The sequence below is a fragment of the Limnobacter sp. genome, from assembly GCF_046297615.1.
Lineage (GTDB): Bacteria > Pseudomonadota > Gammaproteobacteria > Burkholderiales > Burkholderiaceae_B > Limnobacter.
Genome location: NZ_JBKBHM010000007.1, coordinates 1 through 57671 on the forward strand (window position 1 = coordinate 1; position 57671 = coordinate 57671).

54 protein-coding genes and 1 pseudogene (1 of these 55 running past the window's edge) are annotated in these 57671 nt (G+C 57.6%); 27 read left to right on the plus strand and 28 right to left on the minus strand.

Annotated elements, in window-relative coordinates; all coding sequences use genetic code 11:
* Both ACK4FF_RS13295 and ACK4FF_RS13300 read right to left on the minus strand, forming a co-directional pair.
* Positions 1–1182: pseudogene (locus tag ACK4FF_RS13295) on the minus strand (hypothetical protein); the annotation flags it as partial.
* Between the two features lie 97 nt (positions 1183–1279).
* Entirely contained in the window at positions 1280–2482 is a 1203-nt protein-coding gene (locus ACK4FF_RS13300; protein WP_409710208.1) for a DUF445 domain-containing protein, read from the minus strand.
* Positions 2483–2773: 291 nt separating this feature from the next.
* Between ACK4FF_RS13300 and ACK4FF_RS13305 the strand changes: the two genes are divergently transcribed.
* Positions 2774–4015, plus strand: a complete 1242-nt coding sequence (locus ACK4FF_RS13305; RefSeq protein ID WP_409710211.1) for a DUF445 domain-containing protein — start codon at positions 2774–2776, stop codon at positions 4013–4015.
* A gap of 96 nt (positions 4016–4111) precedes the next feature.
* Here the strand turns inward: ACK4FF_RS13305 and ACK4FF_RS13310 are convergent, their stop codons facing one another.
* Positions 4112–4696, minus strand: coding sequence for a YceI family protein (locus ACK4FF_RS13310; protein ID WP_409710214.1), 585 nt, complete (start codon positions 4694–4696; stop codon positions 4112–4114).
* Positions 4697–4832: 136 nt separating this feature from the next.
* Entirely contained in the window at positions 4833–5774 is a 942-nt protein-coding gene (locus tag ACK4FF_RS13315; protein ID WP_409710217.1) for an alpha/beta fold hydrolase, read from the minus strand.
* 222 nt (positions 5775–5996) lie between these two features.
* Here ACK4FF_RS13315 and ACK4FF_RS13320 point away from each other — a divergent pair, with 222 nt between their 5' ends.
* Positions 5997–6773 carry a ferredoxin--NADP reductase gene (locus ACK4FF_RS13320; RefSeq protein ID WP_409710220.1) on the plus strand — a complete coding sequence of 259 codons (777 nt, stop codon included), beginning with the start codon at positions 5997–5999 and terminating at the stop codon, positions 6771–6773.
* An 82-nt stretch (positions 6774–6855) separates the two neighbouring features.
* Here ACK4FF_RS13320 and ACK4FF_RS13325 read toward each other — a convergent pair whose 3' ends face one another.
* Together ACK4FF_RS13325 and ACK4FF_RS13330 are read right to left on the minus strand one after the other, a co-directional pair.
* Entirely contained in the window at positions 6856–7260 is a 405-nt protein-coding gene (locus tag ACK4FF_RS13325; RefSeq protein ID WP_409710223.1) for a carboxymuconolactone decarboxylase family protein, read from the minus strand.
* A complete protein-coding gene (locus ACK4FF_RS13330; RefSeq protein ID WP_409710226.1) occupies positions 7250–7711 on the minus strand; it encodes an SRPBCC domain-containing protein in 462 nt (153 codons plus the stop codon). The genes ACK4FF_RS13325 and ACK4FF_RS13330 overlap by 11 nt, the downstream gene beginning before the upstream one ends.
* Before the next feature lie 88 nt (positions 7712–7799).
* Between ACK4FF_RS13330 and ACK4FF_RS13335 the strand changes: the two genes are divergently transcribed.
* Positions 7800–8102: a hypothetical protein gene (locus ACK4FF_RS13335; protein ID WP_409710229.1), complete on the plus strand. Its 303-nt coding sequence runs from the start codon at positions 7800–7802 to the stop codon at positions 8100–8102.
* Positions 8103–8133: 31 nt separating this feature from the next.
* Here the strand turns inward: ACK4FF_RS13335 and ACK4FF_RS13340 are convergent, their stop codons facing one another.
* Complete coding sequence (locus ACK4FF_RS13340; RefSeq protein WP_409710232.1) at positions 8134–10083, minus strand: ATP-binding protein; 1950 nt, start codon at positions 10081–10083, stop codon at positions 8134–8136.
* 156 nt (positions 10084–10239) lie between these two features.
* On the opposite strand from ACK4FF_RS13340, the gene ACK4FF_RS13345 reads away from it, so the two are divergent.
* Positions 10240–10455, plus strand: a complete 216-nt coding sequence (locus tag ACK4FF_RS13345; protein ID WP_409710235.1) for a hypothetical protein — start codon at positions 10240–10242, stop codon at positions 10453–10455.
* Between the two features lie 19 nt (positions 10456–10474).
* The gene (locus tag ACK4FF_RS13350) at positions 10475–11545 is read left to right on the plus strand and encodes an MBL fold metallo-hydrolase (protein ID WP_409710237.1); all 1071 of its coding nucleotides are present in this window, start codon (positions 10475–10477) and stop codon (positions 11543–11545) included.
* A 30-nt stretch (positions 11546–11575) separates the two neighbouring features.
* Here ACK4FF_RS13350 and ACK4FF_RS13355 read toward each other — a convergent pair whose 3' ends face one another.
* The 8 genes from ACK4FF_RS13355 to asd form a co-directional block, all read right to left on the minus strand.
* The gene (locus ACK4FF_RS13355; protein ID WP_409710240.1) at positions 11576–11992 is read right to left on the minus strand and encodes a hypothetical protein; all 417 of its coding nucleotides are present in this window, start codon (positions 11990–11992) and stop codon (positions 11576–11578) included.
* A 224-nt stretch (positions 11993–12216) separates the two neighbouring features.
* Positions 12217–13620 carry an ABC1 kinase family protein gene (locus ACK4FF_RS13360; RefSeq protein ID WP_409710243.1) on the minus strand — a complete coding sequence of 468 codons (1404 nt, stop codon included), beginning with the start codon at positions 13618–13620 and terminating at the stop codon, positions 12217–12219.
* Positions 13621–13630: 10 nt separating this feature from the next.
* Positions 13631–15031, minus strand: a complete 1401-nt coding sequence (locus tag ACK4FF_RS13365; RefSeq protein WP_409710246.1) for a DUF1329 domain-containing protein — start codon at positions 15029–15031, stop codon at positions 13631–13633.
* Between the two features lie 11 nt (positions 15032–15042).
* Positions 15043–15921, minus strand: a complete 879-nt coding sequence (locus tag ACK4FF_RS13370; RefSeq protein WP_409710248.1) for a class I SAM-dependent methyltransferase — start codon at positions 15919–15921, stop codon at positions 15043–15045.
* On the minus strand, positions 15909–16235 hold the full coding sequence (locus tag ACK4FF_RS13375; RefSeq protein WP_409710821.1) for a DUF2237 family protein: 327 nt from the start codon (positions 16233–16235) through the stop codon (positions 15909–15911). Before ACK4FF_RS13375 ends, ACK4FF_RS13370 begins: the two co-directional genes overlap by 13 nt.
* A 47-nt stretch (positions 16236–16282) precedes the next feature.
* A complete protein-coding gene (locus ACK4FF_RS13380) occupies positions 16283–16735 on the minus strand; it encodes a PaaI family thioesterase (protein ID WP_409710252.1) in 453 nt (150 codons plus the stop codon).
* Positions 16736–16782: 47 nt separating this feature from the next.
* Positions 16783–17511 carry a fused MFS/spermidine synthase gene (locus tag ACK4FF_RS13385; protein ID WP_409710255.1) on the minus strand — a complete coding sequence of 243 codons (729 nt, stop codon included), beginning with the start codon at positions 17509–17511 and terminating at the stop codon, positions 16783–16785.
* A 39-nt stretch (positions 17512–17550) separates the two neighbouring features.
* Complete coding sequence (gene asd, locus ACK4FF_RS13390) at positions 17551–18372, minus strand: archaetidylserine decarboxylase (RefSeq protein ID WP_409710258.1); 822 nt, start codon at positions 18370–18372, stop codon at positions 17551–17553.
* Between the two features lie 72 nt (positions 18373–18444).
* On the opposite strand from asd, the gene ACK4FF_RS13395 reads away from it, so the two are divergent.
* Positions 18445–20109, plus strand: a complete 1665-nt coding sequence (locus ACK4FF_RS13395) for an aminotransferase class III-fold pyridoxal phosphate-dependent enzyme (RefSeq protein ID WP_409710261.1) — start codon at positions 18445–18447, stop codon at positions 20107–20109.
* Here the strand turns inward: ACK4FF_RS13395 and ACK4FF_RS13400 are convergent.
* The 4 genes from ACK4FF_RS13400 to ACK4FF_RS13415 all read right to left on the minus strand — a co-directional run bounded on the left by ACK4FF_RS13400 (position 20046) and on the right by ACK4FF_RS13415 (position 23834).
* Entirely contained in the window at positions 20046–20678 is a 633-nt protein-coding gene (locus tag ACK4FF_RS13400) for a hypothetical protein (RefSeq protein WP_409710264.1), read from the minus strand. The two genes, ACK4FF_RS13395 and ACK4FF_RS13400, sit on opposite strands and share 64 nt — an antisense overlap.
* Positions 20679–20835: 157 nt before the next feature.
* Complete coding sequence (locus tag ACK4FF_RS13405; protein WP_409710267.1) at positions 20836–21999, minus strand: acyl-CoA dehydrogenase family protein; 1164 nt, start codon at positions 21997–21999, stop codon at positions 20836–20838.
* Between the two features lie 23 nt (positions 22000–22022).
* Positions 22023–22793 (minus strand): 3-hydroxyacyl-CoA dehydrogenase, encoded by a 771-nt coding sequence (locus ACK4FF_RS13410; protein WP_409710270.1) that lies wholly within the window; start codon positions 22791–22793, stop codon positions 22023–22025.
* Between the two features lie 117 nt (positions 22794–22910).
* Positions 22911–23834, minus strand: a complete 924-nt coding sequence (locus ACK4FF_RS13415; protein WP_409710273.1) for a LysR family transcriptional regulator — start codon at positions 23832–23834, stop codon at positions 22911–22913.
* Between the two features lie 108 nt (positions 23835–23942).
* Between ACK4FF_RS13415 and metE the strand changes: the two genes are divergently transcribed.
* From metE to ACK4FF_RS13435, 4 genes are all read left to right on the plus strand, one after another.
* Positions 23943–26264: a 5-methyltetrahydropteroyltriglutamate--homocysteine S-methyltransferase gene (gene metE / locus ACK4FF_RS13420; RefSeq protein WP_409710276.1), complete on the plus strand. Its 2322-nt coding sequence runs from the start codon at positions 23943–23945 to the stop codon at positions 26262–26264.
* Positions 26265–26336: 72 nt separating this feature from the next.
* Positions 26337–27536 (plus strand): acetyl-CoA C-acyltransferase, encoded by a 1200-nt coding sequence (locus ACK4FF_RS13425; RefSeq protein WP_409710279.1) that lies wholly within the window; start codon positions 26337–26339, stop codon positions 27534–27536.
* Complete coding sequence (locus tag ACK4FF_RS13430) at positions 27536–29332, plus strand: cation:proton antiporter (protein ID WP_409710282.1); 1797 nt, start codon at positions 27536–27538, stop codon at positions 29330–29332. Before ACK4FF_RS13425 ends, ACK4FF_RS13430 begins: the two co-directional genes overlap by 1 nt.
* Positions 29325–30248, plus strand: a complete 924-nt coding sequence (locus ACK4FF_RS13435; RefSeq protein ID WP_409710284.1) for a mechanosensitive ion channel family protein — start codon at positions 29325–29327, stop codon at positions 30246–30248. Before ACK4FF_RS13430 ends, ACK4FF_RS13435 begins: the two co-directional genes overlap by 8 nt.
* Here the strand turns inward: ACK4FF_RS13435 and ACK4FF_RS13440 are convergent.
* Positions 30220–31083 (minus strand): EAL domain-containing protein, encoded by an 864-nt coding sequence (locus ACK4FF_RS13440; protein WP_409710287.1) that lies wholly within the window; start codon positions 31081–31083, stop codon positions 30220–30222. The two genes, ACK4FF_RS13435 and ACK4FF_RS13440, sit on opposite strands and share 29 nt — an antisense overlap.
* A 221-nt stretch (positions 31084–31304) precedes the next feature.
* Here ACK4FF_RS13440 and ACK4FF_RS13445 point away from each other — a divergent pair, with 221 nt between their 5' ends.
* Positions 31305–32531, plus strand: a complete 1227-nt coding sequence (locus ACK4FF_RS13445) for a saccharopine dehydrogenase family protein (RefSeq protein ID WP_409710290.1) — start codon at positions 31305–31307, stop codon at positions 32529–32531.
* Between the two features lie 97 nt (positions 32532–32628).
* Positions 32629–32862: a hypothetical protein gene (locus ACK4FF_RS13450; RefSeq protein WP_409710293.1), complete on the plus strand. Its 234-nt coding sequence runs from the start codon at positions 32629–32631 to the stop codon at positions 32860–32862.
* 15 nt (positions 32863–32877) lie between these two features.
* On the opposite strand, the gene ACK4FF_RS13455 is transcribed toward ACK4FF_RS13450, so the two are convergent.
* Together ACK4FF_RS13455 and ACK4FF_RS13460 are read right to left on the minus strand one after the other, a co-directional pair.
* The gene (locus ACK4FF_RS13455) at positions 32878–33588 is read right to left on the minus strand and encodes a hypothetical protein (RefSeq protein WP_409710297.1); all 711 of its coding nucleotides are present in this window, start codon (positions 33586–33588) and stop codon (positions 32878–32880) included.
* Between the two features lie 94 nt (positions 33589–33682).
* Positions 33683–35692 carry an alkaline phosphatase D family protein gene (locus ACK4FF_RS13460; protein WP_409710300.1) on the minus strand — a complete coding sequence of 670 codons (2010 nt, stop codon included), beginning with the start codon at positions 35690–35692 and terminating at the stop codon, positions 33683–33685.
* Between the two features lie 381 nt (positions 35693–36073).
* Between ACK4FF_RS13460 and ACK4FF_RS13465 the strand changes: the two genes are divergently transcribed.
* A complete protein-coding gene (locus ACK4FF_RS13465) occupies positions 36074–37042 on the plus strand; it encodes an alpha/beta fold hydrolase (protein ID WP_409710303.1) in 969 nt (322 codons plus the stop codon).
* A gap of 15 nt (positions 37043–37057) precedes the next feature.
* Here ACK4FF_RS13465 and ACK4FF_RS13470 read toward each other — a convergent pair whose 3' ends face one another.
* Positions 37058–37969: an alpha/beta hydrolase gene (locus ACK4FF_RS13470; protein WP_409710307.1), complete on the minus strand. Its 912-nt coding sequence runs from the start codon at positions 37967–37969 to the stop codon at positions 37058–37060.
* A 143-nt stretch (positions 37970–38112) separates the two neighbouring features.
* On the opposite strand from ACK4FF_RS13470, the gene ACK4FF_RS13475 reads away from it, so the two are divergent.
* Entirely contained in the window at positions 38113–38823 is a 711-nt protein-coding gene (locus ACK4FF_RS13475; RefSeq protein WP_409710310.1) for a queuosine precursor transporter, read from the plus strand.
* Here ACK4FF_RS13475 and ACK4FF_RS13480 read toward each other — a convergent pair.
* A complete protein-coding gene (locus ACK4FF_RS13480) occupies positions 38807–39856 on the minus strand; it encodes an NAD(P)H-dependent flavin oxidoreductase (protein ID WP_409710823.1) in 1050 nt (349 codons plus the stop codon). The two genes, ACK4FF_RS13475 and ACK4FF_RS13480, sit on opposite strands and share 17 nt — an antisense overlap.
* Before the next feature lie 132 nt (positions 39857–39988).
* On the opposite strand from ACK4FF_RS13480, the gene ACK4FF_RS13485 reads away from it, so the two are divergent.
* The 3 genes from ACK4FF_RS13485 to ACK4FF_RS13495 all read left to right on the plus strand — a co-directional run bounded on the left by ACK4FF_RS13485 (position 39989) and on the right by ACK4FF_RS13495 (position 41627).
* Positions 39989–40264, plus strand: coding sequence for a hypothetical protein (locus tag ACK4FF_RS13485; RefSeq protein ID WP_409710313.1), 276 nt, complete (start codon positions 39989–39991; stop codon positions 40262–40264).
* Positions 40265–40392: 128 nt separating this feature from the next.
* Positions 40393–41112, plus strand: coding sequence for a helix-turn-helix transcriptional regulator (locus ACK4FF_RS13490; RefSeq protein WP_409710316.1), 720 nt, complete (start codon positions 40393–40395; stop codon positions 41110–41112).
* Entirely contained in the window at positions 41109–41627 is a 519-nt protein-coding gene (locus ACK4FF_RS13495) for a hypothetical protein (RefSeq protein WP_409710319.1), read from the plus strand. Before ACK4FF_RS13490 ends, ACK4FF_RS13495 begins: the two co-directional genes overlap by 4 nt.
* A gap of 40 nt (positions 41628–41667) precedes the next feature.
* Here ACK4FF_RS13495 and ACK4FF_RS13500 read toward each other — a convergent pair whose 3' ends face one another.
* A complete protein-coding gene (locus ACK4FF_RS13500) occupies positions 41668–42447 on the minus strand; it encodes a nitroreductase family protein (protein ID WP_409710322.1) in 780 nt (259 codons plus the stop codon).
* Between the two features lie 204 nt (positions 42448–42651).
* On the opposite strand from ACK4FF_RS13500, the gene ACK4FF_RS13505 reads away from it, so the two are divergent.
* The 3 genes from ACK4FF_RS13505 (at position 42652) to ACK4FF_RS13515 (ending at position 46507) form a co-directional block, all read left to right on the plus strand.
* Positions 42652–43854 (plus strand): ammonium transporter, encoded by a 1203-nt coding sequence (locus ACK4FF_RS13505; protein WP_409710325.1) that lies wholly within the window; start codon positions 42652–42654, stop codon positions 43852–43854.
* A 64-nt stretch (positions 43855–43918) separates the two neighbouring features.
* A complete protein-coding gene (locus ACK4FF_RS13510; protein WP_409710327.1) occupies positions 43919–44731 on the plus strand; it encodes a hypothetical protein in 813 nt (270 codons plus the stop codon).
* A 297-nt stretch (positions 44732–45028) separates the two neighbouring features.
* Positions 45029–46507, plus strand: coding sequence for an OmpP1/FadL family transporter (locus ACK4FF_RS13515; RefSeq protein ID WP_409710330.1), 1479 nt, complete (start codon positions 45029–45031; stop codon positions 46505–46507).
* Positions 46508–46563: 56 nt separating this feature from the next.
* Here ACK4FF_RS13515 and ACK4FF_RS13520 read toward each other — a convergent pair whose 3' ends face one another.
* Positions 46564–47385, minus strand: a complete 822-nt coding sequence (locus ACK4FF_RS13520; protein ID WP_409710333.1) for an SUMF1/EgtB/PvdO family nonheme iron enzyme — start codon at positions 47383–47385, stop codon at positions 46564–46566.
* Positions 47382–49775, minus strand: coding sequence for an arylsulfatase (locus ACK4FF_RS13525; protein WP_409710336.1), 2394 nt, complete (start codon positions 49773–49775; stop codon positions 47382–47384). The genes ACK4FF_RS13520 and ACK4FF_RS13525 overlap by 4 nt, the downstream gene beginning before the upstream one ends.
* Positions 49776–49870: 95 nt before the next feature.
* Here ACK4FF_RS13525 and ACK4FF_RS13530 point away from each other — a divergent pair, with 95 nt between their 5' ends.
* Both ACK4FF_RS13530 and ACK4FF_RS13535 read left to right on the plus strand, forming a co-directional pair.
* Positions 49871–50965: a glutathione binding-like protein gene (locus tag ACK4FF_RS13530; RefSeq protein WP_409710339.1), complete on the plus strand. Its 1095-nt coding sequence runs from the start codon at positions 49871–49873 to the stop codon at positions 50963–50965.
* Positions 50959–51597 carry a TetR/AcrR family transcriptional regulator gene (locus tag ACK4FF_RS13535; protein ID WP_409710342.1) on the plus strand — a complete coding sequence of 213 codons (639 nt, stop codon included), beginning with the start codon at positions 50959–50961 and terminating at the stop codon, positions 51595–51597. Before ACK4FF_RS13530 ends, ACK4FF_RS13535 begins: the two co-directional genes overlap by 7 nt.
* Here the strand turns inward: ACK4FF_RS13535 and ACK4FF_RS13540 are convergent.
* Positions 51540–52148, minus strand: coding sequence for a TetR/AcrR family transcriptional regulator (locus tag ACK4FF_RS13540; protein ID WP_409710345.1), 609 nt, complete (start codon positions 52146–52148; stop codon positions 51540–51542). The two genes, ACK4FF_RS13535 and ACK4FF_RS13540, sit on opposite strands and share 58 nt — an antisense overlap.
* A 136-nt stretch (positions 52149–52284) precedes the next feature.
* Between ACK4FF_RS13540 and ACK4FF_RS13545 the strand changes: the two genes are divergently transcribed.
* The 5 genes in view from ACK4FF_RS13545 to ACK4FF_RS13565 are tightly spaced (at most 7 nt apart) and all read left to right on the plus strand, a layout consistent with a single transcriptional unit that may run on beyond the window.
* A complete protein-coding gene (locus tag ACK4FF_RS13545; protein WP_409710348.1) occupies positions 52285–53412 on the plus strand; it encodes a glutathione S-transferase family protein in 1128 nt (375 codons plus the stop codon).
* On the plus strand, positions 53409–54155 hold the full coding sequence (locus ACK4FF_RS13550) for an SDR family NAD(P)-dependent oxidoreductase (RefSeq protein ID WP_409710351.1): 747 nt from the start codon (positions 53409–53411) through the stop codon (positions 54153–54155). Before ACK4FF_RS13545 ends, ACK4FF_RS13550 begins: the two co-directional genes overlap by 4 nt.
* 7 nt (positions 54156–54162) lie before the next feature.
* Positions 54163–54969, plus strand: a complete 807-nt coding sequence (locus ACK4FF_RS13555) for a peptidyl-prolyl cis-trans isomerase (protein ID WP_409710354.1) — start codon at positions 54163–54165, stop codon at positions 54967–54969.
* Positions 54966–55970 carry a HupE/UreJ family protein gene (locus ACK4FF_RS13560; protein WP_409710357.1) on the plus strand — a complete coding sequence of 335 codons (1005 nt, stop codon included), beginning with the start codon at positions 54966–54968 and terminating at the stop codon, positions 55968–55970. Before ACK4FF_RS13555 ends, ACK4FF_RS13560 begins: the two co-directional genes overlap by 4 nt.
* On the plus strand, positions 55963–57671 hold the 5' portion of the coding sequence (locus tag ACK4FF_RS13565; protein WP_409710360.1) for a DUF3604 domain-containing protein. Its footprint extends 613 nt past the window's final position; 1709 of the gene's 2322 nt are visible here — the first part of the coding sequence; the start codon lies at positions 55963–55965; its stop codon lies off the right edge, out of view. The genes ACK4FF_RS13560 and ACK4FF_RS13565 overlap by 8 nt, the downstream gene beginning before the upstream one ends.

Here is a 57671-nt window from a genome sequence, read left to right on the forward strand (position 1 = left end):
GCCTGCGCCACCGGCTGCATCAGCCAAGGGGCCAAGCACCGCATCCAGAGGCGTGCCTGTGGGGCCATCGCTGCCACCGCCACCGCCTGCGCCACCGGCTGCATCGGCCAAGGGGCCAAGTACCGCATCCAAAGGCGTACCTGTGGGGCCGTCGCTGCCACCGCCACCGCCTGCACCACCAGCCGCATCAGCCAAGGGGCCAAGTACCGCATCCAAAGGCGTACCTGTGGGGCCATCGCTGCTGCCGCCACCGCCTGCACCACCAGCCGCATCGGCCAAGGGGCCAAGCACTGCATCCAGAGGCGTGCCTGTTGGGCCATCACTACCACCGCCACCGCCTGCACCACCAGCCGCATCGGCCAAGGGGCCAAGAACCATATCCAACGGGGTGCCTGTGGGGCCATCACTACCACCACCACCGCCTGCGCCACCAGCCGCATCGGCCAAGGGGCCAAGCACTGCATCCAGAGGCGTACCTGTGGGGCCATCGCTACCACCGTCACCGCCGCCCGCACCACCGGCGGCCGAGGCCAACGCGTCAGCCAATGGACCAGTCACAGCTTCCAGCGGAGTACCTGCTGTTGCGTCGATTACTGGCGTAAGCACAGCATCCAGGGGGGTTCCGGTAACGGCACCATCGTTGGGTGTGGGGTTTCCATTGTCGGTGGGGGTGCCGGAATTGTTGCTGGCGACTGGGCTTTGGCCTTCATCGCTGCCCGATGCCAACAGGCCAATACCGATTGCACCGGCACCAACCGCAGCCACAGTGTTACCTGCCAAAGCACCGGTCAACCAACTGCCGCCGAACAGGCCGAACATGCCGCCGCTGCTGGCTGCTGCGCCGCCTTGAACACCCTGCAGTTCAACCAAATCCGCAAAATCCGGGTCAAGGTTGGTGATCGTGACACCGTCTTCAGACAAGGCTTCGAAGACGTACCCTACTTTGTCGCCTTTTTGGGCCGTGTCCATGATGACGCTGCCGTTGGGGGCAACCAGCAAATTACCAATCGGCTGGCCGTACGCGTCGGCTACGGTGATTGAAGCGCGCCCGTTCGCACTGGCAGACACAACATCGCCTGCGGCAATGGTATCGCCTGATTTCAAATTGACTGTTTCACCGTTTCGCATCACGGTGACGCCGCCTTCAGCGTCGGTTACGGTGCCAATCACCTGAGTGGACATGTTGCCTCCAAATCGTTCTATGACGTTATGATCAAAATACCCTAGTGATACTGGGTACCGTCTTGGGTGGATTCATTCAGCAAAGTTCGCAGTTCAATCAAGCCACTAGCACCATGACCAAGGCCACCATGAACCCCCAGAAAGCACCCACCAGCGGCATCAACCATTCATAGCGGCTGAACACTGGGCGCAAAGCCCGCTCAAATTCCAGTGGGGGTAAGGCGGCCAGGCGTTCCACAATCACGTCTTCGATCCGCAAGGCGTCATTCAAATACACCCGGGCGGCCATCAAGTGAGATTCGAGCTTGGTGGCAAACACCGAGGAGGCATCGCGTTTGATGGCGACCCACTGCTCGGCCCCGAGAAAGGTCACCAAGATGGGCTTGACGCCGGCTGATTCCAAATCCATGGCTTTTTGCACATGGTGCTCGATGAGCGCCGACAGATTGACCGAGTTGGGCCCACGGCACAGGGCCAACACAATGTTCTCGGTGGTCAACACCTCCCGGGCCGCCGTCTGGGCAAACATTTCAGCAATGTGGCGTTGATTTCTGAAGAAAAAGCCCGTGAACTTCCCCAAACGCACCCGACCATGCTCAGGGTGGAAAAACAGGCTTTCAAGGGCCAGCGCACTGGCCAAACCACCCAGAACAATGCCCAAGATCAGGGTCCAATACCACTGCAACTCAAGCACACTCAAACCTGCCAACACCAAGCCCACCAGCAAACCCGCTACAGCAGCAAAACGCCTGACGTAATTCATCGGGTCTTTGCCTGCACTTTTGAACAAATCAACCACCAGAAAGGGCTTGGTGTTGATGACGTCCAGCACCAAGGTTTTCAGGCTCAGGTAGTACGCAGGCTTTTTCTGAAGGTCAAGAATGATCTGTTTGGCTGACGCAGGCACCACACCACGGATGCGGGTGATGATGGAGTTCTGAATAAAACTGGGCAGGCTTTCCCACAAGGTGGGTTTGTGCCTGAGCATCACCTCACGGCAAGCCAGGTCAGCGGTTTCCTGCATGGGGGGTGTCAGCCTGTCGGCAAGCCCCTGGGCGGGAATACGACGAATCATTTCATCCAGAGGCAGCAACTTGTGGGTCATCAAGCGCACTGCAATTTCAGCCATGATGGCCTTTTGATGTGGCACCAAGCCCTGCCAACCCAGGCCCTCCAGGCCCAATTGGTGCAAACCCAGCTTGCGAAACAAGGGAATACGAACCCCTTTGAACTCCTGAGGGTTGAACATCAACCAGAATGCGCCGGCCTGAGTCGCAAACGCCAGGACAAGGCCTGCCACAGCACCTGAAAGGATGAGCGCCCACAGTGGCAGCCCCAGATGAACAAGCGACAGCAATTTGCTGATATCCAGGTTAGAGAAAAAAGCGAAAGGATCCAAAATCGAAAGTCCCGGAGTTTGTTGTAATAGTGGTGTAGAGCTTGCGGATTACACGTATATGTCCTGCTTTGAACGTTATACTGTCTCCGAGGCGCTTCGGTTTTGAATCTGTGAACCCCGAAATACTGCTGCACGCGCCAGTACACTCATACTGTATCAATAAAAACTAAAAACTCTTAGGGGACGCCTTCAATGAACTGGGCAAACATCTGGGCCGATGTGCAGGCGAACTATCTCGTCTACGGTTCAATTCCCATCATTGCGGCCATATTGGGTTACATCACCAAAATTGCCGCGGTCAAAATGATGTTTTACCCGATGAAGTTTGTCGGTATTCCACCGTTTCTAGGTTGGCAAGGCATCGTGCCGCGCAATGCGTTGCGTATGGCGTCGATTGCCGTGGACACCATCACCACCAAACTGGTATCAGTTCAGGAAGTGGTGTCCAAGCTGGATTCCGAGCGACTGGGGCGCGAGCTGGAAGCCCCTGCGATGGAGGTGATTGAGTCCATCATCCGTGAAGTGATGTCCAAACATCAGCCACGGCTGTGGGAAAGCCTGCCCAATTTTGCGCAGAAGAAACTGATTGACCGGGTTAAAAAGGACGTACCCAACGTCATTGCCAGCGTGATGGAAGATATCAAGGGCAATATTGACGAAATCCTTGACCTGAAGGCGCTGGTGATTCGCATCCTGATGAAGGATAAACACCTGCTGAACCGGATTTTTCAGGAAGTGGGCCGCGAGGAATTCAAATTCTTTGGGGTGTCAGGCCTGTACTTCGGGTTCATGATTGGCCTTGTGCAAATGACCCTTTGGGTGTTTTTGAAAGAACCCTGGATTTTGCCCACCTTCGGTTTTCTGGTGGGTTTTATCTCAGACTGGGTGGCCTTGAACATTCTGTTTGAGCCCAAAAAGCCGATTCCGTTTGGTTCGTACACCATTCAGGGCTTGTTCCTGAAACGTCAGCAGAAAGTCGCGGCTGACTACGCTCGCATCATTGCCACCGACATTCTCACGCCGCAAACCATCATCAGCGAAATGGTGGCAGGTCCACTGTCCGAACGTGTTCAGAAGATGGTGGATGAACGTGTGCGTGAAATGGTGGACAGCAAGGCCAGCATCGTGAAGCCTTTCGTGGTGATGGCTGTGGGCGCTGAAACCTTCCAGCGCATGAAACAGGACACCTCGGAAATGCTGATGGCACGTTTGGCCGATGTGATCATGCATGCGGAAAGCTATGTGCAGACATCGCTGGACATTGAAAACGTGGTCGGCACAAAAATGCAGGCCATGACGCCTTTGGAATTTGAAGGCCTGCTGCGCCCGGTGTTTAAACAGGAAGAATGGATTCTGATTATTGTCGGCGCGATTCTCGGTTTTCTGGTGGGTGAAGGCCAATTGATTGCGATGATGAAGCTGGGCGTGATCTAACCCCGCCTTAATGGGGATTCGTCTACACACAAAAAAGCCCGCGCAATGCGGGCTTTTTGTTGGCTGTCAGCAGCATCAAGCTGCAGGCCACCATATTCAAGGGTTCTTGATCGCCTCAATGGAGATCAACAACTTCACCTCGGGCTTAAAGCCGCGATTCAGGCCGTAATCCACGCCAAAGTCACCCCGGTTGATGGTGGCTTCCGCATCAGCACCACAAGCTTCACGCTTGGCAAACGGGTGGGGTTTGCACAGGAATTCATTGACTTTCAGGGTCACAGGCTTGGTCACGCCTTTCAAAGTCAGTTGGCCGGGAATGGACACCAGTTTGTCGCCCTCAAACACGAACGAATCGCTGACAAAACGGGCTGTGGGGTATTTGGCGACGTTGAAAATGTCCTCGCCAACGGCGTGTTCATTCATTTTGTCGAAGCCGAAGTCGATGCTGGCCATCTGCATGGTGACATCCACCTTGCCTTTTTTGTTGACCTTGTCATAAGTGACTGTGCCTTCAGACTTGTTGATCTTGCCGCGCCACTTGGACAGGCCACCCATGTGGTCTGCCTCAAATGATGGGTAGGTGTGTGAAGGGTCAATTGTGTATTCGTTGGCCAGCGCCGCTGTCGACACCCCTGCTAGGCACAGCAATGAAGCTGCCACGAACTTGCTAGTTTTCTTCATCTTGATCTGCTCACATCCATAAGCCAAAAAACTGGCGGAAGCTTGAGTGTAACCCCAGCCACCGCACAGTTCGCACAAGTAGACAGAACAAGCTGTTCAAAAAAACCGAAGTGTTCAGGCCAGCAGGCCCACGCCCTTACTTCACTCGAACCTTGGCCAAACTGGGGGTTTCACGGTCAGTCTCGGCGTATTCCACAAACTCGGCCACACAATTGGCCACCCACTCCGCGTGGGTCTCAACCATCCAATGGTTGGCCTCTATGTCGCGACGCCACACGGACTCGGTGTAGGGGTAGCAACTCTCCACCATGGGCGGGGTCACGAATTTGTCTTTGGTGGGCACCAGCAACTGCACTGGCACCGAAGTGTGCCGCACCCGAGGGTTGCTCAGACGCGGCACCATGTTCGCGCGGTAGAGGTTGATGCCATTGACTCCATCTTTACGCTGGCTGGGGTTGGCGGGCAATTCCTCGCCTTCCATCCGGCGCAACACGCCGGGCCAAGCCTTGTCCAGCCCTAACTTCCACACGGAGGGTGCCAGCAATGGCAACTGGAATGCCGCCACATACCAGGAATGCATCGCCTGCCCCAACACCTGTTTGACCGCGGCTGGCTTGCCCGAACCCAAATTGCTGCGGAACCACATGCCGATGTGGTCCAGACAGGGCCCGGAAATACTGGTGTAACTGGCAATTCGGGCTTTCAGACGATGGTCTGTCACGCTTTCCCAAGTCTGGATTGAACCCCAATCATGCGCCACCAAATGCACTGGCTGGGTTGGGCACACCGCCCGCATCACGGCCTGCAAGTCTTCGGACAGGCGGGCCAGGGAATAGTCCCACATCCAGCCCGGGGCTGTGGATTGACCACACCCCCTGACATCGTAGGTGACCACATGGAAGTGATGGTGAAGCACATCCACCACACCGTCCCACACTTGACTGTTGTCCGGGTAACCGTGGACCAGAATGATGGTGGGGTTTTGCGGGTCGCCATAGGCGGTGACGGCCAGGTCAACGTCGCCGGAATGAACCACCTGTGTACTGCCCGCCACGCGGGCGATGGAAGCCTCGTTCATGAATTTGTCTCTTCTTGTGGTTGTTGTGTAGGTGGTTGATTTCACATTTATAACCGCCAAACCCACGGCCATTGACACCCGCATTTAGAGGCGCAACTCAAAATAAGCAAATAACTAAAAAATAGAATGACTTAGCAGGCAATTATTCGGCCATGCGATATCATGGGCACCGATAAAAGCACCCTACCCGGCCACGGGTTCAGTCTGTCCACGCAGGTAACTATGTCCAATTTCGTCGAAGAACGCGTCACCGAGGTCCATCACTGGAACGACACGCTGTTCAGCTTCAAAACCACCCGCAGCCCCGGCTTGCGCTTTCACAACGGCCATTTCGTGATGATCGGCCTGCAGGTGGAAGGCAAACCACTGGTGCGCGCCTACAGCATTGCCAGCGCCAATTATGAAGAGCATCTGGAATTCCTGAGCATCAAGGTGCCCGACGGCAAACTGACCTCGCGCCTTCAGCACTTGCAGGTTGGCGACCCCGTACTGGTGAGCAAGAAGCCCACAGGCACGCTGGTGATCGATGACCTCAAGCCCGGCAAAAACCTGTTCATGTTTGGCACCGGCACCGGCTTGGCCCCATTCATGTCCCTGATCAAAGACCCCGACGTGTACGAGCGCTTCGAGAAAGTGATTCTGGTGCACGGCGTGCGTTATGTGAGCGAGCTGGCTTACAGCGATTACATCAGCGAAGAGCTGCCCGAGAACGAGTTCTTGGGCGAAGAGATCAAGGCCAAGTTGATTTACTACCCCACGGTGACCCGTGAAGAGTTCAAGAATGTGGGCCGTATCACGACCCTGCTTGAAAACGGTGAGCTGTGCAAGGATGTGGGCCTGCCCCCCTTGAACCCGGAGACTGACCGCGCCATGATCTGCGGCAGCCCCAGCATGCTGGCCGACATTCGCGCCATTCTGGATGCGAAAGGTTTTGCAGTGTCACCCGGCATCGGTGAACCTGGCGATTACGTCTTCGAACGGGCGTTCGTTGAGAAGTAAACCCAGCGGTTCAAGCCAATAAAAAAACCGGCCCTTGTGGCCGGTTTTTTATTGCGCAAACCCGTTCAATGGGCGGCACGAATCACTGCTGTTGGCTTTGTTCCTGAGCCAACTCCTCCAACACCGCTTTCGCCTGTCGCATGCTGTCCATGGCTGCGGGGAAACCGCAGTACACACTGGCGTGGATGACCAACTCCCGAAGCTCTTCAGGCGTTACGCCATTGTTCAAGGCGCCCCGCATGTGCAGCTTCAATTCCGTGGGCCGGTTCAAGGCCATCAGCATGCTGACGGTGGCCACGCTGCGCAATTTGCGCTCAAGGCCAGGCCTTGACCAGACGGTGCCCCAGGCATGGGCGGTCACCATGTCCTGAAGCGGTGCGGCAAAGTCGTTGGGGTCAGCCACGGCCCGGGACACATACGCTTCACCAAGGGTTTCAGTGCGAACGGTTTTGCCCAGGTCGTAGTTGACCGGTTTGTCATGCGGCATATTTCTCACCAATTTTTTCCATGAAGCGGTCTACGATACCTTCAAACATGGTTTTGATGAAGCCGGGCGTGGCCGCCTTGAGCAGCATGGGCACTTTGATTTCACGCAGCTGCCCTTCGATTTTGATCTCCACTTCCACTTCATTGCCTTTCTTTGCGAACTGGAAACGGCCCGACAAAGTGGCGTTGCCCACACCGTCCTTGCCTTTGAAAGTCAGCAGGCCTTTGGCGGCGTCCACTTCGTAGCTGGCTGCGTAATGCACCGCATGCGACACGCCCATGGCACCAATCGGCTTGAGCTTCCATTCGTAGGCGTTGGGGCCCAGTTTGGTGAGGCTTTCCAGTTTGGGGAAAATGGAAATCAGGGGCTCGATGGCCGTCAGGTCGGCCACAATGGCGTCGTAGTTGGCTTTCACGACTGATTTCTTGTCCAGATTCAACTTGCTGTCCATGGTGTTCTCCTCAAGTGGTCGGCCTGTGATGGCACCCTGCGGTACACTGTCAGGCCTGATTGAATGAATTCATCGCCCAATTATACTCATGAGTAACATACCTGTAGACCCTCTACTCAGAATTAAGAACCTGGCTGCGGCACTGGACGAAGAACGCTTCGAAACCATCAGTAGCCTGGTGCACGCATTCCGTCAGGAAAAGGCCTTGCTGGCCGAACTGCCCTCGGTGTTTGAGGCCGCCTTGGAAACCATTCTGGAACGGCTTGAGAGCAGCGCCATGTTTTCGGGCGAAAGCTGTTCATTCAGCCACAGCGACATGCTGGCAGCCCTCAGTGTTTGGCTGGACAAAGCCCGCTCTTATCTGGAAAAACAACTGGGCATTCAGCACTGAAAAAACCAAGGCCCCTGCACCTGGTTCATGTTTACACCACTTTGCCCAACTGGGCTACCTTCTCATCAATCAGGCGCTGAAGGTGCGCATCCAGCCGATCAAAGGCGATGGGTTTGGTGAGATGGGCTTGAATGCCCACCAAGGTGCATTGGTCCAGGGTGGCCTGGTCGGACAGGCCCGATACCGCACAGATCCACGTGTCAGCATTCAAACTGCCCTCCAGCCTCCGAATAGCCCGAGTGGTTTCAAAGCCATCCATGTCGGGCATGTCCAAGTCCATCAGAATGCCCTCGAAACGGGTTTTCTCACAGGCCAACACTGCGTCATGCCCCGACAGCGCCGTCTCAATACGGTGCCCGCGTCGTGACAGGTAACGTTCCAGCAGCTTCACGTTGATGGGGTGGTCATCAACCACCAACAGTTGTAGGCCATCAGAGGTGGCCGTCAATCCGTCGCCCGGCATTTGCCTTAAAGGCGCCTCTGTTTCCTGCAGATTCAAGAGGACTGAAAACACAGAGCCCACGCCGGGCTCGGAGGTGGCGTCTATTCGCCCGTCCATCAACTCGACCAGCCCTTTGGAAATCGCCAGGCCCAAGCCTGTGCCCCCGAAACGGCGGTTGATCCCACGGTCGGCCTGGGTGAACCGATTGAACAGCTTCTTGAGGTTGACCCGAGAAATACCGATGCCGCTGTCAGCCACCTCGATGGACACCGACACCCGGCCGGGCTCCGCCTTCACTGTGGACAAACGAACCCTCACGTACCCTGTGCTTGTGAATTTGAGGGCATTGGACAAAAGGTTTTGAACCACTTGCCGCAGCCGTAGCTCGTCGCCTCGAACCCAGACTGGTCTTTCGGGCTCGCAGGTCAGACCAAACTCAAGGTGCTTTTGCTGGGCTACAGTCCCATTCAAGGCGATCAAGCCTTTGAGCAGGTCACGCAGGTCGAACGGCCGAATATCCAGACGCAGACCCTGCGCCTGGATGCGGGAGAAATCCAGAATGTCGGTGAGAATGGCATTCAAGCTTGAGGCCGCATTGCCGATCTGCCGCGCGTCGTCGCGTTGTTGATCAGTGCTGGCTTGGTCTTGCAACAGGCGTGAGAAACCAACGATTGCGTTGAGCGGTGTGCGCAATTCGTGACTCATGGTGGCCAGAAACTCCGACTTCGCTTTGTCGGCCGATTCAGCCATTTGGCGGGCCTGAACCAGATCCGTTACATCCACAGCCACCAAGTGCAGTCTGACCCCGGCTGCAATCGCTTGGCGCACCACCGTGACTTGCATCCACACCAAGGGCTGGCTCTGAGGGCTGGCCAATGCCAACACCAGCGATTCCCGGGCCGGAAAGGGGTCAGGGTGGATGATCATGCGGCGCAGTTCAGGCGCATGCTGGGTGTTAAAAGCCTCGAGCAGTCGAGTCCAATCCTGCTTGATGGCTTGGGCGGTTAGCCGGGTTAGTCGTTCTACAGACTCATCCACCTGTTCAACAGTGACCTCCCCCCCCTGCCCCACACGCAAGGCCAACACGAAGCCATGAATCGCATGCCCCAGCCCGACCAAACGGGCACGCTCGGACACATAGGCTTCTTCAAGCAGGCGGGATTCATGATCCAGCTCAGCCAGCCTGCGCAACACGTGCAACAAGGCCTGATCGGGGTTCGCCCCCGCGGGCACTGAGAAGGTGTCAACGGTCAAGCTGTCGCGCGCACCATCAAGCAGTGCCAAAGTCCACAACCGCTGAAACCACACCCCCAAGGCAAAGAACAACCCCGCGGTCACCCCACCCAACACCACCTGCCCCAACCACGCCAGGCTGCCCAGTTGCGTCCAGAACAACAGACAGCCGAGGCTACTGATGAGTAGTCCAAGTACCGTCAATGGAGACTGTTCAAATTGGGCTCGGACCACAGGCATGAGGCGAGCGAATACGCCAAACGCCCCGCCTTGCGACACCGACCCGGACAATTTGCCTGAAATCAAAATACAACACCCAAAAAAATAGGGTTAAAAATACTGTACAAACACACAGCCTTTCTTATACAGTACCTAACAAGTGAACAATATCGAGTGAGGGTCACTGTCATGAGTGTAAAACGGTTTGCGCTATTTTGCTTATTTTGGGCTCTGGCCTGTGCCTTGGTTATTGAACCACACTGGGTCACACCGGCCTTCTCGGGCCAAGGTTTGCTGGAACTGGCACTCAACGGAGTGCACAGTGATGCACTGACAACAGGGCTGTCTCCGAGTCAGGGGGCTGCAGTAGAATCCATGGATCATTTTCGGGTGTTGTGCCTGATGTATTTCGGGGTGCCCTTGGCCTTGTATCTGGGGACGCACCTGAAATCCTTGTGATTCACGTCAGTGGGGGTGTATGAAATTCGGTTTGAACCGCGCGGCCGTGCTGGCCGCCTCAGTGTGGCTGTCGGCCTGTGCCAGCAACAACAACCCCTACTACGACCCCAGTAAACCCCACCATCGGCCCAATGGGTTCGTCAACACGGACGGATCCATCGTGGCCAAGTCGCGCGAGGACGTGTTTCGCTGGTATCGGGAGCGTTTCGGCAAAACACTGCCGCCACCACCCAGCCAGGTTTACGCCGGCTACGAGGCCTTCCCGGTCCATCCGTTCAAGGCTGACGCCCTGAAAAGCCATGGCCCCCGCTCCGCCACTTGGTTGGGGCATGCCACTGTGCTGCTTAATGTGGATGGGTTGACGGTACTGACAGACCCTCACTTTTCGCCCCGCGCGTTCCCCATTCAGGCCTTTGGCCCATTCAAACGCAAGGTGCCCTCGCCCGCCCAAGTGGCCGACCTGCCGCCTGTGAATGTGGTGGTGATCAGCCACAACCACTACGACCATTTGGACGAAGACACGGTTCGGGCTTTGGCTGCACGAAACCCGGACACGCTGTTTCTGGTGCCACTGGGTGTGGAGCGGCTGTTGAAATCCTGGGACATCAACAATGTACAGGCGCTGGACTGGTGGCAATCCATTGACGTCAAGGGCGCAAAGTTCAGCTTTGTGCCCGCCTATCATTGGTCAACCCGCATCTACATCGACCGCAACGAGAGCCTGTGGGGTGGCTGGGTGATGGAACACCCGGCATTGAAGTTCTACTTCACCGGGGACACTGGTTACGGCAGCGATTTCAAGGAGATTGGCCGTCGTTTCGGCCCGTTTGACTTGAGTGCCATTGCGGTGGGGGCCTACGAACCCCGCTGGTTCATGAAAGAGCAACACATCAACCCCGATGAAGCGGTAAAAATTCATCAGGATGTGGGCTCGAAACAGAGCCTGGGCGTGCATTGGGGAACATTTGAGTTGACGGATGAGGCGCTGGACCAACCCATCGTCGACATGCGCAAAGCCTTGGCCGAACAAGGCATTGCGGGTGAGAAGTTTCGGCTGCTGGAGCATGGTCAAACCATGCGCCTGCCGTAGTTTGTCTAGGTCATGCCCGCTTTGCCGGGCTCAAGCCTCGGGACGGTTAAGGTCGGGCATCACATAGCCCACCAAACAGCGCGTCAACACGGCCTCCAGCTGCCAATCTTCCGCATCGTCCGACAGGAAATGCAGCCCGGCCAGTGACATCGGCTTTTGACGGTCAAAGCGGGTGGCACCATCCTGAATGATCAACAGTTGAGTGCCACGGGCGTAGAGGTCGGCGAGCGTGGCGGAAATGGCTTCGCTGGCGCGTTGCTGGCTGGCGCGCACAATCACAAGGCCAACGGCCAGGAAGTCTGCGGCATTTTGAAGCTCACGGCCTGTTTTGCGGGGAAGCACTTCCTGCATGCCCCAAATACCCCGTGCAACACTGCACAGTTTGCTCAAAAGTTGCGCATTGGGTTCGAATACCACCACTCCGATTGAATCGTGGGCTGTAGCCATGATTTCGCCTTTTGTCTAGGACAATTAAACTGCATTTGAACACAGTCTTGATGGCCGGGCAACTTGAATTCGGCAATGCAGTCGATTAAGCAAATCAATCGAATGCGCATGCAAGCACCAATGTGACCAAGCATAGCCTGCAAGGTTCAATTCAAAAGGCGGAATAATTGACCATTTCGGTCAATTAATTAATGGATGGCCTCTAATTGCCAAAGACTGTGATTTTAGTCATTCAAGCCCAGGTGGGGCTTCAGGACTTCATGCAGGCGCAACTCGGCCCGCAGCGTACGCAGAGTGACCAACACGCCACCAATCCGCCGATGCAGAAAAATGATTTCCTGGGGTGGAATTTTGAAGTGGGTGGACATCATTTTCAGTGCGGCAGTCTGCCCTACACGGGCAGGCAAGTCTGACGGGCCAAAACAATAGGCACCGCCGGGTGTGTAAAGCCGCTCGGGCACCCTGGGGTCAAAGGGTTTGCGGAACGGTTCGACAATCATTTCCGTCAGGTCGCCGAACCCTTCCAGAACGCTGCGGGGTGTTCCGTGGTTCATCAGCCCAATGTTCAGGACAGCTTGGGCAATCTGCTGGCGATCAGCCAGTAAAGACCCCCTAACCATGCGTGCGTATTCATTCACGAAACTCGGCTCGAACCGACGGGTGGCCCCAAAGTCCAGCGTAACAATTTGGTCGTTCTCGCCTGCGGGGTCAATCCGGATGCGGTAATTGCCGAAATGCGGGTCGGTCTGAACCATGTTCCAGACAAAAAACTCCTGAATGAACAGGTCAACAAAAGCCAAGGCCAGCTTGTTGCGGCGCGCTTGGGACAGAGCCTGCACCTCGGGCGAGGCCACGGAATACCCGGGTTCATAGCGGGTGGTTAACACACGGGCTGCACAGAACTGGGGGTACACCTTGGGTACGACAAAGCGCGAGTCGGCTGCCAAACGCTCCTGAAACTGAAGTGTGAAGGCTTTTTCCTGAACATAGTCGCACTCGCGCACCAGCATGTCGCGCAGCTCATTGAACACACCTGTCAAGTCCAGGGCTTTGGGCGCCATGCGGGTGGCCGCAATCAGCCGGGACAGGGTTTTGATGTCGGTGTCGATGGCTTGGGCCACACCGGGGTATTGAATTTTGACGACCACCTGCTCGCCTGTGGCTTTCACGGTGGCCAAGTGGGCCTGGCCCAAAGAGGCAGCAGCGATTGGCTTGCGCTGGATGTCCAGTTCAGCCACCCGGGCAGCGCCCAAAGCATCCAACAGTTGAGGCTCTACGAAAGACCAAGCCACAGGCGGTGTGTTGTCCTGCAGGGAAGCCAACACCTCAACAGCCTCTTCCGGCAGGAAGTACTGACCGTACAGGGACAGCATCTGCCCGGCTTTCATCACACTGCCTTTGAGCTGCCCAAGCTGATCGGCCAGCTCCCTGGCTTGTGCCCGGTAGAAGTCGCGATTGGCGTCTTCCTTGGCCTGACCACGGCGGAACAGGTTTCGCACGGTGTGGGTGGCAATTTTTGCACCGGCGCCAACACCCATGCGCGTCAGCGCCACGTTGCGTTCGAAAGCACCAGTTTTGATTCGGTCCATGGCCTGATCGTCGTCAGGCTTGTCGTCTTTGTGGGTCATGGTCTTGGGCTCATCGCATGAGCTTGCGTAAAGCACCGGGGGTGAAATCACCAAACTTCACCGGCACATTGAATTCAGTGGGGGGTTCTTCATTCTGAAAACCGGAAAAGACAGACTTCCGGGCGATCAGGTCGTGTTGCACTTCTCCGGCGGAATACATGCCGGGCGCGTCATAGGCCTGCATCAGGTAAAGCATTTTGACACGCCACAACTGCCGTTTGGTGTCGTACTGGTCCATGAGGGCAATGGTCCAACTGTCCTCATCAATGTACAGCACCCGCTTCTGGTATACATGGTCCGCCCCAGGCTTGAGGTTGCCTTCCAGCACCCAAACCCTGTGCAGTTCAAAGCGGGTGATATCGGGCTTCACAAAGGCGTCGTCGACCAAGTCGGCGTACTTCAGCGCCTTGTTGCTCAACCTGTAGTTGTTGTAGGGAATGTACATCTCGCGCTTGCCCTGTAACGTCCAATCGAACCGCTCGGGCGAGCCATTGAAGCCATAAATGTCGTCAACAGTGCGCAGGCCGTCGGAATTGGCTGCTGGGGCGGCGTGAGACAACTCTGGGGCACGGATGATTCGGCGCTGGCCTGAATTAACCACCCAGGCATTTCGGGTGTCGTCTTTGAAGTTCAGGGTGTCCAACACCAAGGCGGCTTCCCCGGCCTGTGACGCTGGGCGGGTGGTTTCACCAATCAGGGCGAAGAGCAAGGTGCTGCCTGCTTTGCCCACCGCAGGGGCAAAACCAATGGTGGCCCCGGTGGACACTGGGTTGGGTTTAACCCCCGCCCCAGACACGAAACTGGCATTGAAGACCCGCAAGGAGTTGGCGGGGCGACGCAATAAGGTGTTCCAGATGGCTTCCAAACCATTCTTGGGTTGCGGGAACGGCACGCTGCTGGACTGTACGCCCTCCACACCTGCCCCACCGGGAATGACTTTGGCTTTGCCTGCTTCCAGCTCGATGGCCTTGAGCATGTCGGCCGAAAAGGTGGCACTGCGGCGGCTTGGGTACACCGGAATTGAATACGACGGGTAACGTTTCACCAGCGCCACTTGCCCGGCGCTGAGGAATTGCTGGTGTTGGGCCAGGTTCGACTGGTTGATGAGCATCAACGGTTTGTCGGCAGCATACGGGTCGACGTAACCCTTGCGCGGATCAAACCCTGCGGGTGGCGCCGACAGGCCGCCCGTCCAGTCAGGAATGGTGCCAGCAGCATTGCCCCGTTGTTCGGCGCCCAACACAGTCAGTGGGCCAGCCGGCTTGCTTGGGCTCATGGTTTGAGCCTGTGAACCAACTCCAAAACCCAAACCGCACAGCGCACTGAGCAGCACAGCGCCAATGCGGGCCCATGGGCTCGGCAGTTTGATTGCTGAAAAAACAGGAAGCTGCTGCGGTCTGGGCATACGCATGTAACCTCAGGTCAATAATGCATGGCGCTGGCATGGAGGATGCGCACCAAGGAGGCACCTGTGGCTGCACAACTGGGCAATTCATCCGCAAATGCATGGGGATTTTGCACTTCACAGGCCAAACCGCGCGCCTGCATGGCTGTCACCACTTCACCGGGCTGCTCGAAATGCAGGTGCACCCTGCCCCGAACAAACACGCCCAACGCTGCAGCGAAAGCGCGGGCCACGGGGTCATTGTTGTGGGCGGACAGGTGAAGGTCGCTCAGGTACATGCCGTGCGAGAACCCAGACAACACCTGGCCCAGCCGCTGCCACAGGCCCAGTACGGCTTGCTTGTCGAAGTAATTCAACAGGCCTTCGGTGATGACCACCAAGCCACGGTCAGGGTCCAGCGAGCCAGCCAATGCCTGAAGGCTGTGCGGCCCTTCGTGGGCGAAGGCATCAATGATTTCAACACGGTGATTGGGGCACACGCCCAACCTTTGTTGAAGGCGTTTACGCTTTTGGGCCACCATGCCCGGCAGGTCTGCTTCGATGTAGGTGATGTCATCGCCGTACTTCTGAACAAAACGGCACCCACGGGGGGACAGCCCTGCGGCAATCTCCAGCACTTGGGTGGCTGCGCCTGATTCAATGGCCTTGGTCAGGTGCAGGTCGATCAAATCATGGCGGGCCAGCAGAAAATCCTCCAGCGTTGGCCCACCCAACTTGCGGGACATGGCCATGGCAGGCGCCAAACCTGTGTGCAGGCAACGGGCAGGCCATGACTCCAGTTCGGGCACGGACCGCTCATGGGCTTGCCACACGTGACCGGTGTACAGGGCAGTCGGGCTGATTCGGGCAGCAGTGAGCAATTGGTCAGCAAAACCTTTGAAAATCACAGTGCGCACTCCTTCAAGCTCTCCAACGGGACTAAGCGCAAGGCATTCTCGTGGGTGGCTTCAAGCACCACAGGCGGGGCCACACCGGCCTCATAGGCCTGTTTCCAGCGAAGCGCGCAGACACACCAGCGGTCGCCGGGTTTCAAGCCGGGGAAACGGTACTCAGGCCTTGGGGTGCTTAGGTCGTTACCCACGCTGAGGGAGAACTCCAGAAACTCAGCGGTGACCCGGGCACACACCACATGGCGGCCATGGTCATCGGGCCCGGTGCTGCAGCACCCATCCCGATAAAAACCAGTCAATGGGGAATAGGAGCAGGCCATCAACGGCCCACCCAGTACGTTCCGGTCTTCGGAGATGCCCTCGCCACTCACGATTTGGCCCCGGGAATGGGCACCACTGCCATGGTCAGGCGAGAAATACACGTGAGCTTGCCTTGGTCGTCATGCAATTCAATACTCCACACCTGAGAAGTGCGGCCCGCGTGGACAAGGCGCGCCGTGCCAGTCACCAAGCCGCTGCGCACGCCCCGCAAATGGTTGGCGTTCACTTCCTGCCCCACGCAATAAAACTTGCTGTTGTCCACCAACAGGTTGGCACCCACGCTGCCCAGTGTTTCAGCCAGCACCACGTTGGCACCGCCGTGAACAAGGCCAAAAGGTTGAAAGGTGCGATGGTCGGCCGGCATGGTGCCCCGAACATAGTCAGGGCCGATTTCAGTGATTTCGATGCCCATGGCCTGCAAGGCTGTGTTCTTGCTCCCCGCATTCATGGTTTGAAGGTCAGGCGTGGAAAACCAGATGGGTTTGGTGGAACTGCTCATGACGTTGTCTCTGTGTGTTGGAGTTATCGCATCACTGTAACTGAAATTCACAGCCCGAGAGTCGCCTTGAGTTTGGTGGAAACCGACTTCAGGTTCAAACCGGTGGTGGCCTTAATCTGGTCAACACGCGCATTCAATTCAGCAGCGTCAACCTCAAAGCCTGCGCCGTTGTGGGCCAAGGCAATCACATTGCCGCTGTCGCAGGGGGGCAAAAACACGCTACGCCCCTCAAAAGCAGCATTCAAGCGGGCTTGCCCGGGTTTGAAATCTTTTTGATTGGACAACAGGTTGACCGCCAAATACCCCTGAGGCCCCAGCCGCTTTGCGCAATCGCTGTAAAACTCAACCGTGTTCAAGGGGCCAACCCGGGCGCGGTGGTCAAAGCCATCGATCAAAACAAGGTCATAGGTTTCTTGAGAATGTGCCATGAATTCAGCACCGCAGCCCAGGTGCACTTGAAGGCGAGGGTCGTTTCGGGGCCACTTGAAATGCTGAATGGCTGCAGCATGCACAGCGGGTTCAATTTCAACCACATCAATGGTGCAAGCCGGGCAATGCTTCCAGACAAACTTGGGCAACGCCCCCACCCCCAAACCCACCATCAACGCCCTGCGCGGTGGGGCATCCATGCCAGTGAACAGCAGGCTGGCCATCATTTCCCGGGTGTATTCCAGCTCCAAGGCATAAGGGCGTGCAATGCGCATGGCCCCCTGAATCCATGGGCTTCCAAAATGCAGGTTTCGAACGCCCTGCTCTTCGCTGATCACAATATCCATTCCGCGCGGCCTGTTTTAAAACAGGGGAAGGATACCGCATCACACCCAGAGTGCCTGCCCCATGTGCAGCCGACTGCCGACTGCAATCGACTCATGCAAACGCCAGTGCCCGGGCACCAAAAGCACCACGGTGGACCCATGCTCGAACCAGCCCAGTTCTTCACCGCATTGCATCGGGGTATTCACAGACCAGCGGGCTGGCCCACGGTACCCTTGTTCGAACAACAAGCCCGTGCAATGCAGGCGTATGCCAGCCACCAAAATGGCGGCAACCGGCACCATCACCACTTGCTCGCCATGGGCAGAGGTGCAGTCCATCACTGCCCGTTCATTGCGGCAAAACAAGCCGGGCACCCTGGCCAAGGCGGGCGGATTCACATTCCATGTGTCGCCGTGAATGTAATGCACGGTGTTGACCATCCCCGCGCATGGGGCATGAAGCCGGTGGTACATGCTGGCAGTGATGCGGATTGTCATGTACTGATGACCCGCCAACCCTTGGGCCAAGGCAGGATCGATGACCAAATCGTTCAAGGCGTAATCCAGGCCTTTGACCTGAAACATCCGGCCTTGATCCACCCGGCCATGCGCACCCACAATGCCATCGCAGGGCGACACGCCCAATGCATGGCTGGCCACGGGCCTTGCGCCCGGCAAAAGGGGGCGGGTGAAACAGTCCTTGATGCTTTTGAAACCCGTGTGCGGTGTGGCCGAAAAATCCAGCCCGCCGAACCGGGCCCACAGCCACAACGCTGGTTTGGCCCACAAGGGGTGCTCAATGCCCGACAGCTTTCCGGCCAAGCGGCTGGCGGCCAGCCTGGGTAAGCGGTTGGTGAGTACGAAATTCAATGTATCGAGCATGGGGGTTCATCACCCTGTCATTGACCTGGACGCACACTGTAGGCCCCAAGTTTGACAATTCCGTGAAGCCACATGAACAGCCTGGAACTGATTTTGGCCAGCACTGCCCTGACCTGGGGCAGCCTGGCCGTGTACCGTCGTTTGCAATTGTCCCGCGCCAAACACCCCGGCCTGTCTGGCCATGTGCGCATGGCGAAAAGGGTCAGTGGCTTGCTGCCCTACTACGCGCTGGAAGGCGACGCATTTTATGCCTGCGACGACGCCCCACCCGAGGTGGTGCAGTTGCGCAAATCGGGCTTTGAACACTTGGCACAAAGGCTGGCAGAGCGGCTGCCCAAAGGCCGCGCCCTGTCTCAGGAAGCACGGCAGTGCATTTCGGACGCGCAATTCACCAGCCTGTACAGGGTGCCCTTTCAGTTTCGCAACTGGGTGAACCAACACCTGAGCACGGTGAGCTTCGTGGAAGAAACCGCAGGCGTTGAAATTCGTGATGTGGATGGCCACTGGTACCTCGACCTCACGGGCGCCTACGGCTGTAACCTGCTGGGCCACGACGCGTACAAACGGTTCATGGTACAGGCTGGCGAGCGTAACCGGCCCCTTGGTCAGGTGCTGGGCCCCTACGACCCAGTGGTGCTGGGCAATGCACGCCGCGTGCTGGACATTGCCGGGCAAGATGAAATTTCATTTCACATGAGCGGCACCGAGGCGGTGATGCAGGCGGTACGGTTGGCGCAATACCACACGGGCAAGGAACGCATTGTGCGATTCGCCGGTGCCTACCACGGTTGGTGGGGCGATGTTCAACCCGGGGTCGGCAACCCGGTGAGTGCCGACCGCACCCTGACCCTTCAGGAAATGAGTGCCCGCACCCTGAAGGTCCTGGCCAGCCGAAAAGACATTGCCTGCGTGTTGGTGAACCCCCTGCAAGCCTTGCATCCGAACAGCAACGCACCGGGAGACTCATCCTTGCTGAGCAGCCTGCGCTCAGCGAAATACGACCGTGCTGCATACACTGAATGGCTACAGCAATTGCGCCGGGTGTGCACCGACAAAGGCATCGTGCTGATTCTGGATGAAGTGTTCTTGGGCTTCCGCCTGGCCAAGGGGGGCGCTCAGGATTACTTCGGTGTGCGGGCCGATTTGGTGACCTATGGAAAAACACTGGGTGGCGGCCTGCCGGTGGGCGTGCTGTGCGGACGGGCTGAGTTGATGCGGCGTTACCGCCCGGGCAAACCGGCGGACATCTGCTTTGCCCGAGGCACCTTTAATTCACACCCGGCGGTGATGCACAGCATGAGCGCCTTTCTGGATGAGCTGGATGACAGGGGCGATGAACTTTACAAAGGCTTGGACGAGCGCTGGAATGCCCGGAAAGACGCCTTGAACAAGCGTTTGAAGCAAGCTGGCGTACCGGTTCAATTGGAGAACATGGTGTCGGTCTGGACGATTCTGTATAACCAGCCTTCGCGGTTCAACTGGATGTTTCAGTTCTACCTGCTGGACCAAGGCCTGCTGTTGAGCTGGGTGGGCTCAGGCCGCATGATATTCAGTCACAACTGGACGGATGACGACTTTGAGTTGTTCTCCACCCGGTTCATTCAGGCAGCCCGGGCCATGCAGGCCGACGGGTGGTGGCACACCGGCCCGGCCTGCGACAGCAACAAGAAGATTCAGCGGCGCGTGCTCAAGGAAACCTGGCGGGCCTTGACATCGTCCATCGGGTCAAGAAGCTGACCTTTGAGCAGGTACCACGGCGACTTGTAGTACAGCTTGACGTCGTGGAATGGGTCCGTGATGATTTTCAGGGCCCACACCAAGCCTGTTTCCAAGTCACGAATGAAGAACAGATGCACCGTGCGGAACACCAGACCGGCGAACCCGAGGTACAGCCAGCTTTCGCCGACGCTGCGCACAAAGCTGGTGGTGTCTGCACCGGTTGGGGGCAAGCCGAAGGTGCTGGGCGTGAACCAGATCAACACCGGCAAGGCGCCCCAAATGCTCAGCAAAATCACTTTGCGTCGCAGGTTGTAGCCCACCTTGATTTCTTCTTTGTAGTCGTGAGTGGCCTCGTTGACCATGTCGTAAGTTTTCGGCTCGAAAAAGAAATGGCCGATCTGGCGGCTGGTCATGGCCACCAGCCACGCCACCAGGGCTGCGGAGACTGGGTCCACAAACAGCAGCACGTAACCGAACAGGAATGACAGTGCACTGAGCAGATGCAGGCTCTGGTTGATGCGACTGTGGTGGTAGTAGCGATGGTCGTCCCAACGTTGCTCGTGGAGCGTTTCGAAGATTTTTTTCATGGGCTATGGCGCAAAAAAGGAGTGAAAAAACCGGTTTGTGAACCGTCACCCGAGCGTCGCTGAATCAGCAACACTCAGGTTCAACTTCCCTTTATGCCAGCGGCACATTGCGCTCATGTGTCACGAAATGGTCAGTCCCGTGACACTGCTGCCCCCATCAGCGGCCCAGCTCGCCGCGTGCAATAATTTCCTTCATGATTTCCGAAGTGCCTGCATAAATGGTTTGCACCCGTGCATCAGTGAAGAAGCGGGAGATGGGGTACTCCTCGGTGTAGCCATAACCCCCAAACAGTTGCAGGCATTCATGGGTCAACTTCACCTGCAACTCGGTGGACGTCAGCTTCAGGATTGACGCTTCCTGAGTCGTCATCAACCCGGCCTTGAAACGGGTCACGCAATGGGCCCAATACGCCTTGGTCAACTCAAGCTGAGCCCGCAACTCGGCCAAAGTAAACCGCGTGTTCTGGAACTGGGCCACAGGCTGACCAAACGCCTTGCGCTGGCGCACGTAGTCCGCCGTCATCGCCATGGCCCCTTCACAAGCACCAATGGCCTGAGAGCCAATGCCGATGCGCTCGCGGGGCAGTTCCTGCATCAGGTACACAAACCCTTGGTTCACTTCACCCAACACCGCTGACGCAGGCACGCGCAGGTTGTCAAAGAACAACTCCGCCGTGTCGTTGGAATGCTGGCCCATCTTTTTGATGCCCTTGCCTTTGGTGAAGCCGGGCAAGCTGCTGTCCACCAAAAACAGGGTAATGCCCTTGGCACCCAGGGTTGGGTCGGTTTTTGCAGCCAACACCAAAAGGCCACAGTGCAAGCCATTGGTGATGAAGGTTTTGGAGCCGTTGATGATGTAATCGTCGCCCTGCCGAACAGCCGTGGTGCGCATGCCCGCCAAATCACTGCCTGCGCCGGGTTCGGTCATGCCGATGGAGCCGATGACTTCGCCGGTGATCATCTTGGGCAACCACATGGCCTTCTGTTCCGGTGTGCCCAGGTTATTCACATAAGGGGCGACAATGTTGGAGTGCACGCTGAGTGCGGTACTCAGGCTGTGCACGCCCACACGGCAGGTTTCTTCCAGAATCATCTGGCTGACTTCAAACGGCGCACCAGCGGCGCCGTATTCCTCGGGCATGTCGGGGGCCAGCAGGCCAGCTGCCCCCAAGGTCAGCCAGGCTGATTTGGGCATCCAGCCGTCTTTCTCCCACTGGTCGTAATGCGGCAGCACTTCCTTGTCGAGGCAGCGCAGCAGCATGTCGCGAAACAGGGTGATGTCCTCGGATGCGTCGGCCAAAGCCGGTGTGGAATGTCCCATGGTGTCGTCCTGCTTGAATCGTATTACTTGGCCTGCATGCGAATGCCGCCATCCAAACGAATGGTCTCGGCATTCAAATAATTGTTTTCGACAATGGTGACACACAGGCGGCCATACTCAGCGGGGTCACCAAAGCGCTTGGGGTTCTGAACCATGGCGATCAGCGGCTGACGATATTCTTCGGACACCCCTTTCATCATGGGCGTGTCGAAAATACCCGGCGCAATGGTGTTAACGCGAACGCCGTAGCGGGACAAATCACGGGCCATGGGCAAGGTCATGCCGACCACCCCGCCCTTGCTGGCCGAGTACGCGGCTTGCCCGGTTTGGCCATCAAACGCCGCCACAGAAGCCGTGTTGATGATGACGCCGCGTTGGCCATCAGCGTCGGGGGTATTGTTGGCCATGGCCTGAGCGGCCAGGCGGGCCACGTTGAATGTTCCAATCAGGTTGACCTGAATCACCTTGGCGAAGGAATCCAGCGGCAGGGCTTTGCTGTCGCGGTCCAGGGTTTTGCCGGCAGTGCCAATGCCCGCGCAGTTCACAGCCACATGCACCGCACCAAACGCGGCCAGTGTGGCCTCAACACCGGCTTGAGTGGACTGCTCATCGGCCACATTGACCTTGGCGAAAATCACACGCCCGGGGTTTGCGTCCACCACGGCTTGGCCAGCGGCCTCGTTCATGTCGAAAATGGCCACTTTGGCCCCTCGGGCCAGGAATTCTTCAACAGTGGCCAGGCCCAGGCCTGATGCGCCTCCGGTGACGATGGCTACAGCGTTGTTCAAGTTCATGGGTGTCTCCTGCAAATTGCTTTAGATGGAATGCTGAAAGACTACCGCAGAAAAAGGGCTGCGAGGCGCCTGTGTTTTCAAACAAGCGTTCGAATTTGAAGCTTGAAATGGACAACGCTAAGCAGGACTGACGCCGGGCAAGTTGCGCAAGCTGTGGTCGCGCATCAGGGATAAAAAGTCCTGAACATCGGCCCTCTTGCCCACCGACAATGGTGTTGCTGCATACAGCGTGGAATGCAGGCCCCGCTTGCCCAAACGCACTTGGGCGACATAGCCTTTGCGGACATGGGAATCGATGGCCCACACAGGCAACACACTCAGCCCACGGTTGCTGGCCACCAATTGCAACAGCGCCACAGTCAACTGCGCAGTTCTGCGGGTGGGCTGCACACCCGCAGGCTTGAGAAAATGACGCACCACATCCAGCATGTCGTCGGGCACAGGGTAAGTGATCAAGGTCTGTTCCTGAAAATCCGAGGGCTTCAGCCATGCACGGCTGGCCAGCTTGGAACCCGAAGGCACCACCGCCATCATCTCGAAACTGAACAGGGGGTGAACAGACACACCGGGCTCGTCCACCGACTCGGACACGATGGCCAACTCGGCCTGGCCGTCATGCAGCAAACCGACCGGGTCTGCGTGAAAGCCCGACACAATGTCCAGCTCGGCGTCGGGCCAGCGCTGCCGGTACACATCCATGGCGGGCATCAACCAATCGAAACAGGTGTGGCATTCCACCACCACCCGCAACGGGCCACTTGCCCCGGAATTCAGTTTGCTCAAGGTCAACTCGGTTTGATCAACCATGGGCAGCACTGCACGGGCCAGTTTCAAGAGTTCGGTGCCGGTGGGCGTGAAACGCACTTGGCCACCCTGCCTGTACATCAAGGCCTCCCCGTAATGGCTTTCCAGGGCGCGCAATTGGTGTGACAGCGCCGATTGTGTCAGGCACAACAGGTCAGCCGCACGGGACAGGCTTCCCGTGTCCTCCACGGCGCACAGTGTTCGCAGGTGGCGTAAATCAAGCACAGAAGGTGGCACCAATCACTCCATGAAATATATTCATACTTTTATTGAAAAAATGTCGTTTGAATAATATCAAGATTGCGAACACCATGGGCACCTTTGCATAACCCACGGAGCAACACCATGATTCGAACCCACAGCCTGGGCTTTCCCCGCATCGGCCCAAACCGCGAACTGAAAACCGCGCTGGAGGCCCACTGGAAAGGCCAACTGGACGAACAGGGGTTGAACAATGTGGCAAGCACACTGCGCAAGGCCAGTTGGCAACAGCAGATAGACGCCGGGCTGGACTTCATCACAGTCGGCGACTTTGCGCTGTATGACCATGTGGCCAGCCACATCCAGCGTTTTGGCTGTGAACCAGCGCGCTTCGGATTCACGGAACAGCACACCCCACTGCAACGCCTGTTTGGCATGGTGCGTGGGCAAGCACCGGGTGTTGACACCTTTGCGCTTGAAATGACCAAATGGTTCGACACCAATTACCACTACATGGTCCCTGAATTCAGCGCCACCACTGCATTCAAGCTGGACGCGCAAGAACTTCTGGAACAAGTGGCCCAAGCACAAACCCTGAACCACCCCATCAAGGTGGCGTTGCTGGGGCCTTTGTCTTTCCTGTACCTGGGCAAAAGCAAAACCGAGAGCCTGCAGCCACTGAACCTGCTTACCCTGCTGCTGCCTGAATATGAAAAGCTGTTGGCGCAGTTGAAACAGGCCGGCGTGACCTGGGTGCAACTGGAAGAGCCGATTCTCGGCCTGGACCTTGATTCCACCTGGCTGCTGGCCATGGAATCGGCGCTGCAACGCCTGAAGCAAAGCGGCCCCAAACTGCTGCTGGCCACCTATTTCTCGGGTTTGAACGGGCACATCAGCCAAGTGTGCAAATGGCCTGTGGATGGCCTGCATGTGGACTGTGTGCGTGCCCCCGAAGAATTGGCTGCCGTGCTGGACTGGTTGCCCAATTACAAGGTGTTGTCACTGGGCCTGATCGACGGCCGCAATATTTGGCGCACCGATTTGAACCCCGCAGGTGAGCTGATTCAGCAAGCCCTGAATTCCGGCAAAAACGAACTGTGGATTGCCCCGAGTTGCTCGCTGCTTCATGTGCCCTATCAACTGTCCACCGACGAAGGAGTCGATGCCCGTGTACGCCCCTGGCTGGCCGGGGTGCAGGAAAAACTGATTGAACTGGCCCTGCTCAAGGCACACGCCAAAACCCTGTTGCAGGGCAAAAGTACAGACAGCGCACAGGGCAAGGCCTGGGCGGAACACCAACAGTGGGTCCAAGAGCGCCACCGCAGCGCTTTGGTGCACAAACCCCAAGTGCAGGCCAGGCTGGCCAACCTTGCGGCCGACGCCGACCGCAGGCAAGCCCCTTACGAAGAACGCCGGGAACTGCAGGCCAAGGCCTTGAACCTTCCCCTGTTGCCGACCACCACCATCGGTTCATTCCCGCAAACGCCTCAAATTCGGGCAGCACGCGCCGCCTTGCGCAAAGGCGAACTGACGCAGGCAGATTACGATGCGCACATGGCGCAGGAAATTCGCACAGCCATCGAGTTTCAAAACCGCTTGGGGCTGGATGTGTTGGTGCATGGTGAAGCCGAACGCAACGACATGGTGGAATACTTCGGCGAGCAACTGGAGGGCTATACCTTCTCGCGCAACGGCTGGGTGCAGTCCTACGGCTCACGGTGTGTCAAACCCCCTATTCTGTTTGGCGATGTGGAGCGGCCCAAACCCATGACCGTTGAAGTCAGTGCCTACGCCCAAAGCCTGACGGACAAACCCGTGAAAGGCATGTTGACCGGCCCGGTCACGTTGCTGCAATGGAGCTTTGTACGGGACGATCAACCGCGTGAAGCCACCGCCCTGCAACTGGCTTTGGCGGTGCGTGATGAAGTGGCCGACTTGCAGGGTGCGGGCATTCAAATCATTCAACTGGATGAACCAGCGTTCCGCGAAGGCTTGCCCCTGCGCAAAGCAGCGCAGACCCATTACCTGTCGTGGGCTGCAAGGGCGTTCCGGATTGCCGCAGGCAGCGCCTTCAACGACACCCAGATTCACACCCACATGTGTTACAGCGAGTTCAACGACATTCTGGACCACATTGCTGCATTGGATGCCGACGTCATCACGATTGAAACCAGCCGATCCGACATGGAACTGCTGCGGGCCTTTGGTGACTTCAAATACCCCAACGAGATTGGCCCCGGCGTTTACGACATTCATTCACCCCGCATACCCAAGGTGGGTGAACTGGAACGCTTGATCCACAAAGCCTTGCAAGTTATTCCGGCAGAGCGATTGTGGATCAACCCGGACTGTGGTTTGAAAACCCGGCAATGGCACGAGTCGGAAGAAGCATTGAAGGTGATGATGCAAGCCACCTTCAAGGCCCGCGAACAACTTTTGTCGGAACACGCCACGTCAGCAAATTGACTGGCCTGCGCGTTCTGAATGATTTTCCAGCGACAATAGGGCTGGACGATCATTCAGAAAGGAAGCGCAGTCATGACCCAGGACCCGGTTGTTGTTGTCTCATTGGCCCGTACACCCATGGGCGGTTTTCAGGGCAGCTTGTCTGGCCTGACCGCTGCTGAACTGGGTGCACAAGCCATATCAGGCGCCGTCAAACGGTCTGGGCACGCCACCTTGTCCGAACTGGTGGACGAGGTGGTCATGGGCTGCGTGTTGCCTGCAGGCCAAGGCCAGGCCCCCGCCCGCCAAGCGGCACTGGGTGCTGGGCTTCCTTTGGAATCCCCTTGCACCACCATCAACAAAATGTGTGGATCAGGCATGAAGGCCATCATGCTGGCGCACGACAGTTTGATGGCTGGCAGCAGCCGGGTGGCCGTAGCCGGTGGCATGGAAAGCATGAGCAACGCACCCTACCTGCTGCCCAAAGCCCGCGGCGGCCTGCGCATGGGCCATGGCCAGGTGATGGACCACATGTTTCTGGATGGCCTGGAAGACGCCTACGACAAAGGCCGCTTGATGGGCACCTTTGCAGAGGAATGTGCCGACCATTACACCTTCACGCGTGCTGCGCAAGATGAATTCGCCATCCGTTCCCTCCAACGGGCGCGTGAAGCCACCGAGGCTGGGCATTTCAACTGGGAAATTCAAGCAGTGGAAGTGCCATCGCGCCAAGGCAGCACACTGGTTCAGCAAGACGAACAAGCCTTGAAAGCCGACCCCTCCAAAATTCCCACGCTGAAACCAGCCTTTCGCAAAGACAGCGGCACGGTGACCGCGGCCAACAGCTCGTCCATCTCCGATGGTGCAGCCGCCTTGGTGCTGACCCGCGCGAGCACCGCCAAAAGCCTGGGCTTGGCCCCGCTGGCGGAAATTCTGGGCCACAGCAGCCACGCCCAAAAACCCAGTCTGTTCACAACAGCCCCAGTGGGTGCCATGCAAAAGCTGTTCGCGAAAACCGGGCTGAGTGCGCAAGAGGTGGACCTGTTTGAGATCAACGAGGCGTTTGCTGTCGTCACCATGGCGGCAATGGTTGAACTCAACCTGCCCGCCAGCAAAGTCAATATTCACGGCGGTGCCTGCGCCTTGGGTCACCCCATTGGGGCCAGCGGCGCACGCATTGTGTGTACTCTCATCGGCGCATTGAAGCGCACAGGCGGCACCACAGGCGTGGCCAGCCTGTGCATCGGTGGCGGCGAGGCAACTGCACTGGCTTTGCGCCTGCTGCCCCACTGATGGTTAACGCACTTTACTTCCTGATTGCCGCAGCACTGGCCGTGCCACTGTTCAAGTGGCTGGGCCTTGGGGCCATTCTGGGTTACTTGGTGGCCGGCGTGGCCATTGGCCCGGAAGGGCTGAACCTGTTTGGCGACCCAGAAAAGGTGCTGCACTTTGCTGAAATAGGCGTGGTGCTGCTGCTGTTCGTCATCGGCCTTGAACTGGAACCGGCCAAACTGTGGAACATGCGCGGACAAGTGCTGGCCTTTGGGTTTGGGCAAATGGCGCTGACGGCCACCTTGGTGTATGCCGTGCTGCATTGGCTGTTTGAAATGAAAAGCAACGGCGCCTTGGTGATTGCTCTGGCGGTGTCCTTGTCATCCACCGCATTTGCGGTGCAACTGATGGCCGACAAAGGGATACTGGGTAACGAAGATGGCCGACGCGGGTTTTCCATCCTGCTGTTCCAGGACTTAGCCGTCGTGCCCATCCTGCTGATTCTTCAGGCCATCTCGCCCATCGAAACCCAAGAGGCCGACCTGGCCTGGTGGATTGCCCCTGCTGCGGTGCTCACACTGGTTGCTTCTGCGCGTTTTTTGGTGAACCCGATTCTGCAATGGATGTCCCGCTACGGTGGCCGTGAAATCATGACCGTGGTAGCGCTGCTGATCGGCCTGGGTTCGGCGGTGTTGATGGACAAGGTGAACCTGTCCATGGGCCTGGGGGCTTTCATGGCGGGCATGATGCTGGCCAACTCCTCATTCCGGCATCAACTGGAAGCTGATGTGGAGCCTTTCAAAGGCCTAAGCCTCGGGCTTTTCTTTATTTCCATCGGCATGACGCTGGACCTCAAACTGCTGCTCGCCAACCCGCTGACCGTGGTGTTCGGCACACTGGGTTTGATGGGCTTGAAAACAGCGGTCATCATCGGGCTGATTGTGTTGGCCCGTGTCCCGTTTCCACGGGCCTTGATGCTGGGCTTGATGCTGTGCCAAGGCGGTGAATTCGGTTTCGTGATCATGTCCGAAGCTGTCGATCAACGCCTGCTTCCCGAGGCCACCGCAAATATGGTGAACCTGATGGTGGGCCTGTCCATGGCGCTGACAGCCCCCGCTGTCATCTGGTTTGACCGGTTCACCGACAAACAGATTGCCAAAGCCCCGGAACGACAGGAACAGTTCGACTCGCAGGAACCGCAGGCCTTGATTCTCGGTTTCGGGCGATTCGGACAGGTCACAGGCCGTATTCTGGCGGCCAACCAGATTCACTTCACGGCACTGGACAGGGACATCGATCACATTGAATTCGTGAAAAAATTCGGCAATCGTGTGTACTTCGGGGATGCCTCACGACGCGAAGTTCTTGAGGCGGCAGGCATTTCCAAAGTGCGTGCGGCTGTGGTGGCCTTGGACGACCCCAAGCACTGCCGTGACGTGGTTCATTACATTCTGGAGAATCACCCCAAAGTGACAGTGATTGCCCGCGCCCACAACCGGAACGACTATCTGGCCCTGAAAGCCGCCGGTGCGCACCACGTGATTCGCGAGGTGTTTTCTGGCGCACTGGAAGCTGCTGTGGATACCCTGAGTGCCTTGGGATACAGCGAGGTGCAGGCCTTGCAAACCGCCGAGGTGTTCAAAAGGCACGACACCGACCTGCTGGACAAACAGGCCAAAACCAAAGGCGACGAGGCCAGCATCATTGCCCTGGGCATTCAGGGCCGACAGGAACTGGAAAGTATTTTCAGGCAAGACTTGAGCTTGGGCCCCAGCAACGCCCAAAAACGCAATTTGCAGCACACTGACGATGAATGAACTGTTGATTCTGTACAAAGAAGCCAAGCCACTGATCGAAGCGGTGTTTGATTTTCTGGAAAGCCGCTTGGGTCGGCTTGTGCTGACCATCACGATACTCATGCTGGCCACCTTGGTGAACCGGCTGATGCATTGGCGCCTGGCGGTTCAGAAAGACACCCTGCCCGGCAACAATGTTCGGGCCACCTGGGTGCGCCGCCGAAACATGGTGTGGGTGGGCGCTGTGTTGTTGGTGCTGGCCTTGTGGTCGAACCAGATCACTGGCTTTTTGCTGTCACTGGCGGCCATCGGTGGTGCCTTGCTGATTGTGAGCAAGGAATTTATTTTGTGCCTGTGGGGGGCACTGACCATCTCGCTGAACAAAAGCCTGCGCATCGGCAGCACCCTGGAGTTTGGGGCCTACACCGGGCAACTGGTCAACACCGGGTTTGTCAGTTTTGAGCTGGCTGAAATTGGGCCCTCCAAAAAGCAGACCGGGCGAATTCTTCAGATTCCCAACAGCCTGATTTTCTCCACACCGCTGAAGGTGTTGTCCGCCTATGGGGCCTACGGCATTCACCTGATCGACTTCCACTTTGACCGACATGTGAATATTCCCCTGGCCGAGGAATTGGTGTTGACGCTGGCCAATGAGGCAGGCCATGCCTGGATACAGGACGCTGAAAAACATTTCTCACAACTTGAGAAAGACTATTTCGTGGACCTGCCCAAAGCCAAGCCGGAAGTGTTCTGGACGAGTATGGATGAAAAATGCCTACGCATGACACTGCGCTTGGCCTGCGCACTGGACCGGCGTGGGCAACTTGAGAAATCCATCGTGCGGCACTTCTGGGTGGAATACCTTGCGCAGCATCCACCCTTGGGAGCCGCTGCCGGTGCGGCGGACGTCAAGCCCACAATCGTGAGTCCGGGTTAAGTAGAAGCCCGTCCAAATGCCCTTTGGGCAACACACAATTGAGGTTTCGCGCATTCAAAAAACGGGCCGGTTCCATGGCCATGGCTACCAGCTTGCCCTGAAAGCCGTGAATGTCCAGTGCCAAAAGGGCCTGCAGGGTGTCTGTGTCTTCCACCCATTCGGCCACTGAGGTGCAATTCAGGTCTCGGGCCAGTTTCGCAATGGACGACACCACGGCCCGGCTTGCACGGTTGTGGCAGATAGTGCGCACAATGGACCCATCGATCTTGATGATGTCGAACTGCAAGTCGATGACATACCTGAAGTTGCTGTAGCCGGAACCAAAATCATCCAAGGCCACTTTCACCCCCAAGGTGCGGCTTTGCGCGAGAAAACGCTGAATGCTTCTGAAATTGGACAGCCGACTGACCTCGGTGATTTCCAGACACAGCTTGGCAGACTGCTCAGGGTAGGCCCTAAACAGGGCCAAGGTGTCGTCCAGAAAATCATCGTTGTTCAAGGAACACGGTGACACATTGACACTCAAAGTTCGCAGGCCGTTCAAGGCGTCGCCGTGCCGGGCGAGGAAATCAAGGCTGGAGCTGATGACCCAATTGTCCAAGCCGCTGGTGCTGCCCCGGGCTTCCAACCGGTGAATCAACTCGGTGGTGTCCAGCATCGTGGGCGCGGCATTCGGTTGCAGACGCAGCAAAGCCTCGACATGGTAGCCCTCGTAAGGCGCGCTTCGGCACAGCACAGGCTGCCAGAACAGGCCGAGCCGGTGGCCGTGCCAGCACTCTGCCGCTTGCAGATGCTGATAATCAACAGCAGCTTCGTGCAATTCAAATGGGTTCACGTCGAATTCCTTGCCGGTTTGGGGAATCGTTCTCAACGCGAGCGGTGGGTCGCGGTTGACAGTGAGTGGCCCTTGGTTCGGGTGACCACAGCGTCACTATTTCACATTGCGGCCAGTATCCTCCGATAGATATCACCCATCTTATGGTTTAGTATCACTCGCAGCCGGTGAACACACCGAATAAAAATCATCGACTGCCCTTCAGGCAGCGGGAGACTGACTTGACACAAGAACGACTGGACGTGGTGGTCTTTGGTGCCACCAGCTTTGTGGGTCAAATTCTGACCAAGACCCTTTGGCAACGACATGGCCTGAATGGCGAAATTCGCTGGGGTATCGCCGGGCGCGATGAGGCCAAACTGGCCGCACTGAAAAACTCGCTGGGCCCTGAGGCTTCCCAATTGCCGGTGATTCTGGCCAATGCGTCATCCGAAGCTGACCTGCAAGCACTGGTGGCTGGCGCACGCGTGGTGGTGTCCACTGTTGGCCCATACGCCTTGTACGGTTCTGGTTTGGTGAAAGCCTGTGTGGAAGCGGGCGTGGATTACTGCGACTTGACCGGCGAGGTGCAGTGGATCGAGCGGATGATCAATGAACATGAAGCCACGGCCAAACGCACTGGTGCGCGCATTGTGCATTGCTGCGGTTTCGATTCCATTCCTTCCGACCTCGGTGTGCATTTCCTTCAACAGGCTGCAATGGCCCAATTCGGCGCCCCCTGCCAACAGGTGCGCATGCGTGTGCGGCGCTTGAAGGGTGGCATGTCCGGCGGCACAGTGGCCAGTATCATTAACTTGGCCAAAGAATTGACCAAGGACCGTTCACTGGCCAAGAAACTGGCCAACCCGTTTTTGATTGCGCCCGAGAAGCTGGCTGCGCGCCAACCCAACGTGAAGTTTGCAGAGTTCGACCCCGTGTCAGGCAGTTGGCTGGCACCGTTCATCATGGCCGCGATCAACACCCGGGTGGTTCACCGCAGCAACGGTGTGAAAGGCCATGCCTATGGCAAAGACTTTCAATACGACGAGGCCATGATGACGGGCACAGGCTTCAAAGGCCGCATGACAGCCAGCACCGTGGCATCCACCTTGGGCGCATTTTTTGTCGGTGCAGCGCTGCCCCCGACCCGCTGGGTGCTTGAGCGCTTCGTGGTGCCCAAGCCGGGCGAGGGCCCCAGTGAAGAAGCCCAAAACAAAGGCAGCTACGACCTGCGTTTCTACGGCACAACCCTGCGCGGCCAAACCCTGGTGGCCAAGGTCACTGGCGACAAAGACCCCGGTTACGGGTCGACCGCCAAAATGCTTGCTGAAGCAGCCGCTTGCCTGGCCAAGGACATCCCCTCATCCACCCAAGGTGGTTTTTGGACACCCTCTTCATTGATGGGCGATGCGTTGCTGAGCCGCTTGCAACAACACGCAGGCCTGGGCTTTGAATTGTTGTCCAAGTGATTTAAGGCTGACAGCAGTCGAGAACACCGGGCTTGTAATGAGAATTATTCTCATATAAGATGACTTCTCCCATGATTCATACACAGGGAGAATGGCCATGATGAATTGCAAGCCCGGCAAATTAGAACAGGAACATGTGGTGCTTTGCCGCCACCTGGCCCAAGCCCAGAAGCGGGTTGATGACCTGTTGGTTGCCAAAGAAGAGGAAATCCGCCGACTGAATGCCTTGGTCAGCCAGTTGGCGGAGGACGTGCGGCAAGGTGCTCAGCGCAACCAGCTGCTGGAATTCAAGCTCCAGCAACTGCGCTCGTCATCAACCCTTCCCGCCTGAAAACCACAGGGCTGCTTAACGGCGGCCGCGGTAGCCAAATTCGAAGCTGTGGCGCTCGCCATCAACATCAACCAACAGGTTGAGAAACTGCACCTGCCCTTCGGGTAAACGGCCCGCCAAGGTGACCTCGCCCCGAACGGTTTCACCGGGTTGCACCACCCTGTGCTTCAGCCCGGATTGACGCAGGCGGTCCAAATTACGGTAGGCTTGGTCCACATCAAGACGGTCATTGAATGCAGGGTTGAACACGGAGTACCCGTACCCTACCCCGTAGTGCCCCCGCACACCAAACCCTGGGGTATAAAACACGCCGGGGTAGAACACACCGGGGCCACGCCCCACACCGACAGAATAGCCGTAGTAGCGAAGGCGGTTTTCAATGGACTGGAGTTGGGCCTCATAGCTGAGGGCACGAATGATTTGCCCTTGAACATCGGCTGAGACATTGTCAGGCGAGAACTCGACCGGGTTTTTGCCCCGGTTGGTGAACACCACCATATAACGGGGTTCATCAAACCGGCTCATGGCCTGCATGGTGCCGGCCTCTACCACATGCTTTTTCTCGGAGCGCAAGGATTCAACGCCTTGGTTGAACACCTGCACCTGGCCTTGCTGGGCCTGTGGACGCACTTCATAGACCGTTGCGCACCCTGCAATCACGGCTGTGGCCGCCAATGCCAAACCCAACCGCCCACACGTTCTGACCACTTTTTCAAACTGCTTCATGACCTGCAACCTCTACAACATGTCTGACGGAATGCTCCTGCATTCCTGCCACCCGGTCAAGCAGACAGTGCCCTTGGCCAAGCGTCCACCTGGCTTAACGCGGCAGAACCGAAGCGGTTGACGGGGCCAACACGGAAGTACGCGGGCTGCGAACCGGGTTGACTGTCATGCCGTGCACCTGAACCGTGTCAATTTGATTGGCAAAGCGGGGCACGGGCAAGGCAGAGGGTGCATCGTTTGCAAAGCTCACCAATTGAGCCCCCAGTACATCCGGTGCGTCCACGCGGGTTTTGTCCTGCCACCAACATTCAAACACCGCTTTTTCAGCGGTGAGAACCACCACCCCGTAGCCGTGCTCCACCCACTCCATGAATTGCACGTGGCGGTTGGCCAGCAAAGTGGCTGTCTCGACTGCGCGGCTGGCGGCCACTTGAAGGGCAAACGGGGTAACGGGGGCTGCGTTGGCCACCAGCTCGTCCGCCCCACCCCGCCCCATGGACGACGGGGCGAACTCCACCGCAGCAGATGCAGCGCGCAGGTTCACACCTGGCAGGTTGCCGGAGTTCAAACGCTGCACCCCGGCTGCCCGGTTTTCCGAAGACGTACCCGGGCGGGTGGACAGCACAGGAACCCCTACGGGCCCTTGAGCAAGGTACGCCGTGGCATTGTCCTCCACCACGTCGGCGGCCCAGTTGCCGTGCATGTCGCCAGACACAAACACACAGCCTTGAATGGGGGCTTGGGCAGCAGAGGTGCCTGAAACCTGCCCACGAAGCTGTTGTACCAAGGCTGTTCGCTCCTCGGAGTAATCGCTCCAGCGCACCGGCAAACGGGCCACGGGCGAACCACTGAGGTTGGGCACCACCCAAGGGGCAATCCAGGTTTGGTTGTTGAGAATCTTCCACACCACACCCCGGGCCTGGTCTTGTCTAAGGCCCGTCACCAACCAGTCAAACTGACGTTTGCCCATGAGGCTGGGCGCCGAATCCTCCAGATGGCTGGCATCCACAGTCTGACCGTAGCGTGGCAAGGCCAGTTGGGTGTCCAGTGCCCGTATGCTGGCCAATGGGCCGTAAGGCAAGGTTCGGTATACCTTCAGGGCGTCTTCAGGCTCCGGGTATTCCGTGTCGGGATACAACAGGAATTCACCGCTGCCATCAGCCTTAACGGGGCGCGAGGGCGTCCATTCCCAAAATGCCTGCGTGGTGTCGGCCAAGGTGCAGGTGGATTTCACGCCGTCCGGCAAGGTGGTGGGCAGTTCATTGCCAAAACCGGGGTCGATGTCGTGGTTGTCCCAAGTGATGAACCACGGATGCTGCCGATGGGCCTCCATCAGGTTGGGGTCGGACCGGAACAAGGCATACCGCCTGCGGCACTCGTCCAGGTTCAGCCAGTCGCGGTAGTCCACATAGTCAGTGGTGGCTTTGTCCTTGCGTGCGCGGATGCGTTCATCCTCATCAACGAAATCGTAGATATAGTCACCGCAGTGAATCACGAGGTCCAGGTCATCACGGCGGGCAATGGCCCCATAGCCACTCCAGGTGCTGGACCAGTAACTGGCGCAAGACACCACCGCGAGGCTGATGGCATCCACAGTTGACGCAGGTGCGGTGCGGGTTCGGCCTATCACGCTACGGTGGGGCCCAGTATAAAACTGGTAGTAATAGGTGGTGGCAGCATTCAAACCCGACACATCCACTTTCAGGGTCCAGTCGCGCGCAGCAAGCACCACCTGGCTGCCAGTTTTGACCGGGTTGCTCAGGTCGGGGTTGGTGCTGATGGCCCAACGCACTTTCACCCCATCGGCAGGCGGAGCGAGGAAGGTCAAGCGGGTCCACAGCATGACGCGGTCCGCCAAAGGGTCGCCGCTGGCCACACCATGCGCAAACGGCAAGGCCAACACCATTGGGAAATCAAACGACGCAGGTTCGCTGCCAGGTGCGGGCAGGCTGTCCGTGAATTCTGCAACCCCGGTGTTTTCGTTCGGGCCGGTGGGCGTGCCGGGGCCTGTACCGGGATTACTCAACAAAGTGGAGTCGTTGCCGCAGGCTGTCAATGAGGTGGCGGCAATGGCTTTGAGCAAATCACGGCGGTTGATGGGCATGGCAAATCGCTTCCAGTGAGGCAGGGGTTGAGAGGTGTTACCGGGCAGAGTGGCATTTCAGATTGAGTACATGCACCCTCAAGAGCGGACAAAACACACCCGAGGGCGGCAATGCGGTCATGCAAAAGCCCACAGGCCCTGCACAGAACTTTCCTTTGAGCGTTGAATGACTTGTGACAATGCTGCACTGCGTTTCGGCTGAATTTTGCTCAAAAAACATTACAGAAATGCAACATGTTGTCGATATTTGTTATTGACCGGGCTTCAAACTCATGCCACCTTTTTGGGTGATATGTATGCCTAATCAATTACAACGTTCCTGTCAGAGGCACCATTTTGCTGAAAGCCACCACACGGCGTACCAAGCCGACACCTCCGCCCATGTCTGAAGGGGCCCAACTGGTCGAGCAGTACTTTGATACCGTGGGCGTGAATTTTCTGAAGCACAGCGATGCGCCGGACCAGCATATTCTGGACGACTGGCGCCCCAAACTGTTCAGCCTGAACCGCCTTAACCCCATCTACGGGGGCTTTGTAGGCGTGCACCGCAAACGCATTGGTGTGGGCAAAGACAAGCTGGTTTGGCTTGAATCAGGCAGTGAACACCTTCCCGTTCTGCTGTTGCTTCACGGTTTCTCGGCCGCCAAAGAGCATTGGCTGCCGCTGCTGCCATTTTTTGCGGGCAGTTTCCGGGTGTTGATGCCCGACCTGCCCGGCTGGGGTGAAAGCGGTTTTAACCCGGACCGCCATTACGGCCTTGAGGAACAGACCGAGCGCTTGCATGATTGGCTGGCCGACATCGGTGTGCACAAGGTCAACGTCGTGGGCAATTCGATGGGGGGAGCACTGGCGGGCCTGTTGACTGCGCGCTATCCGAAACTCGTGACCACCTCGGTGTTGATGGATGCCTTGGGCCTGCCCGGCGAAGAACACACTGAGTTTGTGGACGAGTTGCTGCGCGGCAAAAACCGCTTGATTCCCCGCGACCCGATTGATGTGATGAAGCTGACCGACCTCGTGTTTCACAACAAGGCCCTGGCTGCATCGGCGGCGTTCTTTTCAGCCTCGGAGCTGCTGCACCGCAAGGACGTGAACACCTTTCTGTTTCGGGAAATGTGCGGTCGGCGGCCCGATTACACCAAAGCCAATTTCGAGAACATTTCCACGCCAACCCTGGTGATGTGGGGCAAAGAAGACCGGGTACTACACCCCAGCTGCGCGCTGACGTTCGCCCGAATCATCAAGCGGTCTGAACTGTGTCTGTTCGACCATGTCGGTCACTTGCCGATGATCGAAACCCCGTTCATGTGTGCCCAGGCCATCAAGGTGTTTGTCAGAAAACACATGTGATGGCCCGGTGATGGGTCAACGGCGGACAAAGTCAGCGATTTCGTACAGCGCTTTGTCGGCCGTGCCAATCAGCAGGTTGAACATCTGAAAATCGTGCCACATGCGGGGGTAAATGGTGCAAGTGCTCACCCCCCCGGCCTGGGCCAGCGCGTCCACCAAACGCTCCGTGTCATCCAGCAGTACCTCATCGGTGCCGCACTGAATCAGCATCGGTGGCAAACCACCCAAGTCTCCGAACAAAGGCGACACCAAGGGGTCTGCACAGGCCACTTCCCCACGGTAAGCATCCCCGCCGCGCTTGAGGAAATCGATGCTGAGCATCGGGTCCAGTTTGGCCTTGCTCTGGATGGTTTGGCCGCTGAGGCTCAAGTCCAGGTAGGGGGAGATCAGAACGATGCCTGCGGGCAACTCCCCACCATCGTCGCGCAGCCGCTGGGCCAGGCTCAGTGCCAGACTGCCGCCTGCCGAATCGCCGCTGATGAATGTATTTGCAGGGTCCACATACTGGTCCATCAACGCGTCGTACACGGCTTGGCAATCATCAATCGCCGCAGGAAACGGGTGCTCCGGCGCAAGCCGGTATTCCGGCAGCACCACGGTGGCCTCGGCACGCACCGCCATTTCTGCTGCCATACCCAAATGGGTTTTGATGGAACCCGCAAAAAAGGCGCCGCCATGCAAGTGAACGATGGTGGCCTGTGGGGTGGCGGATTTCGGTTTGATGATAGCCACAGGGCAACCCGCAATCTCGGTCATCTCAACCTGTGCATCACCCCGCACTGGAAACAGCTTGGAGCTGACATCCAGACCCCTGCGCAAGGCCGGCAGGCTCAATGGCAATTTGGCGGCAGGCTTAAACGCCACACGCAAGGCAGCGCGCACCAAGGTTTCAGATATCAGCTCTACGGCTTTCAGTGGATCTTTCATGCCAGTGTCCGCCCTTGCGGGGCGTGTCTCCTGCGGTGTGTTGTTGTTATTGATTGCGTTCTGGCACAAGGATACCAAGTGTTGGCAGGAATGCATTAACGCTGGGTACAATCAACAATTACCCCACACCGGACGCATGCCAGATGCACCCACAGCAAGGCCCTCGCCAGTTCAAGTACTACGACCTTATTTTGACGGCCTTTGTGGTCGCCCTGTTGTGCTCCAACTTGATTGGTCCGGCCAAAATCGCTCAGTTAGACTTGCCCGTGGTTGGATTGGTCACCTTCGGGGCTGGGGTGCTGTTTTTCCCGGTGTCCTATTTGTTCGGTGACATTCTCACCGAGGTGTATGGCTATGGCCGTGACCGTCGCGCCGTGTGGGCCGGTTTTGCCGCATTGGGCTTTGCCTCGTTCATGGCTTTTGTGGTGGTCAATTTGCCGGCAGCACCGTTTTGGGCCGACCGACAACCCGCCATAGAAACCGTGTTTGGCAACACCTGGAGAATTGTGTTGGCGTCCTTGATTGCATTTTGGGCAGGCAGTTTTGCCAACAGTTACGTGCTGGCCAAAATGAAGGTGTGGACCCAAGGCCGTTGGCTGTGGACCCGCACCATTGGTTCCACACTGGTGGGCGAATTGATTGATTCGGCCCTGTTCTATTCCATCGCGTTTTGGGGCGTGATGACGACTGAGCAGTTACTGACAGTGATGCTGACGCAGTATGTGCTCAAAACCAGTTGGGAGGTGGTGGCCACACCCCTGACTTACTGGGTGGTTAAGCGCTTGAAAGCGGCGGAGCAAGTTGACCACTTCGACACCAACACCAACTTCACGCCATTCAAGATCTCGGTTTGAGCCCGGCGCACAAGCGGGCAACGATCATTTCGGCAGGCTCCTCGTGCTGAACAGCGAGGTGCTGGCCACACCACAGGGGCGAACAATCGCCCAAACCTTGACGCTCAACCGCAGCACGCAGCGGTGCCAACAGCGGTGTGGCCAAGGGGAATGCTGGTGCGCCGGGATGCAGGGCACCGAGGTCTTTCATCAGGCGATTCACCAAGCCACGGGCTGGCCGGCCACTGAACAGGTTGGTCAAAGCCGTCGGGGTTAAAGGCGAGGCTTTCAGTGCAGCCCGGTGTACCTGTGTGGTGGTTGATTCATGGGCCAACAGAAACGCGCTGCCCACCTGAACGGCACTGGCCCCCAAGGCCAAGGCGGCCTGCACCCCTTGGGATGTCGCCACACCACCCGCCGCCACCACAGGGCACTGCACAGCGGCCACCACTTGGGGCAACAAGGCAAAAGTGCCGCACTGAACAGACAAATCAGGGCTCAGAAAATGCCCGCGATGACCGCCCGCCTCCAGCCCTTGAGCAATGATGACGTCGGCCCCGTGGGCCTGCAGCCACCGTGCTTCATCCACCGTGGTGGCTGAACTCCACACTTCACCGCCCCATCCCTTGATGGGTTCAAGCATGGCGCTGTAGGGCAAACCAAAATGAAAGCTAACCACCTCCGGTTTGAAGGGGGCCAGCGCATCCAGGTAAGTGGAGTTGAAGGGCTGACGGCCAGGGCCGGGCACCACCTCGTCCAAGCCAACGCCAAACTCGTCGTACAAGGGCTTGAGAATACGCAGCCAGGCCTGGTTAACGGCTTCATCAGGCTGAGGTGGTGTGTGTGCAAAAAAGTTGACGTTGATGGGCCCGCTCCACTGAGTACGCAACAGGCGCAGTTCAGACACCATTTGTTCGGGCGTGAGCATGGCGCAAGGCAAGGAACCCAGCCCGCCAGACAAACCCACCGCAATGGCAAGGCGATGGTCTTGAGAACCAGCCATGGGCGCCTGAACCAAAGGCCTATCGAGTTGGTGTAACACGGCGCTGTTCATCATCATTGGGTTCCGAGAAGGAGTGCCTGTACAGGCCAGAGTGAGAGGGTTAACATCAGCAAGGTACAGCCATTTGCGGCCTTGCGATGCGACTGTACTGCAAGCCCTTCCAACCCACAATAAGGTGTGACCATGAATCGATTGGCCTTGACTACCCTGATTGCAGCAGCACTTTTGTCCCCGGTGGCCCATGCCGAACCGGCCCAGCAAGCCTGTGAAGCCAAGGCGGTCAGCAAAGACGGCAAACCACTGGCCGGTGCTGCCAAAAATTCCTTCATGAAGAAATGTGTGGGTGAAGCCAACAAAGCCAGTTGTGAAGAGCGCGCCGTCAGCAAAGATGGCAAAAAGCTGGCCGGCGCTGCCAAAAACTCATTCATGAAAAAATGTGAGGCCAACCCCGCGGGCTGACCAATCTGGCCTGACAGAACGAAGCCCCGCCTGATTGGGGGGCTGCTTTTGCCCCGTTTGGTCAAGCTCAAACCGTGAGCCTGTGTTAAGGTTCATGCACTTGGAAACGCGCTTTGGGAGGCCTGACCATGAGCATTAACGACCGGTTTTTACAAATAGACCAAGCACTGCACGCTAATGGCTTGATGACCAAGGAGGCGCTGCTCAAGCGCTTGGGCGTGTCTTGGGCCACTCTGAAACGCGACCTGACACATCTGCGCGACCGCTTGCACGCACCCATCGTGTTCGACCGAAAAGCAGGGGGTTACCGATTCGCGGCAGACCCGGCCCCAAAAACCAGCAAAGGCACCCGCTACAAAGCCGCACGCGCCTGGCTACCCACCCCTGAACTGCATGCCCTGCTCGCCGCGTGGCAGCACCTTGGGGCGCTGCCCCCAAAAAGCCTGCTTGCCGCCAGCGTGCAAAGCATTGAAAGCCGAATCGCAGCATTGCTGGAAGGTGAAGGCCACCGCGCCTCTGAGGTTCAAAAGCGCATCGTGGTGGATGTGGCCCACGCGCCCACAGACGATGTACCGCTGCTGGACACCATTGCCTTGGCCACGGTGCGCCGCCAAAGGCTCCGCCTTCAATTGAAGGAGAAAGGCAACAAGGCCTTGGTGACGCGGGAAGTGTCCCCCCAACGGCTGGTGCAAACCCGCCAAAACTGGGTGTTGGACGCCACCGAGCACCCCTCGGGCTCCACCCTTTCCATTGCAGTCAGCACCCTGGTGACTGTTGAAATGCTGGAGAGCAAGGCCCGCAACGCGGCCCTCGGTGGTGACACTGCAGCCTCGCGCAAAAAAGCATGATCAGCGGACTGACTTGGCCCGCCTTCCAGGTGATGGGGGTGGCCGCCCAAGGTTTGCCCGACGCCATGCCCCCGCAATGGGCTGGGTGGTGCATCAAGCATGTGTTTCAAGGGGTGTTGCACCTCAGCCCATCACTGGCGCTGCACTATGTGCCAGAGCGTTTTGAATTGCGGGCTTGGGGTTTGACTGTGCCGCTGGACACCACCGACTGCCGGGCCGTCCACCAAGAACAGGTGAAGATCAGTTCAGTGGGCCACCAACCCGATGCCTTGGGCATTCTAAGGTTGGGTAACATTCAATGGTCGTTCATGAATGAAGAGACGCTAGGGCACTGGCACCAAGTGGTCATGGACAGTTTCACCGAGCTCCGGTTGACTTCCATCGACGCATTGAAGGCCCGGGAAGACGCCTTGGCGAAAAAAGCCCTTGCGCTGCAACAACGTGCGGTGGCCCTTCAATTGGGCAACGCGCAAGCCCTGTACTGGAGCAGGCTGGCCTTGGCTGAACTGGCGTAATGCCCATGGGCCAAGGCCACTGAACAGCGAACGATTGGGTTCAGATTTCGTGAACAAACAGCTCGCGCTCGAAGCGAACCTGTGGCCAGAACACCCCATCGTCAGCACGCTCACCCGCACCAATCACCATGATCGGGAAAGCACCATCGTCCAGTTTCAACAGGCTGCGCACACGGGCCTCATCGTAACCTTCCATCATGCAGGTGTCGAACCCGTGGGCGCGGAACGCCAGCACCAGGTTTTCACAAGCCAAGGCGGCACTCTTGGCTGCCCAAAGCTCCACTTCGGCACGGGTGTACGGGCCACGGGGCAAAGGGGCAATCAAACCGCCCACATTTGATGCGGCTTTTTTGACCAGCGCGAAGCTGTTCAAAGGGCCCGGAGCATAGTTGTAGGGAATCAATTGGTAATAGCGACGAACCAGAGGCGGCACTTCAGGCATTGGCCATTCCTGAATCATCTTCTTGGAAAAATCGCTGACGCGGTCAACCCGGGCCACGCAGACAATCAATTCCTGCGCTGTTTTGGCGGCCAGTTGCCCCAGGCAAGCTTTGACCAATTGGCGCTTTTTGTCCGGCGATTTGACCACATAAAACTCCCACGGCTGCAAACCTGATGAACAAGGGGCCAGCAACGCCATGTCCAGGCAATCGTCGAGCACTTCCTTGGGAATGGGCTTGTCAGTGAATTTGCGCACCGAACGGCGGCTTTCAACCACCTTCTTGAAATTCTTGGCGCTGATGCCGCTTGGGGCGGGTTCGTAATAGCGTTGTTTGCCATCGATGTCGATGGTTTTGAATTTGGGGGCGGCTTTGCTCACGGGCGTACTCCATGGATGCGGTGAGTTTCAACAGGTTGACACAATGTCAACGGCCCTCAGTGTCGCGCAAGCCGGCCTTGTCGTCCAGAAAGAAACATTCCAATTGCCTTACAGCCGACAAAGCACCACTTCGGTGCAAAACACTTGGCATCATGTTTGCTCCAATGGGGTGCACATCCTGTCAAACTCCAAAAATTCACCAAAATGGAACAACTACAGCTTGCTTTAGACACTCTTTTTGTGCTTTTAGGCGCCATCATGGTGCTTGCGATGCACGCGGGCTTCGCCTTTCTGGAAGTCGGTACGGTTCGAAACAAAAACCAGGTCAACGCGCTGGTTAAAATTTTGTCCGATTTTGCAGTCAGCACGATTGCGTATTTCTTTCTGGGCTACTTGGTGGCCTACGGTGTGTCGTTCTATTCGCCAGCCGCCACCCTGAATGTCGACAACGGCTATGGCTTGGTTAAATTCTTCTTCCTGCTGACTTTTGCAGCAGCCATTCCCGCCATCATTTCCGGCGGCATCGCCGAACGGGCCAAGTTTGGGCCGCAACTGGCAGCCACCGCCATCATTGTTGGCGTGGTATACCCCTTCTTCGAAGGCATGGTGTGGAACGGTAACTTTGGCATTCAAGAATGGCTGCAGGCCAGTTTTGGGGCCCCGTTCCGCGACTTCGCAGGCAGCATCGTTGTTCACGCGGTGGGCGGCTGGCTGGCCTTGGGCGCAGTCATCATGCTGGGTGCACGCCGTGGCCGGTACAGCAAGGACGGGCGCGTGGTCAGCCACCCTCCCTCCTCGATTCCTTTCCTGGCCTTGGGCAGTTGGGTTCTGGCAGTGGGCTGGTTCGGCTTCAACGTGATGAGCGCGCAGAAAATTGCGGGGATCTCGGGCTTGGTGGCTGTCAACAGCCTGATGGCCATGGTGGGCGGCACCTTGACGGCGATGCTCATGGGCCGCAACGACCCCGGCTTCACCTACAACGGCCCACTGGCGGGCTTGGTGGCCGTGTGCGCAGGCAGCGACATCATGCACCCCCTGGGTGCATTGGCCACCGGTGGTATTGCGGGTGTGCTGTTCGTTTACATGTTCACGCTGACCCAAAACCGCTTGAAAATTGATGATGTGCTGGGCGTGTGGCCTTTGCATGGCCTGTGCGGTGCACTGGGCGGCATTGCAGCAGGCGTGTTCGGTCAGGAGGCCTTGGGCGGTATGGGCGGCGTCAGCCTGATCAGCCAACTGATTGGCACCGCAGGCGGTGTGGTGTTCGCTGGCGTTGGCGGTTTCGTGGTGTACGGCGTATTGAAAACTGCGGTCGGCATTCGTCTGGATGAAGAGCAGGAATTCAACGGTGCAGACTTGACGATTCACAAAGTAAGCGCAACGCCTGAGCGCGAGACCAGCTGGTAATCCACCTGCAACAGACAAGGCAGGTTATGCTTGCCTTGTTTGACCTCTTTTCTCCGCATTGTCTGTGCAATCCAAAGCCTCACCCAAACAACTGATTCTTGGCCTCATGCTTGCAGCCAAGGGCAAGCCGGTGAAGGCGGCCCACATGGTGGTGGCGTGCCAACTGTTTGGTGTGTCAGAAAACCATGTGCGCGTTGCGCTGACACGGTTAAGCGCCGAGGGACATTTGAAATCGGTGTCGCGTGGGGTGTATGCCTTGGGCACCCGGGCTGCCCCCACCGGTGACGATGTTCGCGATTGGTCGCAGCGGCTGGGCATTGCTCAGGCCTGGAACGGCCAGTTCATCGTGGCCATCACCACCAACCTCGGGCGTAAAGACAGGCAACAGGTTCAGGCCCGCGAACGGGCGTTGGGTATGCATGGCTTCAAAGTCTGGCTGCCCGGTGTGTTTGTACGGCCAGACAACCTGGCCTGGGGCATTGATGGCCTTCACACCCGCCTGCTGGACAAAGGCGTTGAGCCTGATTTGGCCCTGAACTGGATGACGCCACGCAACCAGAACCAAGCGCAAGAAATACAGGCGCTCTGGGACGCGCGAAAGCTGGAGCGGCTGTACAAAAGCCACCTTCAGAAAATGCAGAACTGGTTGAAGGGCTACCAAAAAATGGCTTTGGAGCGGGCGGCTCGTGAAGCGTATCTGGTGGGCAGCGAAGCGATTTACCAAGTGCGCCACGACCCTTTGCTGCCTGATGCGTGGATTGACCGGGCATTGCGCGATGAGTTTTTCGCCCAAGTGGAACAGTTCAACGCACTGGGCCAGCAGATCTGGCATGACATTCAAATTCGCATCCTGAAAGACGGTGAAGCGCCTTACTAAGGCATCGCCAACGGCGTTCTGGCCAGTCGTGTTTTCCACCGAACGATTGATTGACCTTTCCGGACATTCTTGGCCCTGATACAGCGCTGCCCCCCTTCGCTGACTTGCATCCAGTTCACATTTCGACAAGTATCACGTTTAGAAACATTACTCGAATTTCCTTAGAGAGGGCTGACAGTAAGGTTAATAACTCATCAGTCAATTATTTTCAGCAGCACCTGAACACAATAAATCGGGAAACCGGGCAAAGACCACGGTTCCCAGCTAATTCAGAGAAGAGAGGCAGGAGACAAGCCCATGAAAGTGTTGCAACACCGCCTTGGCGCAAGGCTGGTTCAAACCAGCCTTGCAATGGCCATCGCATCCCTGTGGTCGACCCCCCTATTTGCAGGGGGCACAGCCAACGACAACCAGTACACCCAAGGTGCAGCCACGGCTGGCGCGGGCCAGGCCGCTGAAGGGGGTGACGCTTCAGTCATCTTCTTCAACCCGGCCGCCCTGACCCGTTTGAAGCGCGCCGAGCTGGTGAACACCGCTGCTTTTGCAGCGTTCGAGAACAGCTACCGTTCCAACATCAACAACGACGGTGCGCCCACCGCGCAAGGCACTCAAGGCTCTGCGGGGCAGACCTTCAACCGCCGCGATGGGTACGACGCTGCCTTGCTGATTCCAGCATTGTTCATTGCCATTCCCGTGAACGAAAAGCTGGTGATGGGCTTCAGTGCCTCGGGCTCACATGGTTTGATGGCGCGTTATGACCAAAACTTCCCGGGGCGTGGGCAAGGCCGTGAAATCGACTTCAAGGTGACACGCTTGAACTTGGGCTTTGGCTACAAAATGAGCCCTACCCTGTCCGTGGGTTTCAACGGGTCTTATGAGCGTTACTTTCAGTCGATTAAACTGCGTCTGAATTTCCGCGATGCGATCAACAAGCTGGCCCCGGGTTCTGCACCCGTGCTGGACGCTTACTCAGCCATCAACCCAGCGGCCACGATTCCCGGCGAAACCGACGCATCGCTGAGAATGTTCGGTTGGGCCTTCAACGGCCAGGCCGGTCTGCTGTGGGAGCCCACCGAACGTACGCGAATTGGCGCATCCTATCGCCCCAAAACCCGTTTCCGCGGCAACACGGGCAAACTTGAGGTGAATGAGAACGAAAACACAGCTGCTTTTCGGGAATTCCTCCAAGGCCCTGAAATTGCCCTGTTAGGCCCAGTACTGGGTGCCAACGGCCCACAGGCTGCCGGGGATTTGGCGCCGTTCCAACGCATCAAGCAGGACATCGATTTTCCGGATGAACTTCGCTTGACGGTGTTTCACCACGCCACCCCCAAGCTGGACCTGATGGCCACTTACACGCGGCAGGACTACACGGTCAGTCAGATCCGTTTCGTACGCGAATCGAACAATCGTGTACTCGAGGACATTCCCCAGAATTTCCAGGTGGCCCATTCGTATCGATTCGGTCTGAACTACCGCCTCTACAAACGCTTGACGCTGCATGCGGGCTATGCCCGTGAAAACGGTGTGGTGAAGGACGATTTGCGCGTGCCGATTCTGCCGGACAACGACCGTCAGTTTTACGGCATCGGGGCCAGCTATGACTTGAGCCGCGACACCACCCTTTCCGTGGGTTATCAATTGCTGGATATCAAGGCTGGCGCTGTGGGCAACAACAAGTCCATCACGCCAGTTGAGGTATCAGGTGCTAACTTCAACGGTACCACCGACTTGAACCTGCACTTCTTCTCAGTGGGCGTGATCGAGCGGTTCTGATTCTGATTACAACTTAGCAGTCGTGTCTTTAGGGCCTACCTCGGTAGGCCCTTTTTTCATGGCTGTGCAGAATACACACAACGAAACCCAAGGTGTGAGGTGGTGTGGTTGCCCTGCATCGCAGTGCGGGCTGCAGGCCGATAGCGAAGGCAATACTCGGCAGCGCACAGGTGCGAGCCCCCTTTCACGGCCCACGCCATGCCTTCATCAGCCGACTTGGAACAACAGGATTTCACAGGCTCACTGGATGAGCCTGCAATGAATTGGGTCAAAGTCCATTCCCAAGTGTTGCCAATCATGTCCAGCAAGCCGAACCCGTTGGCCGGAAACTGGCCTACGGGAACGGTGCCGGCCACATGGCCTTCAGGAACGTACCAAGGAAATGCCCCCCGCCACACATGGGCCATGCGCTGGCCGTCGGGTGCAAACTCAGCACCCCAGGCGTAGGGCTGGCCCTGCAAACCACCACGGGCTGCATATTCCCACTGCGCCTCGGTGGGCAAGCTGCCCCCAGCCCAAGCGGCGTAGGCTTTGGCATCAGCGAGGGCGATGTGCACCACCGGGTGGTCCGCCAGCGCTTCAGAACCTTGCCCGCTGGGGCATCGCCATGAGGCGCCGGCCGCAGCGCGCCACCACGCCGAGGGGTCATTCAGTGGCACAGGGCCTTGGGTCATCACAAACACATGGGAATGACCACGCTGCTCGGCCACAGTCACATACCCAGTCTCCTGAACAAAGGCGTTGAACCGGGACACAGTCACCGGTGTGAGGTCCATCCGGAAGGGTGGAACCTCGACCCAGCGGGCTGGGCGTTCCTCGGGGTAATGGTCATTGGACCCCATAAGGAAACGCCCACCGGGAACGTCACAAATGCTCAAACCCGAATGCCCATCTGGTTGATGAACCGCAGCATTTCAACCGGGTTGGTTTTGCGTGTGTCCACGTCGATGGTAATGCGCTGAATGGTGCCCTGGAACCGGTTCGGGCCTTTGTAGCGGGTGGACACCTGGTTGCCCAAGTCTTCGCCCACTGTAAAGCCATCGTAACTGGTCGAGAACAAGACACGCTTGAAGGTGTGCTTGGCCACTTCCTTGCCATTGACCAACAAGGTTCCTTCGCCATCAAAAGGCCGCGCGGTCATGTTCTGCACATACTCAACAACCAGCTTGCCTTCGGGCAACGGGGTTTTGGATACGATGCGCTCCACATAAGGCACAAGGCTTTGTTCGTAACACAACAGGCCGTCCTGAACGTACAGTACCCAACCTGCATACTTGGCGCCTTGGGCCACCAGCACCCCTTCCCCTTTGCCGGCCGGGCGCTCGCATTCAATGCGAATTCGGTGCGACAAGCCACACACGATGGGGGCCACATCTCGGGCCAGTCGTTCAATCGGCGGGCGCAAATCCCACTTGGAACGCAGGCTTTTGTCCTGCCTGTCCTGCGCAAGGCGAATCACGAGGTTACGGTCATCCAGCGGCAGCACATTGTATTTCTGGGCGGCCTGCAGCCATTTGTCCATCAGGCGTTTGACAATTTCCGGGTGTTCCTTGGCTTTGTTGTTCAACTCATTGGGGTCTTTGGACAGGTCGTACAGCTCCCACACATCATTTTCAAAAGGCGTGCCGCGTTCGTGGCGCACCACCAGCCGCCAGTTGCCCTCCATGTACGCGCGGTGGCCACTCAGTTCGAAATACTGTTCGTTGCGCGTGGGGGCCTGTGGGTTGGCAAAGGTAGGCAGCACACTCTGGCCTTCAATCGCCTTCTGTGGCTGGCCTTTGTAGGTGGGTGCACGCTTGGCACCGGTGGCCTCCAGCAGCGTGGGAAACAGGTCCACCACATGAACAAAGTTGCTGCGCACTTCACCTTTGGCAGCAATCCCTTTGGGCCAACTGACAATCAATGGGTCTGACACACCGCCGAGGTGCGCATATTGTTTGTACATCTTGAATGGTGTGTTGGAACAGGCGGCCCAGCCCATGGGGTAATGGGGGAAGGTGCCCTCCTCGCCCATCTGGTCGTACAGTTGTGCAGCCTCTTCCACGGGGATGGGGCGGCCAAATGCAGGCGCAAACACGTTGGGAGTGCCTGTGGGGGTGCCTTCGGCTGAACCACCGTTGTCCGAGAACAGCAACACAATGGTGTTCTCACGCACACCCAACTCGTCCAAGGTGCTCATGAGGCGGCCGATGTTGCGGTCCATGCGACTCATCAGCCCTGCAAACACCTCCATGTAACGGGACATCACTTTGCGGTGCGCCGCAGGCACTTTGTCCCAGCTCTCAGAACCAAAAGACAGGGGTGGCAGCTCGACCGTCTCGGGCATCAAACCCAACTTCTTCTGGCGCTCAAGGCGTTGCGCACGCACTGCATCCCAACCTTGGTCGTACTGGCCTTTGTAGGCATCGCGGTCAGCGGCTGGGGCTTGCAAGGGTGAATGTGGGCCAGGGTAGGCCAGGTGCAAGTAAAACGGCTTGCCGGGTTCCAGCGCCTGCTGGGTGCGCAGGTAGGTGATGGCTTTTTCGGTGAGGTCGTCGGTGACGAAATAATCAGGCTGATCGGGTGGCTCAACCGGGGCCGTGCCCTCAAACAACTCCGAGGGTTTGAAGTAGTCGGTGGAGTGCCCTTGAAACCAGTATGCCCTGTCAAAGCCGCGCTGCGTTGGCCAGTTGTCGTAAGGGCCATTGGCCCCGGTGCTGTGGGCGTTGTTCACATGCCATTTGCCCACCAAGAAAGTTGACCAACCTGAATCCCGCAACACTTCAGCCAGGGTGGCTGCCTCGTGGGTCAGGTCCCCCCGATAACCCGGGTAGCCCGCATCGATGTCAGCCAACCAACCCATGCCTGCGCTGTGGTGGTTCAACCCGGTGAGGAACGATGCGCGGGTGGGCGAACACATGGAGCAGGTTCGGAAATTGTTGTAACGCAGACCAGCTTCGGCAATCTTGTCCACATTCGGTGTGCGAATTTCACTGCCGTAACAGCCCAAGTCGGCAAAGCCGCAATCGTCGAGCAGAATGACCACCACATTGGGAGAACCAGCGGGGGCTTTGGCTTTTTCAGTGTTGGCCGGGCGGGAATCAGCAAACGACAGGGCCACTTGGGCCGCTTCACCTGGCGGCAAGGACGATGGCGTGATCAATGTTTTGGCTTTGCTGACCGCCACATAAGCACCGCTGCCCACCACACCCGCGCCCGCCGCACCGGCAGCCATGCCGGTGAGAAAGGCCCGCCGCTTCATCTGTTTTGGATTTCCGCCCTGTGTCATGCTGTCTCCTGATGTTTTTATCGTTGGGACCACTTAACTAGTGGCACTCTTTGTGTCACTATATTCAAACTCCAAGAATTACACAAGGACCCCGAATGTCGATCCCCAAACCACTGCGAGTCCACGGCCTGGACCTGTCCTATTTCACAGGCAAACTGGAAGGTTACCTGCGGGGCAAGGGCATCGCCTACGAGCTGATCGAGATGGACACGGGCGACTTCAAACGCTGCGGCAAAGCCACAGGCGTGGCCCAAATGCCGCAAGTGGAGTGGCACGCAGGCCAATGGTTGTCGGACACCACCCTGATCATTCCTTTTCTTGAAGACAAAGACAAACGCAGCACCATCACCCCAAGCGACCCGATGACGGTGTTCATGGCGCAGTTGCTGGAAGACTTCGCCGATGAATGGCTTTGGCGCCCTGCCCTGGTTTACCGGTGGGCCAATGCCAAAGACGCCCGCTTGATGGGCCAGCGCTTGGCCGAGGGCATGATGCGCGATGTTCCACTGCCCACCTTCCTGCGGCGAATGTTGATCACGGCCCGCCAACGCCTGCATTTTCTGTTTCTAGATGGCTTTACCCGCGGCACCCGCAAGCGCATCGAAGCCCATTACACCGAGTGCCTTTCAGCGCTTGAGAAGGTGCTTGCTCAACAGGCTTATGTGCTGGGCGAGCGCCCTACATTGGCGGACTATGGTTTTTTTGGCTCCATGTTCCGTCATTTTTTCAGCGACCCCACCCCGGCAGGCATCATGCGGAGAGATGCACCGAACGTGATGGAATGGGTTGCACGGTTGTGGAATGTGAAACTGGACCGGTTTGAGAAAGTGCCTTTTACAGCGGTGAGCCACCAGACGCTGGCCCCTCTGCTGCGCATTCTGATTGCTGAATTCATTCCTTACATGCAGGCCAATGAGGAAGGGGTGTTGAATGGCCAATGGCGGTTTGTGTTCAACAGCCAAGGCACACGCATCAAGATTCCAACCCACCGCTACAGGGCCTGGCGCTACCAACGTTTGCGGTTGCGCTTTCAGGCGCTGCCTGCCCAACAACGGGCCATGCTGGCGCTGGAATACCCAGAACTGAACGACGCACTGAAAGCACCCGTGAATGCCCCGGTGGACAACGCCTTGGGCCAACTGCCGATTGCTGCGCAGCGCAAAGGGCGTTTTGTGGGGCGCACATGGTAAACCAACCGCACACCGATGGCCGCAAAGCCCGTGGGCAGGAAAACCGCAGGCTGATTGTAGAAGCCCTGATGCAGTTGACCCACGAAGGCGTGATTTCACCGACAGCCGAAATGGTTTCCGAACGCGCAGGCGTGGGCTTGCGCACGGTGTTTCGGCACTTCGAAGACATGGAAACCCTGTACCGCGAAGTCAGCCTTCAGGCGCAATTGGTGGCAGCCCCCGTGTTGGCCAAACCAGTACAAGGCGATACCGTTCAGGACAAGTTGAAACACGCCATTGAGCGACGCACAGGCGTGTTTGAACAACTGATGCCGGTGTTTGTGTCCAACCGGGCACACCAACACGAATCGCCATTTCTTCGGGAACAACACGCCACCACAGTGGCACTGCAACGCATGCTGCTGGAGCAGTTTTTACCAAAAGAGATGGTTCGGGATGAAACCCTGTTTGAAGCCTTGGACCTAGCCTTGAGTGTTGAAACCTGGATGAGGCTGCGACGGGACCAGAACCTCAGCGTCACCAAAGCCAAAGCCGTGATGTTACGCACGGTGCTGGCTTTGGTGGGTAGTGTCGGTCAGAAGGAATCGGGCAGCACTCGGCCCAAGAGGCGGTCAAGCTCGTCCAAACCCTGATCACGCGTGATCAGGGAGTCACGCACCATTTGACGCATGCCCCAGAAGGCCATGATGAGCATCCAGGCCATGGCGCGGGCCGAGGTGGCGTCTTCAACGTTCGTCAACTTGCTGAACATGGGCTCCCAAAGGGTCAGCACTGTGTCCCGAATGCCCTGCCGAATGAACTCCAGTTCAGGCGAACCCAAGCCAGTGCCGGACAACAACTGCCACAACGCATCACCGCGGCCGCGGGGTAAATCAAGCGACACAATGGCGGCCGCACGAATGGCTTGCCTCAGGTTGTTCCGGTTGTCGGCAATGGCCTTTTCCGTGCCTTGGGCCGTGTTCATGAACACGGTCATGGCTGTGGCAGCCAACAAGCTGGATAGGTTGGGGAAATGCTGATACACCAGTTGTCGGCTGACGCCAGCCTGCTCGGCCAGCGCGCTCATGGTCAGGATGGACCAGCCCTGTGTTTCCACCATTTCGGCTGCTTTGTCCAGCAATACGCGACGGCGGTCTTCACGACCCAGATATGGTCTTTTTTCCCTCACTGCTTCGATCTCCATGGGTTTATGTCCTCATGTTTCGACCCGGCATAGCACCGGGGCATGCAATTAGAAATTGACATGCTGTAAATCGTATTGTCTAATGAATCTCACTCGGAGACAAGTTCTAACGCACAAACCTCGAAGAAGGTCGACAATGAGTCAACATTACACCCTTTTTGGCTGGCATCTGTCCTATTTCACAGGCAAGGCTTTGTGCTACCTGAACTACAAACAGGTCAGCTACACCTTGAAACCCGTGAACATACACACCTTGATGCGCACCATCAAGAAAGCCACCGGGGCTGCTGTCATGCCAGTGCTGCGCAGCCAGTCGGGCGAATGGATTCAAGACACCAGCATCATCATTGACCGCATAGAGGCGGAGTACCCGAATAACCCCGTGCTGCCGGGCACACCGGTGCAGCGCTTCGCCTCACGGCTACTCGAGGCTTGGGGTGATGAATGGTGGGTGCCCATTGCCATGCACACACGCTGGAACCACCCCGAAAACTACACCCTATTTGAGCACGATGCGGGCAAAGCCCTGCTGCCCGGCATGCCTTGGTTCCTTCAGAAGAAGGCCGCTGCCAAACCGGCCAAGTTTCTGCGCAGCATGTTGCCGTATGTGGGCATCATCCCCGAGCAATACGACACCATGGACCGATGGACTGATCTGATGCTGGACAGTCTGGATGCCCATTTCGCCCAGCACCCCTTCCTGTTGGGCCAGCGCCCCTCGCTGGGTGATTTCGGCCTGGTCGGCACCATGTATGGGCATTTGGGCCGCGACCCCTGGCCCAAACGGGAACTGATTGACCCACGCAAGCATTTAAGTGCCTGGCTGGAACGCATGAAAAACCCGGCTGGGTTTGCCAACCAACCACTGGCAGACAATGACGGCATACCGGTCAGCCTGAACCATGTATTTCATTCCGTGTTTCACGAATTCATTCCCCTGGTGGAGATGATTGGCCAGCAGGCCACTGCTTACGCGGAAAAACACGGCATAGAAAAAACACTGCCGCGCCGAATTGGCATGGCCACCACTGAAATGGCTGGCCGTCCGTTCCGCCGTGGCGCCCTGCCCTACATGATCTGGATGGTTCAGCGCGCCATGGACGAGTATCACGCTGCCACACCCCAGGACAAAGCGGCCATTGCCCAATGGTTGGCCCAGCACAAAGCCGAGCACTTACTTGACATGAACCTGCCGCGCGTCAAACGCGTGGCACTTTCCGTGGCCATCGAATCATTGCCACGGACTTTGGAGAACGCAGCATGAACAAAACCGCACTGATCACCGGCGCATCGTCTGGCATCGGCAAAGCGCTGGCCCTTGAGATGGCCAAGCGAGGCTACAACCTGGCGCTGACCGCACGTCGCGAAGACAAACTGAATGAGCTAAAGCAGCAGATTCATGAAGCCAACCCGGCCCTTCGGGTTGAAACAGCACGCCTGGACGTGAACGACACGGCGTCGGTGGACCCTGTGCTTTCGCAACTCATGGGCAGTTTTACGAAGGTTGACATTGTCGTTGTCAACGCAGGCATCAACTCTTTGACCAAGGTGGGCAAAGACGAACTCGAAGCGGAACTGGGCATCATTCAAACCAACATCAATGGGGCAATTGCCACAGTGCACGCCGCCACCAAATACTTCCGGGCCCAGGGCGGTGGCCATGTGGTGGGCATCTCCTCGCTGGCTTCGCTGAACCCGATTCCCAAACAAGCCGCCTATTGTGCAACCAAAGCGGCGTTTTCCATGTATATGGAATGTGCGGCCATCGAATTGGCCCGTCACAACATAGTGTTCACGCAGATTCTACCCGGCTTCGTCAAAACAGAGATCGTGGACAACATGGAGCAGTTTCCATTTCTGGTGTCTGCCGAGCAGGCCGCCCGCGAAATGGCCAACCACATTGAACACAAGAAGGCGGTCGGCGTCGTACCCGGCTACCCCTGGCGCTTCATCAAGCCCTTCATGGGCAAGATGCCGCGCGGCATCTGGAAAATGTTGAAGGTTTAAACACACGATGAAACCTCATTGGACCTTGATTGGATTTGTTGCTGTGGCCGCCGCCATTGCAGTGGCTGAATGGCGATCGCCAGAGGACACTGATCACAAAACCATCGTGGTCGATGAGAACTACCGCAATTTCATTCGTGAACAATTGAGCCAGCCCAGTGGAAGCCTCGCTGTGCAGATGGACTTCGATGAAGCCTTGCAGAAATTCCTTGAAGAGGAAGTGCTGTACCGGGAAGGCATGAAACTGGGCCTTCACCAGGACGACTTGATTGTCAAACGCCGGGTGGTTCAGAAAATGCGCTTCCTGATGGAAGACATGACGCCCCTGCAAAAGCCTGATGATGCACAACTGGCGCAATGGCTGGGCACCCACGCCGAACGTTATCGCACCGGCCGGGAAGTGGCGATGGAACATGTTTTCCTGAGCCGGGCCAAGCGCGGCGATGGTGTGATTGAAGAAGCCCGCACACTGGCCACCCAGCTTCGGGCGGGCCAAGCGGCGGCGCAAAGCGACCCTTTCCCCTTGCCATCGGGCTTGTCATCATGGGATGAAGACCGGCTTAGGCGCGAATTGGGAAGCCGCCCCACTGAACAGATTCTGGCCCTGCAGCCGGGTGTCTGGTCCGACCCGATTCAATCGGGTTTGGGTGTTCACATCGTGAAAGTGCAATCGGTGTCTGCGGGGCGCACCCTGACTTTGAATGAAGCACGTCTGCTGGTTCAACGCGACCTGGAAGCGGCCCAACGCGAGGAAGTCAACCGGGCTTCGGTGCAAGCACTGATGTCGCAATACCGTGTGGTGGAGCAACCGTGAAGGGCCTGTGGCATCGCATTCTGATTGCGGCGCTGGGCTGGGCCATAGTGGGGCCGGCTGTGGCCCATGAAATGGGCACATCTGCCCTATCCATTCGAGAATTTGGGGCTGGGCAGGCTGTGTTGATTTTCAAGCGCAGCCAATCCGCAGACGGGCGTTTGCCACCCATTGACTTCCAGTTTGAACCCGCCTGCGAACTGCATGATGTGCGCAACGAATGGGAAGGCGACAATGAGGTGGTGCAGCATGCGCTGTTGAATTGCAGCACGGCCTTGCAACACCACCGACTGAAAGCAAGCGGTTTTACCCGGCTGTCCCCTGACCTGATTGTTCAGGTGCAAACCGCAGACCAACCCCTGATTCAAGGTGTACTGACCCCGCAGCGCCCGGACATGTCGCTGGCCCCGGGCGAGGCACCCGACCTCAGCCTGCAAAGCTATTTCATCACAGGCGTGGAGCACATTGTGTTTGGCCTGGACCATGTGCTGTTTGTGATCGGCCTGTTCATTCTGTGGTGGCGCAGCGGTGAGGCCGTGCGCCGTTTGGTGGCCCTATTCACCCTGTTCACTGTTGGGCACAGCCTGACCTTGGCCCTTGTGGCCATGGATGTGTTGGTCGTTCCTACACGGGCCATTGAAGCCTGGATTGCACTGAGTGTGTTGTGGCTGGCCTTTCAATTGGCCATGAACCGACACCACACCACCAGCGCACCCGTGGTGCTTCTGTTTGGCCTGTTGCATGGCTCGGGCTTTGCCCTGTCGATGCAAGACAAAGGATTTCCCGCTGATCAACTTCTTCCCACCCTGTTGGCGTTCAACGTGGGCATTGAAGCGGGTCAGATTTTGATTGTTGGCGCTCTCGGGTTGGGTTTTCTCGCCCTTCGGCGCGTGTCTGCCATGGGGCTGCCGCCCTTGCGCGATTGGGCTGAACATGCACTGGTGATGTTGACCGGTGGGTTCGCGCTGTTTTGGACTGTTGAAAGGATGATGGTCTATGTCTGAACACCTGAATCACACCACCTTGGCCCGAAGAGGCCTGTCATTGGGCATCAGCCTGTCAGCAGCCTTGCTGGCCCTTTCATTGACCGGGTGTTTGGGCTCGTCCGACAGCCCCACTCAAACCACGGGCGGCTCTACCCTGCAACCCGCAGAAGTGCCAACGGACAAGGAATGTACCAACACCACAGTGCGCAAACAGGCTTACTTCGGCGACTTGCACATCCACACCAAGCTGTCGTTCGACGCTTACTTTTTCAACTCCATCAACGGGCCACGCGAAGCGTATCGCTTTGCCAAAGGCGACCCTGCCTTTTTGCCCTCCGGCGGCGACCCAGACACCCCTGTTCGGCAAATCAACATTGGCCGCCCTCTTGATTTTGCAGCCGTTACTGAACACGCTGAACAATTGGGGACCTTCTTTAACATCTGCCAAGTGCAGGGTAATATTCCAGCGGGCACCAACCCCGCATGCGATGTGTTCGGCGGCTTTATTCGCGACAATATTTCCGCATTCATCACGGGCCAAGTGCCGCTCTATCTGCAAGTGGTGACCAGCGCGGGCCGTAACGTGCCCAGCACACGCACCTGGCAGGACATTCAAGCCATCGCCAATTCCGAGAACGAACCCTGCAAGTTCACCACCTTCAATGGCTATGAATTTTCGTCGAACAAAGGCGGGCAGGTGCTTCACCGAAACGTGATTTTTGCCAATGAAACCGTGCCTACCGACGTGGTCAGCTCGGTACCCTTCCTGCCGACCAACGACAACACCAACGACGAATGGGGTTTGTTCGACCGTTTGAAAACAGAGTGCCTTGGTGTCGCCGGGTGTGACGTGGTCACCATTCCGCACAGCATGAACCAAAGCGATGGGCGTTTTGCCCGTGTGCGGGAAGTGAATACTGGTCTGCCACTGGCGCGCAACAACGCCACGTTGACCCAAGGCGATGCCATGCTGCGCAACTCGTTGGACCGCATCATGGAAATCATCCAGCACAAAGGGTCCAGTGAGTGCATAACCGGGTTCAATAACCTCAGCGGTGAAGAAGCCGGCAACTGCTCCTTCGAAGAATGGAAAACACTGTGCCGAGGCAAGGCAGACGACCCCGCCGAATGCAAACTGGTGTGCAAAGGCAAGGCGACCGACCCACTGTTCTGCCAGGTCAATCGTTACAGCGGTTCGAAATCGTCCATTCACGCTGTGCAGCCCTGTACCAGTGTGTCGCCCGGCGTATCCAGCCCTGACGACTGCTCCGCGCCACTGGACTACGCGCGTAACGTACTGCCCGAAGGCATGGCCTTGAAACGCAAATTGGGTGTGAACCCCTATCAGTACGGTTTCATCGGCTCAAGTGACACCCACAACGGCATCGCCGGCAACACCGACAAGAAGAAGTTTGCAGTCAACACTGGACACGGCGGTGTGCTTGACGATGAGCCTCCCGAAGCCCTGGGGCGTTGGGAATGCAGGCCACCTGCACTGCCTACCGACCCGATTCTGGGCATCAAGCCACCCGTGGGTAAAGGTGACCCGGCCAACCCGGCCAATTGCCAGGACCGCTATTTCAACCCCGTGGCCTCCAACTTCACACCCGGCGGTTTGGCCGGGGTGTGGGCCCGCGAAAACACCCGTAAAGAAATTTTTGCAGCCCTGAAACGGCGCGAAACATTCGCAACCTCGGGCTCGCGGATGCGTATTCGCAC

Coding starts and splice junctions, on each gene's coding strand:
- ACK4FF_RS13430 (WP_409710282.1), top strand. CDS start 27,536: ATGGTTAACGCACTTTACTTCCTGATTGCCGCAGCACTGGCCGTGCCA.
- ACK4FF_RS13350 (WP_409710237.1), top strand. CDS start 10,475: ATGAAATTCGGTTTGAACCGCGCGGCCGTGCTGGCCGCCTCAGTGTGG.
- ACK4FF_RS13525 (WP_409710336.1), bottom strand. CDS start 49,775: ATGACACAGGGCGGAAATCCAAAACAGATGAAGCGGCGGGCCTTTCTC.
- ACK4FF_RS13360 (WP_409710243.1), bottom strand. CDS start 13,620: ATGACCCACAAAGACGACAAGCCTGACGACGATCAGGCCATGGACCGA.
- ACK4FF_RS13410 (WP_409710270.1), bottom strand. CDS start 22,793: ATGAACTTGAACAACGCTGTAGCCATCGTCACCGGAGGCGCATCAGGC.
- ACK4FF_RS13550 (WP_409710351.1), top strand. CDS start 53,409: ATGAACAAAACCGCACTGATCACCGGCGCATCGTCTGGCATCGGCAAA.
- ACK4FF_RS13385 (WP_409710255.1), bottom strand. CDS start 17,511: ATGGATATTGTGATCAGCGAAGAGCAGGGCGTTCGAAACCTGCATTTT.
- ACK4FF_RS13515 (WP_409710330.1), top strand. CDS start 45,029: ATGAAAGTGTTGCAACACCGCCTTGGCGCAAGGCTGGTTCAAACCAGC.
- ACK4FF_RS13365 (WP_409710246.1), bottom strand. CDS start 15,031: ATGCGTATGCCCAGACCGCAGCAGCTTCCTGTTTTTTCAGCAATCAAA.
- ACK4FF_RS13435 (WP_409710284.1), top strand. CDS start 29,325: ATGAATGAACTGTTGATTCTGTACAAAGAAGCCAAGCCACTGATCGAA.
- ACK4FF_RS13405 (WP_409710267.1), bottom strand. CDS start 21,999: ATGGGACATTCCACACCGGCTTTGGCCGACGCATCCGAGGACATCACC.
- ACK4FF_RS13455 (WP_409710297.1), bottom strand. CDS start 33,588: ATGAAGCAGTTTGAAAAAGTGGTCAGAACGTGTGGGCGGTTGGGTTTG.
- ACK4FF_RS13530 (WP_409710339.1), top strand. CDS start 49,871: ATGTCGATCCCCAAACCACTGCGAGTCCACGGCCTGGACCTGTCCTAT.
- ACK4FF_RS13535 (WP_409710342.1), top strand. CDS start 50,959: ATGGTAAACCAACCGCACACCGATGGCCGCAAAGCCCGTGGGCAGGAA.
- ACK4FF_RS13480 (WP_409710823.1), bottom strand. CDS start 39,856: ATGAACAGCGCCGTGTTACACCAACTCGATAGGCCTTTGGTTCAGGCG.
- ACK4FF_RS13310 (WP_409710214.1), bottom strand. CDS start 4,696: ATGAAGAAAACTAGCAAGTTCGTGGCAGCTTCATTGCTGTGCCTAGCA.
- ACK4FF_RS13305 (WP_409710211.1), top strand. CDS start 2,774: ATGAACTGGGCAAACATCTGGGCCGATGTGCAGGCGAACTATCTCGTC.
- ACK4FF_RS13320 (WP_409710220.1), top strand. CDS start 5,997: ATGTCCAATTTCGTCGAAGAACGCGTCACCGAGGTCCATCACTGGAAC.
- ACK4FF_RS13475 (WP_409710310.1), top strand. CDS start 38,113: ATGCACCCACAGCAAGGCCCTCGCCAGTTCAAGTACTACGACCTTATT.
- ACK4FF_RS13490 (WP_409710316.1), top strand. CDS start 40,393: ATGAGCATTAACGACCGGTTTTTACAAATAGACCAAGCACTGCACGCT.
- ACK4FF_RS13355 (WP_409710240.1), bottom strand. CDS start 11,992: ATGGCTACAGCCCACGATTCAATCGGAGTGGTGGTATTCGAACCCAAT.
- ACK4FF_RS13460 (WP_409710300.1), bottom strand. CDS start 35,692: ATGCCCATCAACCGCCGTGATTTGCTCAAAGCCATTGCCGCCACCTCA.
- ACK4FF_RS13335 (WP_409710229.1), top strand. CDS start 7,800: ATGAGTAACATACCTGTAGACCCTCTACTCAGAATTAAGAACCTGGCT.
- metE (WP_409710276.1), top strand. CDS start 23,943: ATGATTCGAACCCACAGCCTGGGCTTTCCCCGCATCGGCCCAAACCGC.
- ACK4FF_RS13540 (WP_409710345.1), bottom strand. CDS start 52,148: ATGGAGATCGAAGCAGTGAGGGAAAAAAGACCATATCTGGGTCGTGAA.
- ACK4FF_RS13425 (WP_409710279.1), top strand. CDS start 26,337: ATGACCCAGGACCCGGTTGTTGTTGTCTCATTGGCCCGTACACCCATG.
- ACK4FF_RS13330 (WP_409710226.1), bottom strand. CDS start 7,711: ATGGACAGCAAGTTGAATCTGGACAAGAAATCAGTCGTGAAAGCCAAC.
- ACK4FF_RS13450 (WP_409710293.1), top strand. CDS start 32,629: ATGATGAATTGCAAGCCCGGCAAATTAGAACAGGAACATGTGGTGCTT.
- ACK4FF_RS13325 (WP_409710223.1), bottom strand. CDS start 7,260: ATGCCGCATGACAAACCGGTCAACTACGACCTGGGCAAAACCGTTCGC.
- ACK4FF_RS13315 (WP_409710217.1), bottom strand. CDS start 5,774: ATGAACGAGGCTTCCATCGCCCGCGTGGCGGGCAGTACACAGGTGGTT.
- ACK4FF_RS13395 (WP_409710261.1), top strand. CDS start 18,445: ATGAACAGCCTGGAACTGATTTTGGCCAGCACTGCCCTGACCTGGGGC.
- ACK4FF_RS13495 (WP_409710319.1), top strand. CDS start 41,109: ATGATCAGCGGACTGACTTGGCCCGCCTTCCAGGTGATGGGGGTGGCC.
- ACK4FF_RS13555 (WP_409710354.1), top strand. CDS start 54,163: ATGAAACCTCATTGGACCTTGATTGGATTTGTTGCTGTGGCCGCCGCC.
- ACK4FF_RS13545 (WP_409710348.1), top strand. CDS start 52,285: ATGAGTCAACATTACACCCTTTTTGGCTGGCATCTGTCCTATTTCACA.
- asd (WP_409710258.1), bottom strand. CDS start 18,372: ATGCTCGATACATTGAATTTCGTACTCACCAACCGCTTACCCAGGCTG.
- ACK4FF_RS13400 (WP_409710264.1), bottom strand. CDS start 20,678: ATGAAAAAAATCTTCGAAACGCTCCACGAGCAACGTTGGGACGACCAT.
- ACK4FF_RS13485 (WP_409710313.1), top strand. CDS start 39,989: ATGAATCGATTGGCCTTGACTACCCTGATTGCAGCAGCACTTTTGTCC.
- ACK4FF_RS13380 (WP_409710252.1), bottom strand. CDS start 16,735: ATGAGCAGTTCCACCAAACCCATCTGGTTTTCCACGCCTGACCTTCAA.
- ACK4FF_RS13470 (WP_409710307.1), bottom strand. CDS start 37,969: ATGAAAGATCCACTGAAAGCCGTAGAGCTGATATCTGAAACCTTGGTG.
- ACK4FF_RS13505 (WP_409710325.1), top strand. CDS start 42,652: ATGGAACAACTACAGCTTGCTTTAGACACTCTTTTTGTGCTTTTAGGC.
- ACK4FF_RS13375 (WP_409710821.1), bottom strand. CDS start 16,235: ATGGCCTGCTCCTATTCCCCATTGACTGGTTTTTATCGGGATGGGTGC.
- ACK4FF_RS13465 (WP_409710303.1), top strand. CDS start 36,074: ATGTCTGAAGGGGCCCAACTGGTCGAGCAGTACTTTGATACCGTGGGC.